The organism is Pseudomonas sp. RA_5y_Pfl1_P24 (assembly GCF_963970945.1).
In the GTDB taxonomy this organism is placed as follows: Bacteria; Pseudomonadota; Gammaproteobacteria; order Pseudomonadales; family Pseudomonadaceae; genus Aquipseudomonas; species Aquipseudomonas tritici.
In genome coordinates this window covers 401,299-443,694 of record NZ_CAXAOJ010000004.1, presented here as the reverse complement: position 1 = coordinate 443,694, position 42,396 = coordinate 401,299, and the positions used below count along the sequence as shown (strand labels likewise).

Annotated in this window: 41 protein-coding genes and 9 pseudogenes (1 of these 50 only partly in view); 28 read left to right on the top strand and 22 right to left on the bottom strand. The window is 59.4% G+C overall.

Annotated features, from left to right (window positions below; translation table 11 throughout):
• Both AACY30_RS09025 and AACY30_RS09020 read left to right on the top strand, forming a co-directional pair.
• Positions 1 to 320 (top strand): ribonucleotide-diphosphate reductase subunit beta (locus tag AACY30_RS09025; RefSeq protein ID WP_198721657.1); only part of this gene is annotated, 320 nt, incomplete at its 5' end.
• A gap of 301 nt (positions 321 to 621) precedes the next feature.
• The gene (locus AACY30_RS09020; RefSeq protein ID WP_339472242.1) at positions 622 to 1,269 is read left to right on the top strand and encodes an HAD-IB family hydrolase; all 648 of its coding nucleotides are present in this window, start codon (positions 622 to 624) and stop codon (positions 1,267 to 1,269) included.
• Positions 1,270 to 1,425: 156 nt separating this feature from the next.
• On the opposite strand, the gene AACY30_RS09015 is transcribed toward AACY30_RS09020, so the two are convergent.
• Both AACY30_RS09015 and AACY30_RS09010 read right to left on the bottom strand, forming a co-directional pair.
• On the bottom strand, positions 1,426 to 2,970 hold the full coding sequence (locus AACY30_RS09015; RefSeq protein ID WP_339540182.1) for a Fic family protein: 1,545 nt from the start codon (positions 2,968 to 2,970) through the stop codon (positions 1,426 to 1,428).
• A 227-nt stretch (positions 2,971 to 3,197) separates the two neighbouring features.
• Positions 3,198 to 3,314: pseudogene (locus tag AACY30_RS09010) on the bottom strand (LysR family transcriptional regulator); the annotation flags it as partial.
• On the opposite strand from AACY30_RS09010, the pseudogene istB reads away from it, so the two are divergent.
• Both istB and AACY30_RS09000 read left to right on the top strand, forming a co-directional pair.
• Positions 3,306 to 3,521: pseudogene (istB, locus tag AACY30_RS09005) on the top strand (IS21-like element ISPre4 family helper ATPase IstB); the annotation flags it as partial. The pseudogenes AACY30_RS09010 and istB sit on opposite strands and share 9 nt — an antisense overlap.
• Before the next feature lie 285 nt (positions 3,522 to 3,806).
• Complete coding sequence (locus AACY30_RS09000; RefSeq protein WP_339470238.1) at positions 3,807 to 4,763, top strand: hypothetical protein; 957 nt, start codon at positions 3,807 to 3,809, stop codon at positions 4,761 to 4,763.
• Here AACY30_RS09000 and AACY30_RS08995 read toward each other — a convergent pair.
• A complete protein-coding gene (locus AACY30_RS08995) occupies positions 4,760 to 5,425 on the bottom strand; it encodes a DUF6933 domain-containing protein (protein WP_339540181.1) in 666 nt (221 codons plus the stop codon). The two genes, AACY30_RS09000 and AACY30_RS08995, sit on opposite strands and share 4 nt — an antisense overlap.
• A gap of 618 nt (positions 5,426 to 6,043) precedes the next feature.
• On the opposite strand from AACY30_RS08995, the gene AACY30_RS08990 reads away from it, so the two are divergent.
• On the top strand, positions 6,044 to 6,424 hold the full coding sequence (locus AACY30_RS08990) for a helix-turn-helix domain-containing protein (RefSeq protein WP_339428512.1): 381 nt from the start codon (positions 6,044 to 6,046) through the stop codon (positions 6,422 to 6,424).
• Here the strand turns inward: AACY30_RS08990 and AACY30_RS08985 are convergent.
• The 4 genes from AACY30_RS08985 to AACY30_RS08970 all read right to left on the bottom strand — a co-directional run bounded on the left by AACY30_RS08985 (position 6,354) and on the right by AACY30_RS08970 (position 10,524).
• The gene (locus tag AACY30_RS08985; RefSeq protein WP_339540180.1) at positions 6,354 to 6,911 is read right to left on the bottom strand and encodes a hypothetical protein; all 558 of its coding nucleotides are present in this window, start codon (positions 6,909 to 6,911) and stop codon (positions 6,354 to 6,356) included. The two genes, AACY30_RS08990 and AACY30_RS08985, sit on opposite strands and share 71 nt — an antisense overlap.
• A gap of 97 nt (positions 6,912 to 7,008) precedes the next feature.
• Positions 7,009 to 8,511, bottom strand: a complete 1,503-nt coding sequence (locus AACY30_RS08980) for an amidase family protein (RefSeq protein ID WP_339540179.1) — start codon at positions 8,509 to 8,511, stop codon at positions 7,009 to 7,011.
• 110 nt (positions 8,512 to 8,621) lie between these two features.
• A complete protein-coding gene (locus AACY30_RS08975; protein ID WP_339470227.1) occupies positions 8,622 to 9,203 on the bottom strand; it encodes a hypothetical protein in 582 nt (193 codons plus the stop codon).
• Between the two features lie 271 nt (positions 9,204 to 9,474).
• On the bottom strand, positions 9,475 to 10,524 hold the full coding sequence (locus AACY30_RS08970) for an MBL fold metallo-hydrolase (protein ID WP_339470225.1): 1,050 nt from the start codon (positions 10,522 to 10,524) through the stop codon (positions 9,475 to 9,477).
• Between the two features lie 122 nt (positions 10,525 to 10,646).
• On the opposite strand from AACY30_RS08970, the gene AACY30_RS08965 reads away from it, so the two are divergent.
• The 5 genes and pseudogenes from AACY30_RS08965 to AACY30_RS08950 all read left to right on the top strand — a co-directional run.
• Positions 10,647 to 11,273 (top strand): TetR/AcrR family transcriptional regulator, encoded by a 627-nt coding sequence (locus tag AACY30_RS08965; RefSeq protein ID WP_339540178.1) that lies wholly within the window; start codon positions 10,647 to 10,649, stop codon positions 11,271 to 11,273.
• Between the two features lie 190 nt (positions 11,274 to 11,463).
• Positions 11,464 to 12,522: a diguanylate cyclase gene (locus tag AACY30_RS08960; protein ID WP_339540177.1), complete on the top strand. Its 1,059-nt coding sequence runs from the start codon at positions 11,464 to 11,466 to the stop codon at positions 12,520 to 12,522.
• A gap of 57 nt (positions 12,523 to 12,579) precedes the next feature.
• Positions 12,580 to 13,551 (top strand): annotated as a pseudogene (locus AACY30_RS27425) (PAS domain-containing protein); the annotation flags it as partial.
• Positions 13,552 to 14,103: a methyl-accepting chemotaxis protein gene (locus AACY30_RS27420; RefSeq protein ID WP_406984835.1), complete on the top strand. Its 552-nt coding sequence runs from the start codon at positions 13,552 to 13,554 to the stop codon at positions 14,101 to 14,103.
• Positions 14,104 to 14,197: 94 nt separating this feature from the next.
• A pseudogene (locus AACY30_RS08950) lies at positions 14,198 to 14,383 on the top strand (DUF1003 domain-containing protein); the annotation flags it as partial.
• On the opposite strand, the gene AACY30_RS08945 reads toward AACY30_RS08950, so the two are convergent.
• On the bottom strand, positions 14,368 to 15,285 hold the full coding sequence (locus AACY30_RS08945) for a LysR family transcriptional regulator (RefSeq protein ID WP_339470220.1): 918 nt from the start codon (positions 15,283 to 15,285) through the stop codon (positions 14,368 to 14,370). The pseudogene AACY30_RS08950 and the gene AACY30_RS08945 overlap by 16 nt on opposite strands.
• An 80-nt stretch (positions 15,286 to 15,365) precedes the next feature.
• On the opposite strand from AACY30_RS08945, the gene AACY30_RS08940 reads away from it, so the two are divergent.
• Together AACY30_RS08940 and AACY30_RS08935 are read left to right on the top strand one after the other, a co-directional pair.
• A complete protein-coding gene (locus AACY30_RS08940; protein WP_339540176.1) occupies positions 15,366 to 16,067 on the top strand; it encodes a CTP synthase C-terminal region-related (seleno)protein in 702 nt (233 codons plus the stop codon).
• Positions 16,064 to 16,384: an antibiotic biosynthesis monooxygenase family protein gene (locus AACY30_RS08935; RefSeq protein WP_339470216.1), complete on the top strand. Its 321-nt coding sequence runs from the start codon at positions 16,064 to 16,066 to the stop codon at positions 16,382 to 16,384. Before AACY30_RS08940 ends, AACY30_RS08935 begins: the two co-directional genes overlap by 4 nt.
• A 262-nt stretch (positions 16,385 to 16,646) precedes the next feature.
• Here the strand turns inward: AACY30_RS08935 and AACY30_RS08930 are convergent, their stop codons facing one another.
• The gene (locus AACY30_RS08930; RefSeq protein ID WP_339417066.1) at positions 16,647 to 16,970 is read right to left on the bottom strand and encodes a DUF2025 family protein; all 324 of its coding nucleotides are present in this window, start codon (positions 16,968 to 16,970) and stop codon (positions 16,647 to 16,649) included.
• Positions 16,971 to 17,202: 232 nt separating this feature from the next.
• On the opposite strand from AACY30_RS08930, the gene AACY30_RS08925 reads away from it, so the two are divergent.
• A complete protein-coding gene (locus AACY30_RS08925; protein ID WP_339470214.1) occupies positions 17,203 to 18,330 on the top strand; it encodes a glycerophosphodiester phosphodiesterase family protein in 1,128 nt (375 codons plus the stop codon).
• Entirely contained in the window at positions 18,331 to 18,993 is a 663-nt protein-coding gene (locus tag AACY30_RS08920) for a helix-turn-helix domain-containing protein (RefSeq protein ID WP_339470212.1), read from the top strand. It abuts the gene before it with no gap.
• On the opposite strand, the gene AACY30_RS08915 is transcribed toward AACY30_RS08920, so the two are convergent.
• Complete coding sequence (locus AACY30_RS08915) at positions 18,985 to 19,848, bottom strand: sterol desaturase family protein (RefSeq protein ID WP_339470210.1); 864 nt, start codon at positions 19,846 to 19,848, stop codon at positions 18,985 to 18,987. The genes AACY30_RS08920 and AACY30_RS08915 overlap by 9 nt on opposite strands.
• A 155-nt stretch (positions 19,849 to 20,003) precedes the next feature.
• Here AACY30_RS08915 and AACY30_RS08910 point away from each other — a divergent pair, with 155 nt between their 5' ends.
• Positions 20,004 to 20,309 (top strand): PepSY domain-containing protein, encoded by a 306-nt coding sequence (locus tag AACY30_RS08910; RefSeq protein WP_339470208.1) that lies wholly within the window; start codon positions 20,004 to 20,006, stop codon positions 20,307 to 20,309.
• Positions 20,310 to 20,364: 55 nt separating this feature from the next.
• Here the strand turns inward: AACY30_RS08910 and AACY30_RS27415 are convergent, their stop codons facing one another.
• The gene (locus AACY30_RS27415; protein WP_445261422.1) at positions 20,365 to 21,069 is read right to left on the bottom strand and encodes a methyl-accepting chemotaxis protein; all 705 of its coding nucleotides are present in this window, start codon (positions 21,067 to 21,069) and stop codon (positions 20,365 to 20,367) included.
• A gap of 228 nt (positions 21,070 to 21,297) precedes the next feature.
• Positions 21,298 to 21,408 (bottom strand): annotated as a pseudogene (locus AACY30_RS27410) (hypothetical protein); the annotation flags it as partial.
• Positions 21,409 to 22,251: 843 nt separating this feature from the next.
• On the opposite strand from AACY30_RS27410, the gene AACY30_RS08900 reads away from it, so the two are divergent.
• Positions 22,252 to 23,271 carry a transporter gene (locus AACY30_RS08900; RefSeq protein WP_339470205.1) on the top strand — a complete coding sequence of 340 codons (1,020 nt, stop codon included), beginning with the start codon at positions 22,252 to 22,254 and terminating at the stop codon, positions 23,269 to 23,271.
• A 56-nt stretch (positions 23,272 to 23,327) separates the two neighbouring features.
• Here AACY30_RS08900 and AACY30_RS08895 read toward each other — a convergent pair.
• From AACY30_RS08895 to AACY30_RS08885, 3 genes and pseudogenes are all read right to left on the bottom strand, one after another.
• Positions 23,328 to 24,299: pseudogene (locus AACY30_RS08895) on the bottom strand (biotin-dependent carboxyltransferase family protein); the annotation flags it as partial.
• A complete protein-coding gene (locus AACY30_RS08890; protein WP_339417075.1) occupies positions 24,296 to 25,174 on the bottom strand; it encodes a 5-oxoprolinase subunit B family protein in 879 nt (292 codons plus the stop codon). The pseudogene AACY30_RS08895 and the gene AACY30_RS08890, both read right to left, overlap by 4 nt.
• Positions 25,175 to 25,231: 57 nt before the next feature.
• Complete coding sequence (locus AACY30_RS08885; protein ID WP_339470202.1) at positions 25,232 to 25,990, bottom strand: 5-oxoprolinase subunit PxpA; 759 nt, start codon at positions 25,988 to 25,990, stop codon at positions 25,232 to 25,234.
• 121 nt (positions 25,991 to 26,111) lie between these two features.
• On the opposite strand from AACY30_RS08885, the gene AACY30_RS08880 reads away from it, so the two are divergent.
• Entirely contained in the window at positions 26,112 to 27,029 is a 918-nt protein-coding gene (locus AACY30_RS08880; RefSeq protein WP_339417077.1) for a LysR family transcriptional regulator, read from the top strand.
• Positions 27,030 to 27,062: 33 nt separating this feature from the next.
• Here the strand turns inward: AACY30_RS08880 and AACY30_RS08875 are convergent, their stop codons facing one another.
• Positions 27,063 to 27,524 (bottom strand): multidrug/biocide efflux PACE transporter, encoded by a 462-nt coding sequence (locus AACY30_RS08875; protein WP_339417078.1) that lies wholly within the window; start codon positions 27,522 to 27,524, stop codon positions 27,063 to 27,065.
• A gap of 89 nt (positions 27,525 to 27,613) precedes the next feature.
• Here AACY30_RS08875 and AACY30_RS08870 point away from each other — a divergent pair, with 89 nt between their 5' ends.
• Together AACY30_RS08870 and AACY30_RS08865 are read left to right on the top strand one after the other, a co-directional pair.
• Positions 27,614 to 28,468, top strand: coding sequence for a LysR family transcriptional regulator (locus AACY30_RS08870; RefSeq protein ID WP_339540175.1), 855 nt, complete (start codon positions 27,614 to 27,616; stop codon positions 28,466 to 28,468).
• Between the two features lie 347 nt (positions 28,469 to 28,815).
• Positions 28,816 to 29,310, top strand: a complete 495-nt coding sequence (locus tag AACY30_RS08865; RefSeq protein WP_339540184.1) for a GNAT family N-acetyltransferase — start codon at positions 28,816 to 28,818, stop codon at positions 29,308 to 29,310.
• A 65-nt stretch (positions 29,311 to 29,375) separates the two neighbouring features.
• Here the strand turns inward: AACY30_RS08865 and AACY30_RS08860 are convergent, their stop codons facing one another.
• The gene (locus AACY30_RS08860; RefSeq protein ID WP_339436047.1) at positions 29,376 to 29,858 is read right to left on the bottom strand and encodes a GyrI-like domain-containing protein; all 483 of its coding nucleotides are present in this window, start codon (positions 29,856 to 29,858) and stop codon (positions 29,376 to 29,378) included.
• A gap of 196 nt (positions 29,859 to 30,054) precedes the next feature.
• Here AACY30_RS08860 and alaC point away from each other — a divergent pair, with 196 nt between their 5' ends.
• On the top strand, positions 30,055 to 31,266 hold the full coding sequence (gene alaC, locus AACY30_RS08855; RefSeq protein ID WP_339470195.1) for an alanine transaminase: 1,212 nt from the start codon (positions 30,055 to 30,057) through the stop codon (positions 31,264 to 31,266).
• A gap of 160 nt (positions 31,267 to 31,426) precedes the next feature.
• Here alaC and AACY30_RS08850 read toward each other — a convergent pair whose 3' ends face one another.
• Positions 31,427 to 32,779 carry a GntP family permease gene (locus tag AACY30_RS08850; RefSeq protein WP_339470194.1) on the bottom strand — a complete coding sequence of 451 codons (1,353 nt, stop codon included), beginning with the start codon at positions 32,777 to 32,779 and terminating at the stop codon, positions 31,427 to 31,429.
• An 83-nt stretch (positions 32,780 to 32,862) separates the two neighbouring features.
• Positions 32,863 to 33,396: a gluconokinase gene (locus AACY30_RS08845; RefSeq protein WP_339470192.1), complete on the bottom strand. Its 534-nt coding sequence runs from the start codon at positions 33,394 to 33,396 to the stop codon at positions 32,863 to 32,865.
• A 213-nt stretch (positions 33,397 to 33,609) separates the two neighbouring features.
• On the opposite strand from AACY30_RS08845, the gene AACY30_RS08840 reads away from it, so the two are divergent.
• The 5 genes from AACY30_RS08840 to AACY30_RS08820 all read left to right on the top strand — a co-directional run bounded on the left by AACY30_RS08840 (position 33,610) and on the right by AACY30_RS08820 (position 38,350).
• Positions 33,610 to 34,641 carry a LacI family DNA-binding transcriptional regulator gene (locus AACY30_RS08840; protein WP_339540183.1) on the top strand — a complete coding sequence of 344 codons (1,032 nt, stop codon included), beginning with the start codon at positions 33,610 to 33,612 and terminating at the stop codon, positions 34,639 to 34,641.
• A 135-nt stretch (positions 34,642 to 34,776) separates the two neighbouring features.
• The gene (locus tag AACY30_RS08835; RefSeq protein WP_339540174.1) at positions 34,777 to 35,409 is read left to right on the top strand and encodes a glutathione S-transferase family protein; all 633 of its coding nucleotides are present in this window, start codon (positions 34,777 to 34,779) and stop codon (positions 35,407 to 35,409) included.
• A gap of 15 nt (positions 35,410 to 35,424) precedes the next feature.
• A complete protein-coding gene (locus AACY30_RS08830) occupies positions 35,425 to 36,192 on the top strand; it encodes an NAD-dependent epimerase/dehydratase family protein (protein ID WP_339540173.1) in 768 nt (255 codons plus the stop codon).
• Between the two features lie 112 nt (positions 36,193 to 36,304).
• Complete coding sequence (locus AACY30_RS08825) at positions 36,305 to 37,720, top strand: MFS transporter (protein ID WP_339540172.1); 1,416 nt, start codon at positions 36,305 to 36,307, stop codon at positions 37,718 to 37,720.
• A 132-nt stretch (positions 37,721 to 37,852) separates the two neighbouring features.
• Complete coding sequence (locus tag AACY30_RS08820; protein ID WP_339540171.1) at positions 37,853 to 38,350, top strand: hypothetical protein; 498 nt, start codon at positions 37,853 to 37,855, stop codon at positions 38,348 to 38,350.
• 69 nt (positions 38,351 to 38,419) lie between these two features.
• Here AACY30_RS08820 and AACY30_RS27405 read toward each other — a convergent pair.
• The 3 genes and pseudogenes from AACY30_RS27405 to AACY30_RS08810 all read right to left on the bottom strand — a co-directional run.
• Positions 38,420 to 38,839: pseudogene (locus AACY30_RS27405) on the bottom strand (methyl-accepting chemotaxis protein); the annotation flags it as partial.
• A gap of 123 nt (positions 38,840 to 38,962) precedes the next feature.
• Positions 38,963 to 39,739 (bottom strand): annotated as a pseudogene (locus AACY30_RS27400) (PAS domain-containing protein); the annotation flags it as partial.
• Positions 39,740 to 39,905: 166 nt separating this feature from the next.
• Entirely contained in the window at positions 39,906 to 40,775 is an 870-nt protein-coding gene (locus AACY30_RS08810; protein ID WP_339540169.1) for a LysR family transcriptional regulator, read from the bottom strand.
• A gap of 95 nt (positions 40,776 to 40,870) precedes the next feature.
• Between AACY30_RS08810 and gstA the strand changes: the two genes are divergently transcribed.
• The 3 genes and pseudogenes from gstA to AACY30_RS08795 all read left to right on the top strand — a co-directional run.
• Positions 40,871 to 41,479: a glutathione transferase GstA gene (gene gstA / locus AACY30_RS08805; protein WP_339540168.1), complete on the top strand. Its 609-nt coding sequence runs from the start codon at positions 40,871 to 40,873 to the stop codon at positions 41,477 to 41,479.
• 240 nt (positions 41,480 to 41,719) lie between these two features.
• Positions 41,720 to 42,157, top strand: coding sequence for a GNAT family N-acetyltransferase (locus AACY30_RS08800; RefSeq protein WP_339540167.1), 438 nt, complete (start codon positions 41,720 to 41,722; stop codon positions 42,155 to 42,157).
• A gap of 58 nt (positions 42,158 to 42,215) precedes the next feature.
• Positions 42,216 to 42,396: pseudogene (locus tag AACY30_RS08795) on the top strand (methyltransferase) (its annotated part continues 45 nt past the right edge of the window); the annotation flags it as partial.

The following is a 42,396-nucleotide window of genomic DNA, read 5'->3' as shown; positions in this document are numbered from 1 at the left end:
TCGAAAACCCGCATTTGTGGGATGCCGAGATGAAGGAAGAAGCGACCCAGATGATCCTGCAAGGGACGCAACTGGAGATCGAATACGCTCGCGACACCATGCCGCGCGGCGTGCTGGGCATGAATGCAGCGATGATGGAGGACTATCTCAAGTTCATCGCTAACCGTCGCCTGTCGCAGATTGGTTTGAAAGAAGAGTATCCAGGCACCACCAACCCGTTCCCGTGGATGAGCGAGATCATGGACTTGAAGAAAGAGAAGAATTTCTTTGAGACTCGTGTGATCGAGTATCAGACTGGCGGCGCGTTGAGCTGGGATTGATTCCTAAGCCAAGCAACATCAAGGAGCCCTGACTTGTTCAGGGCTTTTTTATGTGCGTTGATTCGCCATTGCTTGAAGCACATCGCGCTAACCACCTCGCCGAGAGGGTTCGGATCGTACGAGCAATGCTGTAGCCTTGCATCCCAATTGCCATCAGTGTTGCACCGATAAAGTGATAGGTAGCCTTCATCGACGGGCTCTACGAAAGTCCAAAGATTGGCACGGGAGTAATCTCCCGCTGTAACACCTGACACGCACCTAAAATATTAGATAGGACCGAGGCCACCCCGTGAACCCAGACATGCTCGAAGCCGGCCCCGTAGACGCCAAAGTACTCTCCGTCTTTGACTTCGACGGCACCCTGACCCACCACGACAGTTTCGTGCCCTTCCTCAAGTTTGCCTTCGGCACCGGCGAGTTTTATGGCCGGATGGTAAAACTCGCCGTGCCTGGGCTGCGTTTCTTGTTGCGGCAGATCAGCCGGGATGAGTTGAAGGCGCAGTTGATCCGCACCTTTATGACCGGGGTGGAGAAGGCGTGGGTGCAGCAGAAGGCCGAGGAGTATTGCCAGCGCAATTGGGCGCGGTTGATGCGGCCGTCCGGGGTGCTTTCGGTGGAGCAGGAGTTGGGCTCCGGGGCTGAGGTGACGTTGTGCTCGGCTTCGCCGGCGTTGGTGTTGCAGCCGTTTGCCAATCGGCTCGGGATCAAGTTGATCGGGACTGAGCTTGAGGTGGTCGACGGGGTGCTGACCGGGCGCCTGACCGGCAATAATTGTCGGTGTAAGAACAAGGTGCTGCGCCTTGAGGCAGTGTACGGAGACCTGGGGGATTATCGGCTCAGGGCCTGGGGCGATACACGTGGGGATCGGGAGTTGTTGGCGGCGGCGCAGGATGCGCATTTTCGGCATTTTCATGCGAAGAAGAAAAATCGGGGTCGGTTGAAGCGGTGATGCGGGGCATTGGGGTTGGGGTTGGCGGGGGGATCGAGGTGATCCCATCGCAGCATGGCTGGGGTTCGACAGCACCCACCGTTTGATCGGTGTCAGACTGGGTAACGCACTAGCATGGGGTGCCCGGGGTTGAGTGGCCGCATAGGCCCATCCCGATCACTCGTTAACGCTACCCGATTCTTGTTCTTCAAATGCGGATCGCACCGCTTCCACTACCCGTTCGGCTAAGTGAGCAACTTCCAACTGCGGATACGCTTTTTTCAATTTCGCCGATATCTGCCAGCCATTTTCCTTTAGCGAGCGAATGACGCGGTTTGCGTCCTGATCCGGCATTTCCAGCACTTCTTTGAGCTGCTCCTGAGCGCGCTGAAAAATGACCAATACACGCGCCTCATCAGCCATCTCTGTCAGGACCGTATGCGCCACAAGCTGTGCCGTATACAGGACATGCTCAGTCAAATCGGGATAGCGCCACGCGAATTGCGCATCTTCATAGTCATCAAAGACCAGGTTGCTGCGGGTGCCGTCATCGTAGACGACGAGTTCGCCAAACCGATAAGACGCGGCGTAGCGTTGCATGAATGGTCGCGAAAACACCTCCAGCGTGCGAACGTAACGCGCCCGAAAATCAATCGAACTTGTAATCGTGGCTGATACCGGCAGGATCACGCCATCAGGCACCGCATTATCACGGATCAAGGTATCGTTGATAAGAAAGCGATGGATCCGACCATTGCCGTCCCGCATGGGGTGGATATAAACGAAGGCGAAAGCGATTACAGCTGCCCGGGCCAGGGACTCAGAACCTCGTGTTGCCAGCTCGAATGCTTTCAAGCCATTGAGCAGTTGCGTCAGCACCTCAAATTGCGGCGCAATGTAGTGCACGAGGTCCTCGCGCATGGTCGCCTGCCCCACAAAGACCGGCGAGCGCCGCAAGCCCAGCCCGAGAGCCTCGTCTCCCAAAATACCGGCTTGCAACGTGTGCAGGCTTTCGTTGCCCAACGGATCCTCGATATGGCCACAGTATTTGGCGATCACGTGGGCAAACCGCTGGATCCTGTCGGCTTTGTCTGCCTCTCTCTCTATCAAAAAGCTGGCACGCGACTCCTTGAACGTCAGCCAACTTGCCGTGCGCATCAGGATATCGGCGCCAAAGGTCTGGTTCAGTTCTCGCAGTGCTGCACCCAGATCAAACTGCAGCGCGTCTTGTACAGCTTCGGTACGGCGGATCATAGGGGAGAACGCTGGCACGCCGGGAAGATTATCGTTGATGCGCCAGCGTCGTATCCTTAGAGGCTCAACGCGGGTCAGGTAATGCTGCGATGAAACAGCATCGACATAGCCGCCATTGGTGACGTCTGGCACATCAAGCTGCCGTCCGGTTACCCATTCGTAAAGGAATCCGGTGCGGCGGGCATATTGACCAAAGGGCGTTTGCCGGCACCAGGCTTCAACGGGTTCGGGGCCGGCGGCAGCAAATAAGCGAGCGAAAAATTCAAGATGAATTTCTTCATACTTGAGCCCGAACTCGAAATGCCCCGCAAAGTCGTCCGACGGCTGGTAGCTGATGGGGTACTTGCGTTCGACATGTCCATTGCTCTCGTGGGTCATACGTGTCGTACCAATTACCGATTCGACGCGTAGCGGCTGTGCAAGGGCGATACGGTAGCGGTCAGCGAGTGCCTTGAAGCCTACTTGCATTGTCGAATCCCCTAACGAGAACTAAAAAACGATAACTATCAGGAGATAGTAGGCGAAAACGATAATTTCGTGACCACGAAAACGCTAATGCATACTCAAATTTGCTAATAAATCCACCATTCGCGTTGAAAACGATAACGGCTCGTATAGAGGGATACAGGTTGATGGGGTCGACAACGCCCACATTTGATCTCTGTCGCTAGGTGGAAAGGTGCTTGGCAGTAGCGTCAGATAGTGGCTTTGAGGTCTACGCCCAGGGCTCTGGCAAAGGCTTTTACCAAAGGGTTTCTCGGCGCGTTGTGGCGCAGGATCAGGTTGAAAGCAGTGGTGAGGTGGACGTGCTTGAACTGCTGGACGACCGATACGGTAACCGCTCGACGCTAGTGACCAGCCAGATGCCAGTGGACAAATGGCACGCGCTGCTAGGCGATCCGACCTTGGGCGACGCGATCCTCGACCGGCTGGTGCACAACGCTTATCGGATCGAACTGAAGGGCGAATCGATGCGCAGACGCGCAACGAAATTGACGACGACAGGGACTTCAGACTAACAATGCAAACCTGCGTCGCTGCGCTCCGACTGCCTGGCCGGATGAGCGTGGAACGGGTGGTCGGATGGCGTGGAGTGCGCAGCCCGCCAGCATGTTCTATACCCTTGGTGCACTCACAGTAATCGGTGGCACCTTGTGCTTCATGAGTGGGCGACGCGTGGCTGAGAACCCGCCGCCCCCAACACTACACATCTAATGTGGGAGGGGCTCGCTCCCACATTTTTGATCTCCATAGGGCTGATATTTGCGTAGTATCGCGCTACTCATCTCACGGACCCGAGCCCCATGAAATTCGACACGGCCTACAGCCTGAGTCTCGACGACAAGCTATCGATCTACGACGTACGCGACCTGAATTTCGACGAAACCGCTGATTTCGACTCAGACAAGGACAGCTTCCTGTGCCCCAACGATGCCTGCCGCGCGACGTTTGATACGGGCGGCAATACGCTGAGCACTTTCAACGCGAAGAACGTTAACTATCAGCGCACGCCGCATTTCAAGAACAAGACCAGCACCCAGCATATCGACGGCTGCCGCTACGCCAGCACGCACAAAACCACTACGGGTGAAGGTGACGACGAGCGCGAGGAAAATTTCCCATCGGAATTTGTGCTTACGCGGCGTCAGTACGAGCGCAAGGCGCCCCTGACTGGCACGGAGGGAAACATCCCTCAAGATGCAGCGAAAACACCTTCAACTCGTGTGTCCACATCCCATAGCACCACCGACAGCACTCCAGACAAAACCAGCGTCTTCGCCCACCCAGTGGAATGCTATGTGTCCAACATCGACGACAAGGACAAGCTCAAAAGCATGCCGTTGAAGATCGGCGAGCACACGGCAAGCTACTGGACGTTTTTCAAGAAGATCGAATACCTGCAAGACAACAAGGGCTTGATCTACTGGGGCAAGATCAAGGCGATCAAGCACTACACCAGTAGCGTTCGCATCGACTTCGAGAAAAAACTGTGGCTCGATAAAAAGCCTTATTCGGTCAACGTTTACCTGAGCAAGAAACTCATTGAGAACTACCGCAAGCGCACGGCGTTCCTGGAGCAGATCAAGGCTGCGGTGGACAGTGAGCGGGCATTGTATTGTTTCTTCTACGGGGTGACGCCGGAGCTGAAGCAGGTGCCGAGCAAGAAAAATCCCGAGCAGACATTTGGGGTGTTCAGCGCAGATATCGAAAACCTGGATCACTTGATCATTCGTGAGGCGCCGGGGGTGGAAGGGCTTTAATCAACCTGCGCACGTAACGCGTGCCGATAGATCTCACGAACCTGTTCCGCTTTCGAAACAGGCACGCGGCCTACGGTGATCAACCAGTGAATCAACATCTCCTCATCGGGGTAGATGTAACCCTTCTGCTGCTTGACGCTTCTAGGTCTTTGATTAGTAAGAGCGTCGTAGCGAACAGCGCTCCAGGGCTGGTTTACAAAATCAAAATCTTCAGCATCCCATTTGAAAAATCGAAGCACTTCATTGATGTGTGTTTGGCCACTGCGATCGCCGCGCTGGAGCATAAGAAAGGATTGGCGCAAATCGTTCGATAACTGCTCGATGATTTGCGGATCAACAAAGTCCAGTAGCCCGCCCTTCATGGCCAAATCCATGACACCGTTTGTCCAGCGGTTGATAAACGTCTGCACAAACCCTTCGGCATCAGCTTTTTTCATGTCAAAAAACAGCATGCAATAACGGGTTTTCAAGTGAATCGCCAGCAGTACATGTTTACGCTGAACGGTTGCTGCGTGCACCAGCCATTGATCGGGGTTGGTATGCAGATCCTCGCCTGAAGCTTGCGTCGGAGGCGCCTGATGAACCGTTGTGATTTTTTTGCCCTTATGAATGCGGCTGAAGAAATCACAGGCAGCTTGTGAACAATTGAACGTTAATGTCACCGTTTTTCCTTAAAGACTAAACAGGGCGCCTAAGCCAATACTCAGGGGTCTGATTCAGGTTCATCAACCCAATTGATTTCATAAGGCTGCCTGACCGCATAGCTAATGGCATCCCGAGCGTCCTCGCTGAGCACGGCAAGCTCAGTATCCGTCAACAAATCATGAGCCACCCTCATAGCCAGATTGCTGAGGGCGCGTGAACGACTGAATCCGTCGAATATTTCAACAATGTCCTTGTCACGGCCCCTAACAAGGCAGTAGAGCGTTCTGTAGCGGTTGACCGGAGACAATGCACCGTTCCGTTCTCACTGACAGACTTCGCGTCACTCAGTACGCCAAGGTGGAACCGCTCCAGCGCGATTTTTCTCAGCGCTTTACATTTCTTCCAATCGCTTTCGGAAATAGCCATCACCCCCTCCTGCGTCTCTCTCAGAGTTTGAATATCGCAATCCACGCGGTCAATTCGGCCGAGCGGAGATCCAGCTCGAAGGCACGATGTTGCAGGCCTCAAAATAGTCCAAAGCAGGCGCTGAAAAATATCCAGTTGATGAGCGGTCAAAACAACTGTACAAAAACACAGTATAGTTTGTCCTCCCCGTCGAACCCTGGAGAAACCCCATGTCCTCTCTGGCAATGAGCTCTTTCGTAGAACAGCAGATCGTCCTGCATCAATTCACCGCCAAACACAGCGTACAGGCACGCGCGATGCTGGGCTGGAGCCGGGAAGACCTGGCCCGCCTGGCAGGTGTGTCGGTGGAGGCGGTTCAACAGTTTGAACGCCAGCGCGATGTGGGTGATGAAACCCGCCTGGCATTGGCGTTTCGGTTGGAGGCCGAGGGGTTGGTGTTTTTCCCGGGGTTTGCGCCGGGGTGGGGGATGAGTGTGCGCCGGTTTGACACGACCTCAACCGAGCCCACACCCCAAGGCATCATCTCCCGCTTGATCGGCACAACAACGGCATCAATTGACTCACCAACCCCTCAACCGAATGGTGCGTAGAGTCCAGCCCTATCACCGGGCACGTCAGCGCCTTTAACCAGGTTTCATGCCGACGCAAGCTACCCAGGCTGTGGTTACCGCCATCATAGCGGGCAGCCCAGGCCAGAAAGGCCACGCTATTTTCATGTCGGCTACCACCTTGGAGGATTTCAGCGCCGTAACGCTGCACTTCCCGCAAGAGCAGACGGTGCAGGCGTACTTCCGAATCCAGGCGCAGGAACACCACGTGGGTGAAGTGCGGGATCATGGGGTCGGCCCAGCCGCACAGTGAGCCGGACAGCACCCAACCTTCGAGATCGGTGGTCGGGTCCTGCAGCAGGCGGATGCGTTCATCTTCGGGGCGTGCGACGGTGGAATAGTTTGGCGTCTGCTGCCAGTAAACGTTGTCCGAATCAAAATAGGCAACGTTCAAGCATTCGGCCGAGGCCTTGCCCGACGTCGTGGTACCGGCGCCCGCTGCACCGAGGATGTAAATTCTGTAGGCCATGGCGGCCCTCCATGGCACTGATCGAAGACGCCGGGAACCTCAGGACGGCGGTTGCAGTACCCGACGCCCCATTTGTGATGTGAAATTATGTGCCCGGTCAAAGCCCAGGCTTGATTGCCGCCTGGGCTGCCTGCTCATACCCATGGGCCACTGCCAACAAAGTGGGCTCGGACCAGCGGGTACCAAAAAAGTACGCACTGGTCGGTAGCCCGTCCTCGTTCGTCCCGGAAGGTACGGCGATCCCTGGGTAGCCGGCCGCTGCGACACCGAAGTAACTGTTGGTCTCGAAATCCGAGACCATGGCGTCGAGTTTTTCCGACTTGATAGGGCCGTCCACCGTGCTGCGAAAATCCTGGATGAGCGCGTCCCACAGTGGCTTGCGCTCCTCCGGCGTCAGGGTTGAAGCGCTGATTTGCTTGAGCACTGGCTGATGATCCGCGTCGGATCCATCGCGTTTATCGTTGAACTTGATCAGTTCGGTCAGTGACTTGACCGGCAAGCCCGAGCGCTGGGCCAGGTAACCATTCAACTCCTCTTTCACATCCGAAAGTAGCAACTCGTCGTAGCGTGAAGCATCGGCCAGGCGCATGTTGACCGGCACCAATACCGCACCCTGCTCGCGAAGCACCTCAAGTGTCCGGCCAAATTGCACACTATTCACCACTGGCAGGGTTTCGCCATGTGCGGAGAACGTCGCGGGATATCCAATACGCTTGCCTTTCAAGGCGCCCGAAACCAGTAGCTCGGTGTAATCAATACCTTGGGGCGCGCCTACACTCGCTGGGTCCTGAGGATCGCTGCCGGACATGGCGTTGAGCATCAGCGCTACGTCGAACACCGAGCGAGCCATCGGGCCCGGTGTGTCCTGGCGCTGGCTCGCGGGGATAATCCCATTGCGATCCAGCAGACCGACGCTGGGCTTGAGCCCGACAACACCATTGAACGCTGCCGGCACAATGATCGAGCCATTGGTTTCAGCCCCCACCGCCAAGGGTGCCAGGCCAGCGGCGACTGCGGCGGCGGAACCGGAGCTGGAACCGCCGACGTCAGCATCAGGATGGTGAGGGTTGCGGGTTTGCCCACCCCGGCTACTCCAGCCGTCAGGGCCACCTCGAAACCCAGCCAGTTCGGTCATATTGGTTTTACCCAGGATCACCGCGCCCTGCTGAATCAGGCGATCAACCAACGGCGCGTTCTTGCCGGCCGTTGCGCCGAACAGTCCATACGCACCTGCACTGGTTTGCATGCCTGAGGTTTCAATGGTGTCCTTGAGCAAAATAGGAATGCCATGCAGCGGCCCGCGCACTTTGCCGCTGGCTCGCTCACGATCCAACTCGCGTGCGGTCTCAAGTGCTTCAGGATTGAGTTCAATGACGGAGCTCAGTTGCGGGTCCACCTTGCGAATCCGTTCCTGCAGGTAAGTGACCAGATCGGCCGATGTTAGCCCGTCCGACCGGGCCATTTGCGTGCCGAGTTCTTTGACACTCAGGTACTCGGTACCTGGAGGAACTGCCTTTGACGCTACGGGCGCGTAGTCGCCAGCAAAAGACTGCACGAGTTGCCGAACGATGGAGCCCATACCATATGCGATACCTAACATAAGACCTCTTCGGGGGTAAGAAATGACGAAGGACCCAAATTGATCCGTGCCCCAGCCTAAAAACCCATCCCCCGTTCAGCAGCGCGACGCAGGTCATTTACAACGTAGGATTATTCAACGCTGTGGGTAGCCACTCCTGCATCCATCAGATCCCGAACGCTCCGATACCCCTGTACCAGGCTTTTCAGCGAATCCCTCGACCATTGCGCACCGTAGAACCAAAGTGTCGCACCATCCCCCAGTGGTTCGCCAAGCACCGGATACCCACTCCTGCAAGCGCTATGGAACGCGGCGCTGCGGCTGTCAGACACCAACGCGTCCAGTTGATATTCATGCACAAGTTCATCGATTTCATTGCGCGTGTACTGCCGGCCATTGCCTTGGTGGGCAAGCACCGGCACCGGCTGAGCCCCCGCCCGTGACAGGATGTCCAGCGCTCTCAGGAAGGATGGGCTGTGGTCTATGAACGCATGTTCATGGCCGCCGGCAAACCGCTCGGCAAACCCCACGCGCCTGCCGCTCAACGCCTGGGCTGGCGTAAAGGGGCTGTTATTTTGGACGAGGGGCACTTGCACCATCACCGGCCCAGAAGGATCGACACCACTCAAGGCAATCAGAGACAGCGACGGGTCGCGCAGGGGTTTAAGGGGAAGTCCTGGGGCGTCATACCCCGGGACCGGAACGCTGCTCACAGGCTGATCATGAGCGCGGGGATCGACACCAAAATTGATGCCTCTCAGGCTCGCATGATCCTTGGACGTAATTGCCAGACCTGAACGTTCAGCGAACACAGGTGCGGGTTGATCTGTCGGACACGCCATACCCGCTTGCCAATATTTCCCACACTTACTCTCCATAAGATCTGCCCCGAGAAATGACTTCCCGGGAATCATCGCACCCTTGCCTGGCACCTGTCGCAGCTCTGAAACAGCTTGATAACTCCTTTTTCCGATACCTCTTTCGTCAGTTGGCGAGGTGTTCCTGTGCGCCTCGGGTTTCCACCTCCAACCACCATGCATACCCACGCTCGGGTTGATTCAAGCTGAATGCCTGCCCCATCGGCGGCGTGGTAATCGAAACGCTGCGCTCCCAAGCCAGGGCCATGATGCGGTCAAACGGTTCGTGCCACGCGTGAAACGCCAGGTCGAAGGTGCCGTTGTGAATCGGCAGCAGCCAGCGGCCTTTGAGGTCGATGTGCGCTTGCAGGGTTTGCTCCGGCTGCATGTGCACATGGGGCCAATCGACGTTGTAAGCACCTGTTTCCATCAACGTCAGGTCAAACGGGCCGTACTGTTCGCCAATACGCTTAAAGCCATCGAAGTAACCGGTATCTCCGCTGAAAAAGATCCGCCGCGCGCCATCGATCATCACCCAGGAACACCACAAAGTCTGGTTGGCATCAAACAGGCCGCGCCCGGAAAAATGCTGCGCAGGCGCGGCGACAAAGCGAATGCCATCCACCTCGGTGCCTTGCCACCAATCCAACTGCCGCACTTTGCTTGCCTCCACGCCCCACTTCACCAGGATGTCGCCCACGCCCAGGGGCGCAAGAAAATAGCGGGTTTTGTCAGCCAATTGGACGACAGCCTTGCGGTCGAGATGGTCGTAGTGGTTGTGGGAAAGAATTACCGCTTCCAACGGCGGTAATTCCTCAAGACTGATGGGCGGCTGATGGAAACGCTTGGGGCCGGCCCAACGGAACGGTGACGCACGCTCGGCGAACACCGGGTCGGTCACCCAGAATTTACCGCGCATTTTCAGCAGTACGGTGGAATGCCCGAGGCGGAACACGCTGTGATCCGGAGCCGCCAGTAACTGCTCGCGGGTCAGCGGTTGCACCGGGATCTGTCCCACCGGTCGCGTGCTGCGAGGCTTGTTGAACAGCATGTTCCAGAAAATACGCAAGGTCTTGCCAAAACCACCCTGCTGCACAGGGGCATCATTGCTGAAGTGGCCCTGGTCTTGCCGGGGCGCTGCTGGCGAAGAATCGACACGGGACGAGATCGTGGCCATTACCGGGTGACTCCTACGGATCGGTATAAGTTACACTGCACAGTGTAGTTTCAAGATTGCAACAAAATCCGGAGCAAGTAAACTACCGAGTGTAATTTCCCCTGAAGAGCCGAGCGCTACCCATGACTGCCCCTCAACGCCTCACCGACCGCAAACGCGAAGCCATCGTGGCAGCGGCCATCGCCGAGTTTCGCGTTTGCGGTTTCGAGGTCACCAGCATGGACAAGATCGCCGCCACCGCCGGCGTTTCCAAGCGCACGGTGTATAACCACTTCCCCAGCAAGGAAGAGTTGTTCGCCGAAATACTCCATCAACTCTGGGCCAGCAGCGTCGCACAACTCGACGTCAGCTACGCCAGCGATCGCCCGCTGCGTGAACAACTGCGTGGGTTGCTGGAAGCGAAGATGAAGATGATGTCGGACGCCAATTTCCTCGACCTGGCCCGGGTGGCGATCGCCGCCACCATCCACTCACCAGAGCGCGCACAAGACATGGTCACCCGTCTGAGCAAACGTGAAGAAGGCTTCACCCAATGGGTACGCGCCGCTCAAGAGGACGGCCGGCTCAACTGCAGCGACCCGGCATTTGCCGCGCACCAGATCCAGAGCCTGCTCAAAGCCTTTGCATTCTGGCCGCAGATCACTTTGGGCCAGCCGGTACTCGACGCGGCCAATCAGGCCAGCGTTATCGAGTCAGCCATTGACCTGTTCCTGGCCGGCTACGCGGTCACCCCTCCCAGTCATCAGTAACAAACCATTGCTTGAGCGACATTCCTAGTCGTTTTTGACGTATTCGCACGCTGTCCTGCACAAATGGCTTGGAAGGACACTGATTATTCCCACGCGAATCACTGACAATTCACAATTATTATCCGAGCAACGGTTCAACCCGCTGACGCACATTGCTGCACCCGCAGAAAAAGAACGGCCCCAGGAATTTATGGAAAACAGACGAGGCAAAGGGCTTTCATTTGCCAGACGTATCTACAAGCCAAGGATTATCGGTTTTGGTATCGGCTGCATCAGTGTCACAGGCGCCCTTTATCCGCTCGCGATGCCGGGCTGGGTCTGGGCATTCCTGCTGTTCCACGGTTTTGCCTGGGCGCATCTGGCGTACCAACTCTCGACTCGTTCGCAATTCCCCTATCAGGCCGAACAGCGCAATCTGCTGTACGACTCGTTGTGTGGTGGATTCTGGGCCGCGGCCACGCAGTTCACGCCCCTGACAACCGTGACGATCCTTTCAATGATGACCATGAACAACGTCGCTGCGGGCGGCAAGCGTCTGTTCCTGCGCGGGTTGTTGGCGCAAGCCGCCGGTATCGGAGTCGCAGGTGCGCTGTTCGGCTTCACGTTCAACCCCAGTGTCAGCCTCATTCAGGTTTACACCTGCCTGCCGATGTTGACCCTCTACCCCATGGTCATCGGCGCGGTCTGCTACCAGTTGGCGATCAAACTGTCGGAGCATAAACGCGCGCTCAGCGCCCTCAGCCGCACTGACAGCCTCACCGGCCTGCTTAACCACGGTTCATGGAAAGACCTGCTGCACCTCAAGTTCCACAAGTGCCAGCAGCAACAAAGCCACGCCACGATTGCCTTGATTGATATCGATCACTTCAAACAGATCAACGACACCCACGGCCACATCGTCGGTGATGCCGTACTGCGCCAATTGAGCCTGGAACTGCGGCGCAATCTGCGTGAAAACGACTTGGCGGGGCGTTACGGTGGCGATGAGTTCTGTGTGATTCTTCCGCAAGTACCGTTGGAAGAGGCGGCGCAGGTGATGGAACGCATGCGCGAAACCTTCTGCAATTATCGCAACCCGCAGATCCCAGAGCTGCGTGTCAGCCTGAGCATCGGCCTGGCAGATTTCCAGCCCTTCTTCACCGATGCCGCGATGTGGCTGAATGCGGCGGATCGGGCGCTGTACGCCGCCAAGGACACCGGGCGTAACCGGGTCAATGTCAGCGAAGAAATGATTGCCCATTCCGCCTGAAGTTGTCCTACGACTCTTCGTCTGAATCTTCCTCTCAGCACCCGAGAAGGAAGCACAATGCCACCATTGGTCGACTACCCAAAAAGGTCCTGCCCCTGGGGCGAACTTCTTGCCAGGCTGATCACTCTGAACCCGTTGTCCACCCCCCCTGTCAGCACAAGGAAGCTGACAATGAGCAAGTCAACCGTATGGCGGATGCCTTACGGGGGCAGGCGCATACCCACGGAAACCCTAGAAGTTTGCTTGCCCGAGCACCCGAACATGCTATTCAACGCCCATAAAAAAACCATCAACACCTTGCAACACACCATTGCCCAACAGTCCAGCTTGCTGGACGCCATAGAGCGCTCCATGGCGGTGATCGAATTCGACCTGTCCGGCAACGTGTTGCGAGCCAACCTCAACTTCCTCCAGACCATGGGCTACCGCGCCGAGCAGATCGAGGGGCAGTCCCATCGAATGTTCTGTACGCCAGCGTTCGCCCGCAGCGCCGAGTACAACCAATTGTGGTCGACCTTGCGCAATGGCCAGTTCCAGTCCGGCACCTTTGAACGCGTGGCCGGCGATGGCCAGTCGGTGTGGCTGGAAGCCAGCTACAACCCGGTGCGCGATGACGCAGGTCAAGTGATCAAAGTGGTGAAGTACGCCATGGACGTCACCCCACGGCTACAGGCCGAAAGCGAAGCCAATGCCAAACTCGAGGCCATCGGCCGTGCCATGGCGGTGATCGAGTTCAACCTCGACGGCACCATCATCACTGCCAACGCAAACTTCCTGCAGCGCATGGGCTACAGCCTGGCGCAGATCCAGGGTCAGCATCACCGCATGTTCTGCACCGCAGAGATGACCAAAAGCTCGGCCTACAGTGATTTCTGGCAGCGCCTGAACCAGGGCGAATTGTTCAGCGGCCAGTTCGAGCGGGTGGATAAAAATGGCCAAACCGTGTGGCTCGAAGCCAACTACAACCCGGTGTACGACGCCAGCGGGCGCCTGTGCAAAGTGGTCAAGTTCGCCTCCGACGTCACCGCTATGGTGCAACAACATGCCGCCGACGCCGCCAGCGCGGCCCAGGCGTACCACATCTCCCTGACCACTCGGGACATCGCCGAAAAAGGCGCCGAAGTAATCCAGCAAACGGCCAGTGGCATGCGCGACATTGCCGCGGACATCGATAGCTCTTCGCAACTGATCGCCAAGTTGGGCGAGCGTTCGCAGCAGATTACCACCATCGTCAATACCATTCGCGGCATCGCCGACCAGACCAACCTGCTGGCACTCAACGCCGCCATCGAGGCGGCGCGTGCAGGCGAACAAGGTCGCGGGTTCGCCGTGGTGGCAGATGAAGTACGCCAACTGGCGGCGCGCACCAGCGGTTCCACGACGGAAATTTCCAGCATGATCGCGATGATCCAGGATGAAACCCGCCAGGCCATCCACAGCATGGACGGCACCCGCGACCGCGCTGCGCAAGGGGTCGACCTGGCGAATCGTGCCGGCACGGTAATCCTGCAGATTCGCGAAGGCACCAGCGAGGCGGTCCAGGCGGTGAGTGCGTTTGCCAATGAGCGCGGCGGCAACTGACCGGTTCTTCATGTGCCTGCCGGGGGGCTCGGTCAATAGTGCTGAATTGTCTGCAAGCAAAAGACCCGAGCTCAGCATGCCCCCAGAAAAGCCCGAAGCCTTGGTGACTGTCAATACCGAGCGCCAGGCCCAGACCGAGCAGGCCACCAGACGGTTACTGGAACGGCTGGAGCAAAATACCCGGCTTACGGAAATGACCAAACAACTGACAGAACACATCGAAAGCCTGACGTGTGAAATGCATGAGCACTTTGTCCGAAAACCTCAAGAACACCCGTGATCCCCGGTGGGAGCGGCGGTGCCACACTTCATCCCAATACGCCGCCCCAGTTCATCGAACAACGTCACCACCGAGCGCAACGCCCGGCAGTCCGCGCGCGTGAGCAACCACAACGCCGTATCGTGCCCGGCCAACGCGGGACCCAGCGGTTGCAGGCCTGCATCCAATAGAAAGTCCGGCAACGCCGCCACCCCTAGCCCCGCCCGCACCAACTCGGTGACCGACAACATGCTGTTGCAGCGATAACTGGGGCGCACACCGGGCAGGTGCACGCGGCGCCAGGCGACCGTAGGGTGGTCGGGCAGGAAGTCATCCGGGGCGATCCAGGGCAGGTCGGCCAACTCACGGCCCGCATGTTGGCGGGCGAAACCAGGGCTGGCGCATACCTGATAGGCCACACTACCAAGGCGACGGCCCACTAGATGCTCCGGCGGCGTGCGGGTCAGGCGCAGGGCGATGTCAGCGTCGCGGCGGCTGAGGTTGGCGAAATCATTCGACGTGCTCAGCTCCAGGATCAGCGCAGGGTACTGCGGCATGAATTGCGCCAGGGCCGGCAGCAATAAACCCTGCAACACCGAATCGGTACAGGTCAGGCGCACCGTGCCGCTGATCACTTCACCCCCCTGCTCCACGCCAACACGCGCCGCCTCCAGTGCTTGTTCAGCGCGCTCCGCCTGCTGGGCCAGGTTGCTTGCCAGGCTGGTGGGCAAGTAGCCCGTGCGGCTCTTTTCAAACAGTGTCTGGCCCAGCGCCGCCTCCAGGCGCCGCACTGCGCGGAACACCGTGGACACGTCCACTCGCAACAACGCCGCCGCCCGCGCGAGGGTGCCGCCGCGCACCAGGGCGAGGATCAGCGACAGGTCAGGGTAGTCAATTGAATAGTGCGTTGCTGCATTGAACATGTGGGCAAACGCCAATTTTGATTGCGTTGGCGCCAATCTATAGTGCACCCCAGGACTCCACAAGCCATGGGACGTACACGATGAACGCCACACCCTTGCACCTCGCCCTGATCGGCGATTACAACCCCGATGTTATCGCCCACCAGGCCATACCCGTGGCGTTGCAACAGGCAGCTGACACCTTGGGTCTGATCGTTCATACCCAGTGGCTCGACACGGATGCGCTGCCCCAGTCACTGCATGGCTTCGACGGGTTCTGGTGCGTGCCCGGCAGTCCCTACCGCGACACCGATGGCGCACTGCGAGCGATCCGTTTTGCCCGCGAACAGCGGCGTCCGTTTCTCGGCACCTGCGGCGGTTTTCAACACGCGGTGTTGGAATATGCCCGCAATGTGCTGGGCTGGAAGGACGCCGAGCATGGCGAACTCGCTCCGCATGCAAAGCGCGCGGTGATCACGCCACTGAGCTGCACACTGGTGGAAGCCACCGACACCGTGCGTTTGGCGCCCTACACCCGCATCGCCGAAGCCTACGGGACTCTTGATGTACAGGAAGGTTATCGTTGCCGCTATGGCGTGAACCCTGAGTTTCTCAAAGCCCTGCTGGAAGGCGATCTGATCCCCAGTGGCCATGACGCGGCAGGTGACCTGCGCGCGGTGGAACTGCTCGGCCACCCGTTCTTCGTGGCCACCCTGTTCCAACCCGAACGCAACGCATTAAAAGGCATCACCCCACCCTTGGCGATTGCCCTGCTCAAAGCCTGTCAGGCGGTGTCGGCATGATCGCGCGCACGCCTGCCCCGCCCTACTACGCGGTGATTTTCAGCTCACTGCGCACCGAGGGCGATCAAGGTTACGGCCAGGCGGCCAACCGCATGCTGGAACTGGCGCGCGAACAACCGGGGTTTCTCGGTGTGGAATCGGCACGGGAAGATGGCCTGGGGATTACCGTGTCGTACTGGGAGAGTGAGGCGGCGATTTTGGCGTGGAAGCAGCACGCCGAGCATCGAGCGGTGCGCGAACAGGGGCGCGCCACTTGGTACTCGGCCTTTCAGACCCGGGTGTGCAAAGTAGAGCGGGCTTACACACTCCACCATTGAAATAGTGCCTGAAGAGCAGCCCAAAAATTCTGTGGGAGCTGACTTGTCGGATCGCCGCATCGCTACGATAGCCAGAGGTCTATACATTTTCTGCATAGCAACTGTCGAGCCACGGCGTGGCTGCGTCAGCGTTGTGTCAGACAGGCCGCAAACGCAGCCTCGCCAGGGCTCGAAAGCTGCTACGCACGATCATATTTAAAGTGTGTAGTTAGCTATGCTGCGATTCGACAAGCTTGCTCCCACAGTTTATCGGCCTCGTTATTCAGCTCACCAGACTGCGCAACGCACTGATCTGCGCAATCTCCGCCCTCCGCATGTACACCCGCAGCGGTTCGGTGATGTTGATGCGGTCGTCGATGTTCTGATCCAGCAACAACTGGAGGCGCTCGCGGGACAGGGTCATGGTCTGCTCCGGGGCCGGCAGCCAGACAAACTCGGCGGTGGGGATGATGCCGTCATCGGCCACGTCCATACCGAAGGCGTCTTCGCTGAAACGTACGATGTACTGGCCGGTCTTGCGGTTGAGGCCAACAAATCCGTGGAGTTGGTCGGCGGCCTGGCAGATAAGCTCGGAGGTGATGCGCATGGTAAACCTCACTGAAAAGTCCTATATGGACTGGAAAGATGGTTTACACGCGTGGCAAAAAGTAGCGTCCTCTAATGGGGCAGCTTCGGGCAAGAGTACTGCAATGCATCCCCTAAAAACCCGAAAATTTTGCCCATGCGCACTTTAATGTCGGTTTGGTGATAGCGCCTTTCGCCATCAATTGTTAAAAAGGAGGCCTTCTCAAAGCCTCCTCCACGAAAGGACTTCGCATATGCCTGTCACGTTTACCAAGAGCGCCCTGCTGCTGGCCCTGATGCTCGGCCTTGGCCAAGCACAGGCTGCCGACCCGATCAGACCGGCTGAATTGGCGACTAACGAAGGCATCCCCTACCCTGCCGTGATCGCCCACCGGGGCGCTTCATACGACGCGCCTGAGTCCACCGCCGCCGCCTACAAGGTTGCGCGTGACTTGGGCGCCGACTACCTGGAACTGGACCTGCAACGCAGCAAGGACGGCGTGCTGTTCGCCCTGCACGACAACAACCTGCAGCGCACCACCGACGTGGCCACCAAGTTTCCCGACCGCAAGGACGCCCCGGCCAACGAATTCACCTGGAAAGAATTGCAAACCCTCGACGCCGGCAGTTGGTTCAACGCCGCCTACCCGGACCGTGCGCGCCCGGGTTTCGTCGGCTTGAAAATCCAGAGCCTGGACGACATCATCAAGATCGCCGAGGGCAACCCGCAGCACAAACCCGGCCTCTACATCGAAACCAAGGAGCCCAAGCAATTCCCGGGCATCGAAGCCGACCTGAAGAACAAGCTGCTGGACAAAGGCTGGCTGAGTTCCGCCGGTTCCAAGCTGGGCAAGAGCAACACCGGCGTCGGCCAGGGCAAGGGCCGCGTGGTGCTGCAAACTTTCGAAGTGGCGAGCCTCAAAGCGCTGCAGAACGAAATGCCCAACACCCCGAAAATCCTCCTGCTGTGGGTGGGCGAAGGCAGCATCGAACCGAAAAACAAGCAGACCTTCGCCGAATCCGGCGAACCAACCAAGGCCGCCTACTACGCCAAGCAGGCGCCTAAGGACGCTGCCGAGTTCGAAAAATGGGTCGACGAAGCCAAGAACCTCGGCGCCATCGGCACCGGCCCATCGGCTGAGCTGACAGACCACGGCGACCAGAGCTATTCGGACTTGGTCAAACCCGAGATGAACAAGCTGACCCACGACAAAGGCTTGCTGGTACACGTCTACACCGTGGATGAGCCGGTCGACTTCGAGAAGGTGATGAAAGCGGGCGTCGATGGCATCTTCACCAACCGCGCCGCCGAACTGCTGAAGTTCTACAAACGCTGGCCGTCGTCCAGCGTGCAGGACCTGCTGAACGACTATAAGTACTGAGTGAAGGCCCAATGGTCAGGCCGCCTGTGGTTGGGGCGTGACTACGGCCTGATCCTCGGCGAGCTGGGGCGCACCGCGCCCCATGCGCATTACGCCCATCAGTTGATGCTCTGCGCCCGGCCAATCACGGTCAGCCTTGATGGCCAGGTCACCACAGCCCATCGCCTGTTTATCCCTTCGCGGCAGACCCACGCCATTCTCGACACTGAGGGTGAGGTGAGGGTGCTGTATGCCGAACCCGCCGTGTTTGATACCGCCCACTTGCAACACCTGTTGATCCACGAACAGCTGTCCCTGGACGGGTTACGCCAACTCCCCCGGCGCACGCAGGATGATCCACGGGTGGAGCGTGCCCTTGCTGCACTGGATCAGCAGTTGAGCGGCAAGGTTTCTGCCCACGCCCTGGCCGAAGCGGCGCACCTGTCATTGAGCCAACTGGAGCGGCTGTTCTCGGATCAATTCGGCTTGCCCGTGCGCCGCCTGGTGCTATGGCGACGCTTGCGCATCGCCCTGCAATTGGCACTCGCCGGCGGCACGCTGACCGACGCTGCGCACGGTGCGGGTTTTGCTGATTCCGCGCACTTCTCACGGACCATGAAGCAGTTGTTTGGCGTCACGGCGGCAGCCTCATTGCGCCAGCTGGAGGTGCAGCTATTAGCGTAAATCGTCTGGCAGTGCCGGTTCCTTGCTCAAGGCAACCGGCCTGAACGGGTCACGCAACTGTTCCCCATACGCCACCGGGAAATCCGGTCGACTGCCAATCCCCAGATCTCCCGGCCCCATGCGATACCCCTCGCGATAGAACGCCGTGCCCAGCAGCCAATCCCACAGATTGAAAAACAGCCCGAAATTCACATCCCCGGCGCGACCATACTTCATATGGTGAAACCGATGCACAGGCGCCCAGGCGAACACCCAGCGCAACGGCCCCAGGCGCATGTCCACATTGGAATGCTGCAACAGCAATTGAACGGCGATGGCCAATGCCAGCAACTGCGCCACCGGAGAGGGAATGCCCAGCAGGATCAATGGCAGCAGCCCCGCCGTGGCTTCCAGCATCTGGTGCAACGGATGCTTCATCAACCCATTGAAACCGTAAAGCCGCTGCACGCTGTGATGCACCGCATGCAAACGCCACAGCGGCCTAATGCGGTGGCTGGCGTAATGCATCAAGGTAATACCGGCATCAGCGAGCACAATCGCCATCAGCAGTTGCTCCCACAGCGGCCAGCCACGCGGCCAGATACCTTCAAACGCCAACAGCGCCGTGAGCCCCGGCAGGATCAACAATCCAGCGGCATTCAGGCTTTCGTTGACCAAGGCGTGCAAGGTGTCGCGCCGCCGATCGCCCAGGCTACGATTCCACTGCGGTTCATAGGGCAACCACCGCTCTGCCAGGAATGACACTGCGACGGCAATCACGAACAGCAGAATCAAGCTGTTCGGCTGCCAGAGTCCGCAACCGATAAACCCCAGCAAAAAGGCGGGCGCGTAGATCCAACTCACTAACCGTTTCATGCCGAGTCTCCTTTGAAGTGAGCCCCCAGCATGAAATCCCCCGCGCGCGTCGGATTGAACAAACTGCGCAACCGCTTGAAATAATTAAGGATGAATTAAGTTGCGCTGGATAACCTGACCCCACTTAAACAGCTCACCAGACAAGGACACACACCATGAAAAACCTGACCGCTTTGTTCGCCGCTACCGCCCTGACCCTGACTGCTGGCCTGGCTCAGGCAGACGTTCGCCCAGACCAGATTCCAGGCCTGTTGCAGTCCGGCGCCGTGAAGCCTTTCGAGCAGCTCAACAAAGACGCCCTGGCCAAACACCCCGGCGCCACCATCAATGACACCGAGCTGGACAACGAAGCCGGTCGCCTGGTCTACGAAGTGGACCTGACCGACACCACCGGCAAAAAGTGGGACCTGAAACTCGACGCCAAAACCAGCGAAGTCCTGGAAAACAAACTCGATACTTGAGTCGAATACGCAAAAAAAAACGCCACCCTAGGGTGTGGCGTTTTTTTATGCCCGATCAGGCGCCAAGACGCGCCGTCACCTCATTCAACTCGCTCGACAACCCGCGCAGGTTGTGGCTTGCCGCTTCGGTGCGCTTGACGTTATCGAGGTTGGCCGTGGCCACAGTGGTGATCTGCGTGATGTTGCGCGAGATATCCTCCGCCACCGACGTCTGCTCCTCGGCAGCCGTGGCGATCTGGCGGTTCATGTCGCGGATCGCCTCCACCGCCTGGGTGATGTGAGCCAGCATGGCGCCGGCCTGCGTCACCTTCTCCACACTGTCATCACTGCACGACTGGCCGCTCAGGATGGCTTCGGCCGCGTCCACCGCGCCGGTTTGCACGGCCTCGATAATGCCGTTGATCTCGATGATCGACGCCGCCGTGCGTTGCGCCAGGCTGCGCACTTCATCGGCCACTACCGCGAAACCACGGCCGGCCTCGCCTGCGCGCGCGGCTTCGATGGCGGCGTTGAGCGCCAGCAGATTGGTCTGCTCGGCGATCCCGCGTATCACTTCCAGCACCTTGCCGATGCGCACACTATCGGTTTCCAGGCGGCGGATGATGGTGCCGGTGTTGAGGATCTCGTTGCGCATCTGGCCGATGGTGGCGATGGTAACCTTCATCACTTCACCACCTTCGCGGGCCGAATGATCGGCCTCATCAGCAGCACGGGAGGCACTGGCGGCGTGGCGCGCGACTTCCTGGGCGGTGGCCGACATTTCCGTCATGGCCGTGGCCACCTGGTCGGTGCGGTTGAATTGATCGCTGGTACCGTTCGCCATCTGCCCGGCGATCGCATTCAACTCGCCGCTGGAGCTGACCAGGTCGGTGGCGCTGCGCTGCAGGCGGCTGAACGTTTCGGCAAGAAAATCGCGCAAGGTATTCGCCGCTGCGGCCAGATGGCCCAGCTCATCCTGGCGACGGCTGGCCACACGCTCGGCGAAGCGACCGTGGCTCAGTTGCGTCACGTAATCGATCAGGCTGCGGATCGGCAGGATCAGGTTACGGTTGATCAGCCAGAGGCTGAACAGGCCGATCAACACACCGGACAGCAACATAACCGCCAGGCCCACCAACACGGTGCGCTCAGCGTAGGCGCTAATGGCTTTGGATTGCTGGCTGCCGTGCGCACGCAGGTCGTTGACCAGTGCACTCATCTGCTCGCTGGCAGCGCGGTCCACGCCCTTGACCGCCGTGTCGCCGGCGGTTGCATCGCCGCCCGCCGCTACGTAGGCATCGCGGCCCTTCTGGTAGGCCACGCCGAGTTGCACGTGTTCCTGGCGCAGGGTTTCGATACGCCGGCTCAGGGTCGGGTCGCCGGTGGTCTGGGTGACCAGCCGCGTAAGGATGTCTTGCACATCGCGCTGACGGTCCTGGAACTGGCCCCAATATTTCTCCATGTCCTGAGGCTGCTTACCGCGCAGCAGGACGTTTTTCCATTCCTGCACCTGCACTTTGAATTGCAGGTTGGCCTCGTCAATCATCTGTGAAGTCAGTAACGGCCCATCAATCAAACTGCGATAACTCTGCACGCCGTTGGACAGGAAGTTGAAACACGCCAGGGCGATCAGCAACATCGCCAACAGGCTGCCACCGAGCAGCGACAGGATTTGTGCTCTCAAGGAGGTTCGCAAAGCATTCATCGGGGAAAAGCCTCGATACAAGGAATTGGTGCGTGCACGCCTAACGTCCTTGTCGTCAAAGCACCGCCCATCCACGGCGGTTCATATGCCATGAATCGGCCGAGCTGGAGGCTTCTTGAACGGTTGCTGACAACCGGTCAAATAAATGTCACCACAACGAAATAATTCCAAAATCGTCACAAAACTGTCATTTCACCTTGCAATGATCGCCCACGCGACCTGTGAAACGTCCTACAGGCCATTTCTCTGCGAGCCCCCATGAACCACAGCATTGATCACAGCCACCAGGATCCCGATCTGTTTGGCTTGCTCTACGGTTTCCGTTTTCGGCCCGGTGAAAAGGGCGAGCAGATAGATTCGGCCACGGCGCTTCAGGCCCTGCAGCAACCGGCCGACCCGGAAGCGTTTTTGTGGCTGCACCTGAACCTGGCCCACGCGGCGTGCGAACGCTGGATGCAGGCACACCTGGACCTGCCGGAAGAGTTCTTCGAAGCCTTGCATGAAGGCTCGCGCTCCACGCGTATCGAACATGTCGACTCGGCCTTGCTGGCAGTGGTCAACGACGTGGTGTTCAACTTCAGCAGCATGGTCTCGTCGGATATTTCCACGCTCTGGGTCTGCGCCCGCAGCCGTCTGTTGATCAGCGCGCGCCTGCAACCACTGCACTCGGTGGACAAATTACGTTCGTCGGTAAAGGCTGGTGAGAGCTTCCGCTCACCGCTGGCCTTGCTGGTGCACCTGCTGCGCGACCAGGGTGAAGTACTGACGCAGATCGTGCGCAAGACCAGCATCAGCGTCGACCATATCGAAGACCAGTTGCTGTCCTCGCGCTTGTCCACCAACCGCGCCGAACTGGGTGCCGCGCGCCGGGTGCTGGTGCGCCTGCAACGCCTGCTGGCGCTGGAGCCGGGCTCGCTGCTGCGTCTGCTCAACCGCCCGCCGCAGTGGCTGCAAAAGGAAGACGTGAAGGAACTGCGTAAATCCACCGAGGAGTTTGCGCTGATCATCAACGACCTGATGGCCTTGGGCGAACGCATCAAGCTGCTGCAGGAAGAGATCGCAGCCAACCTCAACGAGCAAAGCAACCGCACGTTGTTCACCCTTACGGTGGTGACGGTGCTGGCATTGCCGATCAACATCATTGCCGGTTTTTTTGGGATGAACGTGGGGGGTGTGCCACTTTCCCAGGATCCGGAGGGGTTTTGGATTCTGGTGGCGTTGGTGGCGACCTTCACCTTGATTGCCGGGCGCTGGGCCTTCCGCAAATTTTCATCTTGAAATGAGATCAACTGCGGGAGCGGGCTCGCTCCCACATTTGGTTGTGTATTTCTTCTGTGATTGAAGAGTCCAACCATCGCGTTGACCCGTTTCTTGTACACCCGCCGCGCCTCCAGTGCTTCCTCCAGCGTCACCGCCACAAACCCGGCCCGCTGGTTCGGCTGCATCTGCCCGATCAAGTCCAGATCGGCACTGATGACCGTGCCAATCATCGCGTACCCGCCGCCCGACACCGCGTCCCGATGCAACACGATCGGCTCCAACCCGGCCGGCACCTGGATCGAACCAATCGGGTAGCAACTGTCGACGATATTCGAAGGATCGGAGCCCGCGCCAAACGGCTGCTCCCTTGGCTGAAAGCTCAGTGCACTGCCGCCTTTGAAGCGATAGCCGATGCGGTCGGCTTCGGAACCCACCGTCCAGGGCCCGGCAAAAAAACTGCTTTTGGCCGCATCCGTGAGGCGCTCGTAATACAGCCCCGGCACCACACGCAGGGTCACATCACCGCCCACCGATCGGCGCAACGCCATCGGCAAACTGTTGCCCGCACGGCCCGTACCGCTGGCCTCACCGATGGGCAATTCATCGCCTTCCTGCAAGCGCCGACCGTGAAACCCACCGAGTGCGCCGAGGGTGTAGGTCGAACGACTGCCGAGCACCCGCGGCACATCAATACCACCGGCCACCGCGAGATAGGTCCGCGCGCCGGCCTTGGGAAATTCAAAGCGTAAAACCTGCCCGGCGCGCACCTGGAACGCGGTGTCCTGGTGCACCACTTCACCGTCCAGGCGCGGCGACATCAAGGCACCGCTGAGTGCCACCAACGCGTCCTGTTGAAACGCCAGTTCGGGGCCTATCAGCGTGCATTCCAACCCCGCCGCGCCGACCGGATTACCCACCAGGTGATTGGCCGCACTCAACGCATATTGGTCCAACGCGCCCGACGGCGGGATGCCCAAGTGGTAATAACCTTCGCGGCCAAGGTCTTGCACGGAGGTGGCGAGGCCGGGTTTGAGGACCTTGATCATGCCAGCGCCTCCTGCAAAGATTTCGGATAACCAATGGGGTCGGCGAGAAAGGCGTCGAGGGAAAACTCCACCGAGCGGATGCGCAGGTCGAAACGTCCTGCGTCCACTTCGGCCACCGCCAGGTCGTAGGCGTCACGGTCCATCGGTTTGAATTGCACGATATCGCCGGGACGGAAGAACACCATGTGTTCCTTGAGGTACGCCAATTGCTGCGCCGGGTCGTAGATCGGCGCCGGGGTCACGCCGAACATCTGGTAACCACCGGCACCGCGTACCGAATAGATGCAACCAAAGCAGCCGCCATGGCCGAGGGTGAGTTTCGGCGTGTCGGTGCGCGGGCGCAGGTACTTGGGCACCTGCAACTGCCGCTCGCGCTCGACCATCTGGAACATGAACGGCAAGCCCGCGACAAAGCCGACCATCGACACAAACCACGGCGCACCACTGTGGGCGGCGATAAACGCATCCACATCGGCCAGGCCATTGATGCGCGCCGCGTATTCAAGGTCGGTGCCGCTGGGGTCTTGATGGCGGTCGCGAAAGCGCATCAGGGTTTCATGGGTCCAGGGGTCGTTGTAGAGCACTGGAATTTCAATGATGCGCGTGTGCAGGGTGCGTTCGGCCACGGCCTGGGATTCGGCGGTTTGCACCGCATCGAGCAGTGCATGGGGCGCGATGCGGTCGGGGTCGAAGCGAATCTGGAACGATGCATTGGCCAGACACACGTCCAGCACGCCCTCCAGCGCCAGGCGTTCCACCGCACGCGTCACGGCCATGCCTTTGAAAAAGGCCTCCAGGGACATGCTCTCGCTGACCTCGGCAAACAGGTGTTCATCACCGCCGAAGCTGTAGCGGATGGGAGACGTTTCAGCCATGTCTGTTCCTCTTGGAATCATTGTAGAAAGGCAGGCGAAAAAAATAATGTTTCGATCTTATTGGGGTGTTTTGACGGTGATGCCCGCTCGGTCCAGGGCTTCGCGGGTCGCTTCCACCAGTTCAAGCGCGCCGGGCGTGTCGCTGTGCAGGCAGATGGAATCGAATTCGATAAACAAGTCTTCGCCTTCAACGGTGCGCACCAGACCGGTCTGGCACGCACGCAGGACTCGCGCCGCCACCGTCGCCGGATCCAGCGCCCGCACATTGCGCGTAAACACGATGGAGCCCGTCAGATCGTACTCACGGTCGGCATAAAACTCGCGCACCACCGGCTGCCCGAGTTCCTGGGCGACGCGCCAGATCACCGAGTTGGGCATGCAGTACAGCAGTAATGTCGGCTCGATGATTTGCAGGTTTTGCACCAGCAGCCGCGCGGCTTCTTCGTCGCGGGCGAGGTGCATATACAGCGCGCCATGGGGCTTGATGTGTTGCAGGATCATACCTTGGGCACGTGCAATTTCACGCAGCGCGCCGAGCTGATAGAGCATGTCGTCCACCAGTTCCTGCGCCGGGGCGTTGATGTGGCGCCGGCCGAAGCCGACCAAATCACGAAAGCCAGGGTGCGCACCGATAGCGACGCCCAGTTGCTTGGCACGCTCGACGGTACGGCGCATGGTGCCGGGGTCACCGGCATGAAAGCCGGTAGCGATATTGGCCGAGCTGATATAAGCCATCAGCTCCGCGTCGACGCCGTCGCCAATGGTCCAGGGGCCGAAGCCTTCGCCCATGTCTGAGTTGAAATCCACTGCCTGCATCAGGGTCGCTCCGCCAAAAGGTGATGCTGGAAAGTAGGCTGCAGCTTGACCCCTTGGGAAGATCTATTATCAGATGGCCCATCTTCTGAAAATCAGATAGCCCTACGTTTTGGAGAGGCAGATGTCCCTGACCTTGCGCCAAGTCCGCTATTTCGTCGCCACGGCTGAGATTGGCCAGATTTCCCAGGCGGCGATTCACCTGAATATCTCCCAATCGGCAGTGACCACGGCGATCAAGGAATTGGAGGCCATGCTGGGTGTGCAACTGTTCGTACGCTCGGCCCAGGGCATGAACCTGACCGACGCCGGCCGGCACTTTCTCAACCGCGCCTATGTAATTGTGCGCAGTGTCGATGATGCGTTGAACAGCCCGTTGCCCGACTACCGCGCCAGTGGCGTGTTGCGCCTGGCGGCCAGCTATACGGTGCTCGGCTACTTCCTGCCCCACCACTTGCAACGCATGGAACACTGGCACCCGGACGTGACCATCGAGGTCTTTGAGCAGGAGCGCCAAGCCATCGAACAAGGTTTGCTCGACGGCCAGTTCGACATGGCGGTGGTGCTCACCGCCAACCTCACCCACCCGGATATCGTCTCGGAAATCCTGTTCAATTCGGAACGCCGCCTGTGGCTGCCCAGCCATCACCCCCTGTGCGAACGCGGCGCCGTGAGCCTGGCGGATGTGGCCCAGGAGCCCTACATCCTGCTCACCGTCGACGAGGCCGAGCACAGCGCCATGCGCTACTGGGAGCAGGCCGGGCAAGCACCAGAGGTGCGGCTGCGCACCAGTTCGGTGGAGGCAGTGCGCAGCATGGTTGCCAATGGCAGTGGTGTGGCGATCCTGTCAGACCTGGTGCACAGGCCTTGGTCATTGGAAGGCAAACGCATCGAAACCCTGACCGTCACCGACCCGGTAACGCCCATGAGCGTCGGCCTGGCTTGGCACCGTGAGCGTGCGTTTACCCCGGCGATGCAGGCGGTGCGCGATTACTTCCACGACGCGTTCCTGGCGCCGCAGCAGTTGTCGGCGCGACGCTAGAGCCGGGCTTGCAAGGTGGCGGCAGCAACTGGATCACCGGTCAGCGCATTGAGGCTTCGGGGGGGATGTTTCTTTAAGCCCCAGGCGCTTCTCGCGCAGCACGTCATAGCCCCAGTGATACACATAGGTGTACGGCAGGAAAAACAGCAGTACACCTATGTCGAGGATGAACGCCTGGATCAGGCTGATGTTCAGCCACGCCGCGATCAGCGGCACGCACACCAGAATCAGCCCGCCTTCAAACAGCAACGCATGCAACACCCGCGTCCACGGCGTGTTGGCCAGTTGCAGGCGCACCTTGAGGCGGTCGAACAGGCCGTTGAAGATCACGTTCCAGGTCAGCGCGATCAGGCTGATCGCCAGGGTGACCATGCCCATTTCCAGGGCGGGCTTGTCCATGATCCACGCCAGCAGTGGGGTGCAGATCAACAATGCCAATCCCTCAAAACCGATGGCTTGGCAAACACGTTCAGTAACCGACTTGGTAGGGCTCATAACCTGCGCTCAGTGAGTGACGAGGGTTGCCATGATCGCTCTCTGACTCGATACTTCATAACCAATAACCATCGATCAAGGCGATAGTAATGGCCTCCCATGAAGTGCTGCAGGCGTTTGTGCAGGCAGCCACCCAGGGCTCGTTTTCCGCAGCGGCGCGCAAGCTGGGCAAGAGCCAGTCCACCGTCAGCGCGGCAGTGGCGAGCCTGGAGATTGACCTGAATGTGGTGCTGTTTGACCGCACTAGCCGCAAGCCGACGCTGACGCCGGCAGGCCATGTGTTGCTGCAACGCGCCGAGCAGGTGCTGGAGGCCAGCAGTCGTTTGGAGCTGGCAGCGAGCCAGTTGGCCCAGGGTTTGGAGCCGAAGCTGACCATCGCCATGTCCGATACTTACCAGTCCGATCGCTTCGAGGTCGCGCTCAGCGCCTTTGAGCAGCGTTACCCGGACCTTGAACTGGAATGCCTGATCGCTGAGTGCGAGGATTTGGTTGCCTTGGTACAAAGTGGCCGCGCGCACCTCGCTTTTATTGAAAAACAGGATAACTACCCGCCCGACCTCACCGGCGCGCCGGTAGCAGAAAGCACGGAAATCTCACTGTTCGTCGCGGCCAGACACCCACTGGCCAACCTGAAAAACATCCCCGCCGACACGCTGCAGCAGCATCGCGAACTGCGCCTGGCCAGCATCATCAACCCGACTGAAACCCGCCCCAGCGGCCGCGTGTGGTCGGCGCCAAGTTACTTGATGTTGATGGAAATGGCGCAACTGGGCTTCGGCTGGGCACCGCTGCCGCGCTGGTTGGTCGAACGTTTTGATGGCGGCCAATTGGTCGAGCTCAAAGCACGCAGTTGGCCGCGCTCGGTGGCGGTGGATGCGCTGTGGTCGCGGCAGCACCCGCCGGGGCCGGCGGGGAGTTGGTTGTTGGGCAAGATGCTTGAGTGATCCCGGCCAGACAATGAAGATCAAAGCGGGCTTGCTCGCGAGAGCGGGGGGTGAGTCAACTTATGTGTGGCTGGAACATCGCGTTCGCGAGCAAGCCCGCTCTCACATTTTGATCACCTACCGTGCGCTCGATCCCGCATGCCTTCGGTGACCAGCGTCACCAACCGATCCAGGCTCTGACCCCATCTGTCATGAAACCTCTTGAGTCTTATGAGTGTTGTGTTCAGAGACTCAATGGGCGCACGGGACTCACTATAGTTCGCGTCGCTCAAGGTTTCCGGTCGACCCGACAGACGCCAAACCCGCTAGAATCACGCCTCTTCGTAGGATTTCGGATGCGCCCACCCATGGAAACCCGCCTCGTCTCCTATGAGACGCTGAGCCTTGTACAGAAACAGCAGCTCGACACCCTGCAAGTGCATCCCGAGCAACTGGCGTATTCCGGTGATATCTACTGTGCGCTGAACAGCCTGCTGGTCAATCCCTATCCCGACGCGATCAAAGGCTTCGCCCTGCTCGCCGACGACCAGCCCGTGGCCTTCCTGTTGCTCAAACGCCCACCTTGCCTGCCCCATTGGGCCGATGAACACAGCGCGACGCTGCATGCATTGCAGGTGGACCGGCACCAGCAAGGGCGCGGATTCGGCAAGGCATCTTTGCAGGCGTTGCCGGCGGCGGCATTGCAAGCGTGGCCACAGATCAAGGGCTTGGAGTTGTCGGTGGACGCGGAAAATGTGCCGGCGATGCGACTGTATCTGGCGGCAGGATGGGTGGACCGTGGGGAGGCGTACAAGGGGCGGATTGGGTATGAGCGCCGGTTGAGGTGGGCGTTTAATCCTTAGCGGAATGTCACGTAAACAGGACGTTCGCACGTGCATGTCCTGTTTACGTGGCATGGGCAGCAGTTTCAGCCTCTTTCGCCAACCGGCAACCAGATCTCCACCGTGCCGGTGCCTTTGCGCCCATCAAAATCCGCACTGTATCGCTCGAAATCCGCGCCTATCACCTTATAGCCCGAAGATGGCAGCCATTCGAACATGATGCGCTCGTAGGTTTGCTCAAGCGCCTGCACCGGCCCGTAATGCGGGAACACGGCATAGTTGAGCGGCGGAATTTCGATAGACTCGAAATTGCCCGGCACTTCGGCTTTACTCGGGACTTCAACACCGGCCATGTAATCGAATTCGCCGTGATGGGGGTTATGGCAAACGCCATACGTCACCCCACCAACGCGTTGCTTGATGTCCTTGATGCAGGTATCAAACAACTCCCACAGTTTGGGGATATCACCCACGGTGGCTTTTGAATAACGCCCTTGTACACCGGCAATCACCAGAGCCTTGCCCGCTTCCATGCGCGGTTCTAACGGTTGTTTTGTCTGCTGATCCATACGAACAGTCTCCTTCTTATGAGGGAACAAACCCGCATCGAGTATAGGGGCATATCCGTATTGGACTCCATGCAGAAAATTTTCCTACGCATCTGGACAACTGGCCATCACCGACCGTATTGTCTGCCCCGCAGGCCACCGCAGTGGCCGACGTCGCTCGGACGGTTCCGGGCGCTTACGTACTCTCGAGGCAACAATGGCTGACCAAGGTTTGCCGCGCCGCTTTGCGCGCATAGATCGACTCCCCCCTTACGTGTTCAATATCACTGCCGAGCTGAAGATGGCTGCGCGTCGGCGCGGCGAAGACATCATCGACTTGAGCATGGGTAACCCTGACGGCCCGACCCCACCGCATATCGTGGAGAAAATGGTCACCGTCGCCCAGCGTGAAGACACCCACGGCTACTCCACCTCCAAAGGCATTCCGCGCCTGCGCCGGGCGATTTCGCGCTGGTACAAAGACCGCTATGAAGTGGACATCAACCCGGAAACCGAGGCCATCGTGACCATCGGTTCCAAGGAAGGCCTGGCGCACTTGATGCTGGCCACCCTGGACCAGGGCGACACTGTTTTGGTGCCGAACCCGAGCTACCCGATCCACATCTACGGTGCCGTGATTGCCGGCGCCCAGGTCCGCTCGGTGCCGCTGATTCCTGGCGTGGACTTCTTCGCTGAACTGGAACGGGCGATTCGCGGTTCGATCCCCAAACCGAAGATGATGATCCTGGGCTTCCCGTCCAACCCCACTGCGCAGTGCGTGGAGTTGGATTTCTTCGAGCGTGTGATTGCGCTGGCCAAGCAGTACGACGTGCTGGTGGTGCACGACCTGGCCTACGCCGACATCGTCTACGACGGCTGGAAAGCCCCGTCGATCATGCAGGTGCCGGGCGCCAAGGACATTGCGGTGGAGTTTTTCACCCTGTCCAAGAGCTACAACATGGCCGGCTGGCGCATCGGTTTCATGGTGGGTAACCCGGAACTGGTCAACGCCCTGGCGCGGATCAAGAGTTATCACGACTACGGCACTTTCACTCCGCTGCAAGTGGCGGCGATTGCGGCGCTGGAAGGCGATCAGCAGTGCGTGAAGGACATTGCCGAGCAGTATCGCCAGCGGCGTAACGTGCTGGTCAAGGGCCTGCATGAGCTGGGCTGGATGGTCGAGAATCCAAAGGCGTCGATGTACGTCTGGGCGAAAATCCCCGAAGCGTATGCTGCCATGGGCTCGCTGGAGTTTGCCAAGAAGTTGCTGCTGGAAGCCAAGGTGTGTGTGTCACCGGGGATTGGGTTTGGCGAGTATGGCGATGATCATGTGCGCTTTGCGCTGATCGAGAACCAGGACCGGATTCGCCAGGCAGTGCGGGGAATTCGCGGGATGTTCCGGGCGGATGGCCTGGTCACCAAGGCCTGACCCGACTCACCTGTTGGGATGTGATTAAAACTGTGGGAGCGGGCTTGCTCGCGAAAGCGCAATGTCAGTCAATGGAGTTGGCGACTGATCCACCCCATTCGCGAGCAAGCCCGCTCCCACATTTGCATCGGGTTTTCACCCAAGCTTCAGGGTGTGTACGTCACACCACCAACGACAACAGCATGATAAAGATCAACGCCACGATCGACAGAATCGTCTCCATCGCCGTCCACGTCTTGAACGTCTCAGCCACGGTCATGTTGAAGTACTGCTTCACCAGCCAGAACCCCGCATCGTTGACATGAGACAGGATCAACGAACCCGCCCCTGTCGCCAACACCAGCAGCTCACGGTTAACCCCTGGAATCATGCCTACCACTGGCACCACAATGCCCGCGCCAGTAATGGTCGCCACGGTGGCCGAGCCCGTCGCGACGCGAATCACCGCCGCCACCAGCCACGCCAGCAGGATCGGGTTGATCTGCGCGTTCACCGCCATATGGCCGATCACGTCGCCCACACCGCTGGTCACCAGCATCTGCTTGAAGCCACCACCGGCACCGATGATCAGAATGATCGCGGCGGTCGGCGCAAGGCTGGCGTCGAGCAGCTTGAGGATTTGCTTGGAGTGAATGCCCTGGCGATGGCCGAAGGTATACAGCGACAGCAGCAACGCCAGCAGCAGCGCAGTGATCGGGTGACCGATCATGTCCATCCAGTTGCGCACCACGCTGCCTTCGGCAAACGCGATGTCGGCAAAGGTTTTGAGCAGCATCAGGAACACCGGCAGCAGCACGGTGACCAGGGTGATGCCAAAGCTCGGCAACGACTTGTTATCGGTATCGCGGGCCAGTTGGTCGACCAGTTCCTGGGACGGGTTGCCCGGGATGTACTTGGCGATAAACGTACCGAAGATCGGGCCGGCGATGATGGCAGTCGGCAGTGCGACGATCAGGCCGTACAGGATGGTCTTGCCGATGTCCGCGCCAAACACGCCGATGGCCAGCAGCGGGCCCGGGTGCGGTGGCACCAGGCCGTGTACGGCCGACAGGCCGGCCAGCAGCGGGATGCCGATCTTGATCAGCGACACGCCGGTGCGTCGCGCGACGATGAATACCAGCGGGATCAGCAAGACAAAACCGATCTCGAAGAACAGCGGGATACCCACCAGGAACGCGGCAAACATCATCGCCCACTGGACCTTGTCCTTGCCAAAGGCGCGGATCAGGGTCTGGGCGATCTGATCGGCGCCGCCGGATTCGGCCATCATCTTGCCGAGCATGGTGCCCAGCGCGAGGATGATGCCGACAAAGCCGAGCACCCCGCCGAAACCGTCCTGGAACGCCTTGATGATCTTGTCCACGGGCATGCCCGAGGTCAGGCCGAGGAAGCCGGCCGCGATGATCAGTGCAATGAACGGGTGCACCTTGAACTTGGTGATCAGAACGATCAACCCGATGATAGTGACCACTGCGTCTAGCAGCAGGTAGGACTCGTGGGACATGCCAAACATGGGGGGTCTCTCCTGTTTGTTGTTGTTATTAAAGCGGGTGTTGAATCTTTCGCCGGGGATAGCGCTATCTTTCCGGCAAAAAATTATCGGGTTGGTTCAAAGCCGTGTTGCAGCCACCAGGTGTTGGTCTGCTCGGCCAGTTCCTCGATGCTGTCTTCGCTGGCGTTGAGGGCCAGGGTCAGCGGTTCGCCTATCGGCGATTCGAGGGTAGCGAACTGGCTGTCGATCAGGCTGGCCGGCATGAAATGGCCGGGGCGATGGGACACGCGGTCGGCGGCCACTTCGCGGGTCAGCTCCAAAAAGACAAACCCCAGGCCCGGCGCGGCTTCGCGCAGGTGGTCGCGGTATTTTTTCTTGAGTGAGGAGCAGGTGAGCACCGGGTGTTCGCCGGCCTTGAGCGAACGGCGCAGTTCCTCGCACAGGATGTCGAGCCAGCCGGCGCGGTCGTCGTCGTCGAGGGGGTGGCCGGCGCTCATCTTTTCGATATTCGCGGCGGGGTGAAAGCTGTCGCCTTCAATGGCGGTGGCGCCGTTCAGCCGGCACAGGGCCTCGCTGACGCTGGTCTTGCCACAGCCGGCAACACCCATGATAACCAGGGCGGTAACAGGTTGACTCATGAAACACCTCAGGACGCAGATAGCGCTACCTTTGCACGCTGTAAGGCTAGTGCAAAAACAGGCTTTTCCCGCGCCGTCTTGTCTTTTTTTATGGAGTGACGCGTGCATCCGCTCCAATCATTCGAACGGGATCAGGCAACCCAACGTTCAAGCATTTGCAGCCGTTTGGAGACAGCGCTACCTTAGTGCCTCGATTTTTGTTTGGCAAGCCGCCTGATGACCTCTAAGAACGATAAAAAATTGCGCACCACGGGTCGCCCGACCCTTAACGAGGTCGCCCGCCTGGCCGGCGTCAGCCCGATTACCGCGTCGCGCGCCCTGCGTGGCATCAGCACCGTCGCCACCGAGCTGGTGGAAAAAGTGCAGCAGGCCGCCGCCGAACTCAACTACGTGGTCAACCCCGCCGCCCGCGCCCTGGCCTCGGCCCAGAGCCATTCGGTGGTGGTGTTGGTGCCGTCGCTGTCCAACCTGCTGTTCATCGAAACCCTTGAAGCCATTCACCAAGTGCTGCGGCCCAAGGGCTTTGAAGTGTTGATCGGTAACTTCCACTATTCGCGTGATGAAGAAGAAAACCTGCTGCGCAACTACATGGCCTACCAGCCACGTGGATTGCTACTCACCGGGTTCGATCGCACCGAAAGCGCCCGACGGATGGTCGAGGCCAGCAACGTGCCCTGCGTGTACATGATGGACCTGGACCCGAATGCCGGCGTGAACTGCGTGGGTTTCTCGCAGCTGGCGGCGGGTGAAACGGCGGCAGCGCATTTGCTGTCCCGTGGGTACAAACGATTGGCGTATATCGGCGCGCAACTGGACCAACGCACCTTGCTGCGTGGCGAAGGTTTCCGCGGGGCGCTGCAACAGACCGGCCTGTATGACCCGGCGCTGGAATTGCTGACACCGCGGCCCTCTTCGGTCGGCTTGGGTGGCGAGCTGTTTTTGCAGCTGTTGGCCGCCCATCCGGATGTGGATGCGATCTTCTTTGGCAACGACGACCTGGCCCAAGGCGCGCTGCTGGAAGCCATGCGCCATGGCATCAAGGTGCCGGAGCGCGTCGCGGTGCTGGGTTTCAACGACCTGCCCGCCTCGTCCTATATGGTGCCGCGCCTGAGCAGCATCAGCACGCCGCGTGAAGCGATTGGCCGGCGTTCGGCGGAGCATTTGCTGACGATCATGGCGGGTAACAAGATCGCCAAGCCGGTGGTGGATATGGGGTTTGAATTGCAGGTGCGGGAGAGTACCTGACCTGTAATGCAGCACACCCTCCAATGTGGGAGCTGGCTTGCCAGCTCCCACATTTTTTACCGTGCCCGCGTTGAAATATCGCCGTAGCTTCCTGCCCCTGCTAGATTGGCTGCTCTCCATCGCAAGGGAAGCACCATGGGACACTCACTGAAAATCCTCGGCCGCACGTCCTCCATCAACGTGCGCAAAGTGCTATGGACCTGCCAGGAACTGGGCATCGACTACCAGCGCGAAGACTGGGGCATCGGCTTCAAGCCCACCCAGTCCGCTGAATTCCTCGCCTTGAACCCCAACGCCCAAATCCCCGTGCTGATCGACGACCACGGCGTGCTGTGGGAGTCCAACACCATCTGCCGCTACCTCGTGAACCTCTACCAACGGCATGACCTGCTGCCCGCCGAACCTGCGCCGCGGGCCCGGATCGAGCAATGGATAGACTGGCAAGCCATCGAACTCAACCGCGCCTGGGGCGATGCGTTCACGGCCTTGGTGCGCAACAACCCGCATGGTCTGGACGCCGCGCAGATCGCCGCTGCTGTGCAGGTCTGGAACGACAAGATGGGCATTCTGGAACAACAGCTCGTTCGCACAAACGCTTACGTGGCCGGTGATGAATTCACCCTCGCCGACATCCTGATCGGGCTGTCGGTGCACCGCTGGCAGATGACGCCTATGGAGCGCCCGCCCTACCCGGCCATTGCCGCGTACTATCAGCGACTGGGCCAGCACCAAGGGTTCCAGGCTTTCGCCCTTGACGGCCATAACTAAAATAAGGACTCCACCGTGAAAGGCCTCAACGTACTGCTCACTGGCGCCTGCGGCAGAATCGGCAAGACGTTTTTCGAAGCCTCGAAAGACCGCTACCGTTTCACCCTCACGGACCGTATCGCGCCGAATTTCGACCTGGCCGAGCACCGTTTTGTGCACGCCGACCTCAGCGACCCATCCAGCCTGGTCGCCCTGCTCGACGGCATCGAGGTTATCGTGCACCTGTCAGGTATTCCGCACGCCAGCGCCTCATTCGACGAATTGCTGCCCAACAATATCCTCGCCACCACCTACCTGTTCGAAGCCGCCGTGGCCGCCGGGGTAAAACGCCTGGTGTTCGCCAGCAGCGCCCAGACCATCGAAGGCTACCCGGTAGACCGCCAGATCACGCCTGGCATGCAGGTCATGCCCGCCAACCTGTATGGCGTGAGCAAATGCTATGGCGAAGCGCTGTGTGGTTACTACGCAGCCAAAACGCCACTTTCGACGATCGCCCTGCGCATCGGCGCCTTTGAATTCCCCGAAACCCACGACCTGAACAACGCCCGCGACCTCAGCGCCTGGCTCAGCCCGCGTGATGCGGTGCAGTTGCTGCAGCGTTCGGTGGAGGCTGAAGGCGTGAAGCACCTGATCGCCCATGGCATATCCAATAACCGCTTCAAGCGCTTGGACCTGAGCGAAACCACACGCGTGCTGGGTTACCAACCGGTGGACGACGCCTTCCAGACGTTCGAAATACCCATAGCCTACGGAGGCTCTGCGCCACAAAACCTTGAAATATGAAGTTTTGGCGCAATAAATCGGTGAATGTGCAGCCAAACATGCACAACTTCACAAGCACCGATTTCCGTTAGCCCGCTAAGATTCCAGGTCACTGCCCCTGGAATCTCCTCCCATGTCCACACTCACCGCCTCTGCCGCCGACGGCATCGACCCCCTCCGTGCAGCCCATATCAGCGCGCGCATCGACCGCCTGCCCGCCGTTGCGACGGTCTGGCGCCTGGTGGCACTGCTGTCGATTGGCGGCTTTTTCGAGCTGTATGACCTGTTCCAGACCGCCTATATCAGCCCCGGCTTGATCAGCGACGGGATTTTCCATACCGGCAGCGCGGGCGTATTCGGCTTCTCCGACCAAGCCGCGTTCGCCTCGGTAACCTTCCTTGGCCTGTTCCTCGGCGCCAGCCTGCTCAGCCCCATCGCCGACCGCTATGGTCGGCGGGCGATCTTCACCTTTGCGTTGATCTGGTACACCGTCGCCACCGTGTTGATGGGTATCCAGACCTCCGCCGTGGGCATCATCTGCATGCGTTTTCTGGTGGGGATTGGCCTGGGCATTGAGCTGGTGACCATCGACGCCTACCTCTCGGAACTGGTGCCCAAGCGCATGCGCAGCTCGGCGTTTGCCTTCGCATTCTTTATCCAATTTCTGTCAGTGCCGGCCGTGGCATTGATGTCGTGGTGGCTGGTGCCGCAAGCGCCGTTCGGCGTGTCCGGCTGGCGCTGGGTGGTACTGTCGAGCGCGGTGTTTGCGTTGTTTATCTGGCAACTGCGCAAACGCCTGCCGGAGTCACCGCGTTGGCTTGCGCAAAAGGGCCGCTTCGAAGAAGCCGGTGCGATCCTGGATAACCTGGAGGCGCGCTGTCAGAAAGATCACGGCAAACCGCTGGACGAACCCGAGCCGCAGGCCGTCAGCGTGCAGGGCAGTGGCCGTTTTGCCGACATCTGGCAACCGCCGTACCGTCGCCGCGCGTTGATGCTGATTGTGTTTCATGTGTTTCAGGCCATCGGCTTTTTCGGCTTTGGCAATTGGTTGCCGGCGCTGCTTTCGGGCCAGGGCGTCAGCGTGACCCACAGCTTGCTCTACGCCTTTATCATCACACTCGCCTACCCGCTGGGGCCGTTGCTGTTTGTGAAAGTGGCCAACCGCTTTGAAAACAAATGGCAGATCGTCGGCTCAGCCATGGGCGCGGTGATCTTCGGCAGCCTGTTCGCGCTGCAAACCACGGCGGTGGGGCTGGTGATCTGCGGGGTGATGATCACGTTCTGCAATGCCTGGCTGAGCTTCAGCTATCACTCGTACCAGAGCGAGCTGTTCCCCACCAACATCCGCGCGCGGGCGGTGGGGTTCTGTTATTCGTTCAGCCGTTTGTCCACGGTGTTCAGCAGCCTGTTGATCGGTTTTATCCTTGAACACCTGGGCACGCCAGGGGTGTTGGCGTTTATTGCCAGCAGCATGTTGATCGTGATGATCACCATCAGTTGGTTCGGGCCGCGTACGCGTAACTTGGCATTGGAAAATATCGCCCATTGACGGCAACGGTTGGCCGCCTGCGGGACACTACTTGCCGCGGCGGCGACATCATCCCCAATAAAACCGGGCGCTTCGCACCCGGCACGCTATTTGCTCCAGCTGTGGCACCGAACACTCCACAGGTGACCGATCATGCTGGTTAACAACAACACACAAGCCATGTCGACCGTTCAACAGATCAAACGGCCTGATATGGACCCTGCCAACGCCGCTGCCAGCGCGCTGTACAGCGGTGCCCTGCAGGCGACGCAGCAAAGCGTGACCATGCCGGCCGCGCAAAAGGAACTGGACAAGGCTACCGACCGTATCGACGAAGCCTTCGCCAAGACCCGCGTGCAACTGCAGGCCTCCGCTTCGGCCTCCGATGTGCCGGCGACCAGCGCTACCTCCGGCGCGCGGGCGGATTTTACCGACTACATGAGCAAGACGCCGGCCGAGCGTATCCGTGAGCAATTGCTCAAGGAACAGGGTTTGACCGAGGCGGATGTGCAGAACATGTCGCAGGAAAAGCAGGACGCTATTTCCAAGCAAGTGGCTGACCGTTTGAAGCAGCAACAAGAGCAGCAGGTAGCGGCGAAGACGGTTGAGCCTCAGGCGCAAACCGTGAAAGAAACCTTGGCCGCGATCTAATCTTGTTCGACCTGTAATGAGCGGGCTTGTCGAGTCGTCGCACAGCCCGCTCTACAAGCCTGCTCAGTGTTACTGAAGTTGTAGGGTCGAGTTGAACAGCCCGATCGCATCCACCACATGCCGTGACCCTTCCTGAATCTCCAGGATCACCTGCCCCGCTTCATTTGCCAGCTCCACCCCGAGCCCCGTGCGGCTCAAGCTCGATTGCATGCTCGACACCGCGCTCAGCGACAGGTCGTGGTTCTTGCGCACCACACCCACTATCTCCACCGTCGCTTGGCTGGTGCGCGCCGCGAGGCTGCGCACTTCGTCGGCCACCACTGCAAAGCCGCGCCCTTGCTCACCGGCCCGCGCTGCTTCAATTGCAGCGTTCAGCGCGAGCATATTGGTTTGCTCGGCAATGCCGCTGATGGTCTGGACGATGGCGCCGATGATGTCCGACTGCTTGTTGACCGCATCAATGCTCTCGGCGGCCTGGTTCAAGTCGTGGGAAATCTGTTCGATGATCTGCACGGTTTGCTGCACCACCTCCGAGCCCTTGCGCGCGCAGGCATCGTTTTGCACCGAGGTGGCGTGGGCCGAGTCGGCAGCGGTGCGCAGGGTGGTGACCTGGTCGGTAATGTCGCTCGCGAACTTCACCACTTTGTACAAGCGGCCATTGGGGTCGAAGATCGGGTTGTAGGAGGCTTCCAGGAACAGGGTCTTGCCGTATTTGTTTTTGCGCTCGAAGCGGTGTGAATGGTATTCACCGCGATTGAGGGAAGCCCAGAATGCAGTGTAGGCCGGCGACTCCACTTCGTTGCGGTGGCAGAACATGCTGTGGTGCTGGCCGACGATTTCATCCAGAGAATACTGCACGGTCTTCAGGAAGTTTTCGTTGGCATTGAGAATCTGGCCCTGAGGCGTGAACTCGATGACTGCCATGGAACGGCCGATGGCGTCGATCAGGCTCTGGTTTTCATGTTCGTGGTGAACCCGCGCAGAAATATCCGACGCGACTTTGATCACGCTCTGCACCTGATTGTCCTTGTCCAGCACCGGCATGTAGCTGGCTTCCAGCCACACCTCCTGGCCGTGCTTGTTCAAGCGCATGAAGGTGCCACTCAGCGCCTCGCCCCGCGCCAAGTCGCGCCATAGCTTGGCGTAACCGTCGGTGTGGGTGTAGGCCTCGTCGCAAAAGAGGCGGTGATGCTTGCCGCGAATCTCCTCGGCGCTGTAGCCCATGGTTTTGCAGAAGTTGTCGTTGGCGTCGAGGATCACGCCACTGGCGTCGAACTCGATCATGGCCATGGAGCGGCTGATGGCCGCGAGTTTGGCGTTGGTTTCGGTAAGTGCGCAGGAAAAGCGTTGGATTTCAAGCAGGTCGGATTTGTGATGGCGGTTGAACATGGTCAGATCACCCTGGATTCCCGGCGCACGGAAGGCGCGTTCCATTCATATGTTGGGTAGTGCTGGTACACCTTCATGGGGAATAACCATCCAAATCGCTTTATCTGCCAAGCGTCATCAACGGTTATGGGTGAGCATAGACAGGGCTAGGCACTATGCAAGGTCACTAATCAGCCAGCATTTCTAATAAAGCGCGGGCAGCGGCTGAAGGGTCACGGGTGGGCGAGCCGACCAAGGCAAACTCACGGTGCAGCGGCACCGTCAGCGGCATCACGCGCAAGCCTTTGCGCTGGGCCGGCAGAGCCATTTCCGGCACCAGCGTAACGCCCACGCCCTCGCGCACCAGGCTGAACGCGCTGTTCCATTCGCGCACTTCCACGCGGATATCGCGCAGCGTCAGCCCCGCTGCGGCGCCCAGGCTGCGCGCATTCGCGGTACACCCACCGGTGGCGAGCACGAACGGCTGCTCAAGAAATTCCTCAAGCGACACACTGGCATCGGCCGGACGTTGCGCCAGCGCATGCTCCACCGGTAGTACGGCCATCCAGAAGTCCCGGCCCAATACCGTGGCATTGCGCTCGGGCTTGGGGTTGAGCACTACACCCAAGTCGATCAACTCCGCGTCGAGCAAGGTGAGCACTTCGTTGTCGGTGACATCCAGGGTGGTCACCTCGATCCCCGGATAAAGCTGGGCAAAGCGCTGCAACAACGGCGTCAGGAACCTGGCCAGCACCATGGGAAAACTGGCGATGCGAATCGTCCCACGCAGCATTGGGCGGGCTTCATCCACGGTGCTGCGAATGGTCTGCAAGGCTTTGAGCATCACCCGCGCCTGTTCGATCACACTCAAGCCCAGTGCGGTGGGCAAGGTCTTGCGTGGTGCACGGGTAAACAGCTGCGCGCCCAGGGTCGCCTCCATGCCGGCCATGGCCTGGCTGGCGGCGGATTGAGTCATACCGACGCGCTCGGCGGCGGCAGTGATGCTGCCGTGATCGGCCACGGCCACCAGCAGGCGCCAGTGCATCAGGTTCATCATGGCATTCGCTGTCCTTATGGCAGGGTCTGAAGGTTTAATTTTACGCACGGTGCCATGCCCGCGAGACTGGCGCAAATTCAACGGAGCTGTTCAAGATGAAACTGTATTTCTTCCCCCACGCCTGCTCCCTCGCACCGCATATCGTGCTGCGCGAACTGGCGTTGCCGTTCGACCTGGTGCGGGTCGATAACCAGGCCAAGACCACCGCCGACGGCGAAGACTTCCTGCAGATCAACCCCAAGGGCTACGTTGCAGCGCTGAAACTGGACAACGGCCAGGTGCTGACCGAAGCCAGCGCGATCCTGCAGTATCTGGCTGACCTGAAACCCACAGCAAATCTAGCGCCGGCCAATGGTCGCTGGGAGCGTGTGCGTTTGCAGGAATGGCTGAATTTTATCGCCACCGAAGTGCATGGTGGGTTGGCGGTGTTCTTCAATGATGCGATTCAGGGCGAGGTGCGGGCCATGTTCCAGGCGACGCTGTTCAAGCGTTTTGCGGTGCTGGTGCAGACGCTGGAACGCCAGGATTACTTGCTGGGTTCGCAGTTCTCAGTAGCGGATGCGTACCTGTTCGTGGTGCTGCGCTGGGCGGCCTTTCACGCGATTGATCTGAGCGAGTGGCCGGCGCTGGCGGCATTTCAGCAGCGGTTGGGTGAGCGGCCAGCAGTGATTGCCTCGCTGGCCGCCGAATCCCCCGAAAGCTGAGTTCATTCAAAAACGGGTCTCAGTGACCGAACAGACCTGTCTCGGTTTTCTTGGCTTTCTTGTCAGCGCGTTTTTCATCGGCGGTCTTTGCCGGTTTTTTCTTCGCGGCTTTCTTTGAATCCATACCTTTGGCCATGATGCGTGCTCCACTGAACAGGGGATGTAGCACTGGGTATACCACCTATTGCGACGTAGAAGGCGCTTATAATCCCCAGCCCTTGATAACGCTGCCTGAACACCATGCCCGAATTACACATCGAACCGCTGGCAGAGCCGTTGTGGCCGCTGCTGAACAAGTTTTACCGCAGCCATAATTCGCCGATGAAGGCGCTCAAGGGCGGGCGTTTGTGGGTGGCCCGGGAGGGTGAGATCGTCGCGGGGCTGTGCCTCACGCCGGTGGCGGGTGGGCAGTGGTTGAGCGGTGTGTGTGTGGCACCCGCGTATCGCGGCCAGGGGTTGGCGGCGCGATTGATTCTTACGGCGGTGGCTGCTTGCGAGGGAACCGTTTGGTTGTTGTGTCATCCGGATCTGGAAGGGCTATACCAGCGCATGGGATTCACACAGGACACGCTGCTGCCGCAATCGCTTAGCGAGCGGTTGGTGCGCTACAAACGCAACAAACCCATGATCGCGATGGGCTTGGATCGTTTGGTGACGTCGACCCCGGATAATGTGTGATCAGCGCCTGCGAGCGCCATGCTAGCCTCGGCGGCACAGTGGCGCTTACAGGATGATCATGAACACGACGCTTGCAGTTCTCTCCCTCACCGCCCTGCTCGCCCCGGTCTTGAGCCAGGCGGCCGAGGCACCGATCAGCGCCAAGCAATACCAGAGCGTGTTCGCCGGCAGTTGGCGCGACCCGGCCAAAGGGCCCTCGACGGCTATCGGCATCCATCGCCGCCGTGCAGGCCGCAAGC

What these genes read in the sequence shown, in the direction of transcription:
- AACY30_RS09020 (WP_339472242.1), top strand. Translation starts at nt 622, where the DNA reads ATGCTCGAAGCCGGCCCCGTAGACGCCAAAGTACTCTCCGTCTTTGAC.
- AACY30_RS09015 (WP_339540182.1), bottom strand. Translation starts at nt 2,970, where the DNA reads ATGCAAGTAGGCTTCAAGGCACTCGCTGACCGCTACCGTATCGCCCTT.
- AACY30_RS09000 (WP_339470238.1), top strand. Translation starts at nt 3,807, where the DNA reads ATGAAATTCGACACGGCCTACAGCCTGAGTCTCGACGACAAGCTATCG.
- AACY30_RS08990 (WP_339428512.1), top strand. Translation starts at nt 6,044, where the DNA reads ATGTCCTCTCTGGCAATGAGCTCTTTCGTAGAACAGCAGATCGTCCTG.
- AACY30_RS08985 (WP_339540180.1), bottom strand. Translation starts at nt 6,911, where the DNA reads ATGGCCTACAGAATTTACATCCTCGGTGCAGCGGGCGCCGGTACCACG.
- AACY30_RS08980 (WP_339540179.1), bottom strand. Translation starts at nt 8,511, where the DNA reads ATGTTAGGTATCGCATATGGTATGGGCTCCATCGTTCGGCAACTCGTG.
- AACY30_RS08970 (WP_339470225.1), bottom strand. Translation starts at nt 10,524, where the DNA reads ATGGCCACGATCTCGTCCCGTGTCGATTCTTCGCCAGCAGCGCCCCGG.
- AACY30_RS08965 (WP_339540178.1), top strand. Translation starts at nt 10,647, where the DNA reads ATGACTGCCCCTCAACGCCTCACCGACCGCAAACGCGAAGCCATCGTG.
- AACY30_RS08960 (WP_339540177.1), top strand. Translation starts at nt 11,464, where the DNA reads ATGGAAAACAGACGAGGCAAAGGGCTTTCATTTGCCAGACGTATCTAC.
- AACY30_RS27420 (WP_406984835.1), top strand. Translation starts at nt 13,552, where the DNA reads ATGGTGCAACAACATGCCGCCGACGCCGCCAGCGCGGCCCAGGCGTAC.
- AACY30_RS08945 (WP_339470220.1), bottom strand. Translation starts at nt 15,285, where the DNA reads ATGTTCAATGCAGCAACGCACTATTCAATTGACTACCCTGACCTGTCG.
- AACY30_RS08940 (WP_339540176.1), top strand. Translation starts at nt 15,366, where the DNA reads ATGAACGCCACACCCTTGCACCTCGCCCTGATCGGCGATTACAACCCC.
- AACY30_RS08935 (WP_339470216.1), top strand. Translation starts at nt 16,064, where the DNA reads ATGATCGCGCGCACGCCTGCCCCGCCCTACTACGCGGTGATTTTCAGC.
- AACY30_RS08930 (WP_339417066.1), bottom strand. Translation starts at nt 16,970, where the DNA reads ATGCGCATCACCTCCGAGCTTATCTGCCAGGCCGCCGACCAACTCCAC.
- AACY30_RS08925 (WP_339470214.1), top strand. Translation starts at nt 17,203, where the DNA reads ATGCCTGTCACGTTTACCAAGAGCGCCCTGCTGCTGGCCCTGATGCTC.
- AACY30_RS08915 (WP_339470210.1), bottom strand. Translation starts at nt 19,848, where the DNA reads ATGAAACGGTTAGTGAGTTGGATCTACGCGCCCGCCTTTTTGCTGGGG.
- AACY30_RS08910 (WP_339470208.1), top strand. Translation starts at nt 20,004, where the DNA reads ATGAAAAACCTGACCGCTTTGTTCGCCGCTACCGCCCTGACCCTGACT.
- AACY30_RS27415 (WP_445261422.1), bottom strand. Translation starts at nt 21,069, where the DNA reads ATGTCGGCCACCGCCCAGGAAGTCGCGCGCCACGCCGCCAGTGCCTCC.
- AACY30_RS08900 (WP_339470205.1), top strand. Translation starts at nt 22,252, where the DNA reads ATGAACCACAGCATTGATCACAGCCACCAGGATCCCGATCTGTTTGGC.
- AACY30_RS08890 (WP_339417075.1), bottom strand. Translation starts at nt 25,174, where the DNA reads ATGGCTGAAACGTCTCCCATCCGCTACAGCTTCGGCGGTGATGAACAC.
- AACY30_RS08885 (WP_339470202.1), bottom strand. Translation starts at nt 25,990, where the DNA reads ATGCAGGCAGTGGATTTCAACTCAGACATGGGCGAAGGCTTCGGCCCC.
- AACY30_RS08880 (WP_339417077.1), top strand. Translation starts at nt 26,112, where the DNA reads ATGTCCCTGACCTTGCGCCAAGTCCGCTATTTCGTCGCCACGGCTGAG.
- AACY30_RS08875 (WP_339417078.1), bottom strand. Translation starts at nt 27,524, where the DNA reads ATGAGCCCTACCAAGTCGGTTACTGAACGTGTTTGCCAAGCCATCGGT.
- AACY30_RS08870 (WP_339540175.1), top strand. Translation starts at nt 27,614, where the DNA reads ATGGCCTCCCATGAAGTGCTGCAGGCGTTTGTGCAGGCAGCCACCCAG.
- AACY30_RS08865 (WP_339540184.1), top strand. Translation starts at nt 28,816, where the DNA reads ATGGAAACCCGCCTCGTCTCCTATGAGACGCTGAGCCTTGTACAGAAA.
- AACY30_RS08860 (WP_339436047.1), bottom strand. Translation starts at nt 29,858, where the DNA reads ATGGATCAGCAGACAAAACAACCGTTAGAACCGCGCATGGAAGCGGGC.
- alaC (WP_339470195.1), top strand. Translation starts at nt 30,055, where the DNA reads ATGGCTGACCAAGGTTTGCCGCGCCGCTTTGCGCGCATAGATCGACTC.
- AACY30_RS08850 (WP_339470194.1), bottom strand. Translation starts at nt 32,779, where the DNA reads ATGTTTGGCATGTCCCACGAGTCCTACCTGCTGCTAGACGCAGTGGTC.
- AACY30_RS08845 (WP_339470192.1), bottom strand. Translation starts at nt 33,396, where the DNA reads ATGAGTCAACCTGTTACCGCCCTGGTTATCATGGGTGTTGCCGGCTGT.
- AACY30_RS08835 (WP_339540174.1), top strand. Translation starts at nt 34,777, where the DNA reads ATGGGACACTCACTGAAAATCCTCGGCCGCACGTCCTCCATCAACGTG.
- AACY30_RS08825 (WP_339540172.1), top strand. Translation starts at nt 36,305, where the DNA reads ATGTCCACACTCACCGCCTCTGCCGCCGACGGCATCGACCCCCTCCGT.
- AACY30_RS08820 (WP_339540171.1), top strand. Translation starts at nt 37,853, where the DNA reads ATGCTGGTTAACAACAACACACAAGCCATGTCGACCGTTCAACAGATC.
- AACY30_RS08810 (WP_339540169.1), bottom strand. Translation starts at nt 40,775, where the DNA reads ATGATGAACCTGATGCACTGGCGCCTGCTGGTGGCCGTGGCCGATCAC.
- gstA (WP_339540168.1), top strand. Translation starts at nt 40,871, where the DNA reads ATGAAACTGTATTTCTTCCCCCACGCCTGCTCCCTCGCACCGCATATC.
- AACY30_RS08800 (WP_339540167.1), top strand. Translation starts at nt 41,720, where the DNA reads ATGCCCGAATTACACATCGAACCGCTGGCAGAGCCGTTGTGGCCGCTG.